Raw genomic sequence first — 56161 nt, 5'->3', positions numbered from 1 at the left:
GCGCTCGGGGCCGTGCCGGTCGATGGGTGCGTGCGGTGGTCGTAGTACCCGGGTACCACGCCCCGGGCCGGGTTCAGTCCCCGGTACCACCGGATCTGGGGAGTGCGGATCTTAGCGTGGGCGGTGAGGCGTCGGCGGCTGTCGGCGGCGCCGCGGCCGACAGAGAGAACGCGCATGATCGAGGCACAGCAGCTGACCAAGAGGTACGGCGAGAAGACGGCCGTGGACGGGCTGGACTTCACCGTCAAACCCGGCACCGTGACCGGCTTCCTCGGCCCCAACGGCGCCGGGAAGTCCACCACCATGCGCATGATCGTCGGGCTCGACGCCCCGACCAGCGGCTCGGTCACGGTCAACGGGCAGCCCTACGCCCGGCACCGGGCACCCCTTCAGGAGGTCGGCGCGCTGCTGGAGGCGAAGTCGATCCACCCGGGCCGCTCGGCCTACCACCACCTGCGCACGCTCGCGCTGACGCACGGGATCCCCCGGAGCCGGGTCGACGAGGTCATCGACCTCGCCGGTCTCGGCAGTGTGGCGAAGAAGCGCGCCGGGGCCTTCTCCCTCGGCATGGGCCAGCGGCTCGGCATCGCGGCCGCGCTCCTCGGCGACCCGCAGACGGTGATGCTGGACGAGCCGGTCAACGGGCTCGACCCCGCGGGCGTCCTGTGGATCCGCAACCTGCTCAAGGCGCTCGCCGACGAGGGCCGGACCGTGTTCGTGTCCTCCCACCTGATGAGTGAGATGGCCCTGGTGGCCGACCACCTCATCATCGTGGGGCGCGGCCGGCTGCTGGCCGACACCACCGTGCCGGACCTCATCGCCGAGGCGGGCGGCGACGTCGTCAAGGTCGTCACGGGCGAGGCGGGGCGGCTGCGGGACGCGCTGGCCGGGCCCGGCGTCGACATCACGGGCCGCATCGGCTCGGAGGAACTCCAGGTCACCGGCCTGAGCGCCCGCGAGATCGGGTCGACGGCGGCCGAGCACGGCATCGCGCTGTTCGAGCTGACCCCGCGGACCGTCTCGCTGGAGGAGGCCTTCATGAACCTGACCAGGGACGCCGTCGAGTACCACGGCTCCACCACCGCCACCGAGACGCCGGAAGCCGCCGGGAGGACCGCATGAGCACCCTGACCACCACGGCGGAGACCGAGGCACCCGCCGCCGCTCCCGCCCGCCCCGCCTACCGGGTCACCGGCCGGCGCGTGCTCTCCTCGGAGTGGGCCAAGCTCTGGACGCTGCGCTCCACCTGGATCACCCTCGGGCTGGCCCTGCTGTTCATGGTCGCGTTCGGGCTGATCGCCTCCGCCCGTTACAAGTCCAACATCGACTCGGGCCACCACATGGACGGGGACTTCGCCCGCTCCACCGCCGTCAGCCTGTCCCTCTTCGGTACGCACTTCGCCCAGCTCGCCCTCGGCGTCCTCGGCGTGCTCGTCACCGCGGGCGAGTACTCGACCGGCATGATCCGCTCCACGCTCGCCGCCGTACCCCGCCGGCTGCCCGTGCTGTGGTCCAAGGCGGCCGTCTACGGGCTCGTCGCGCTCGTGGTGGCGACCCTCGGCGCGTTCGTCACCTTCGGGATCGGCAGCGGGATGATCTCCGGCACGCCCGCCGCGATGGGCTTCTCGCACGCCGGTGTCGCCCGCAGCCTGCTCGGCGCCGGGCTCTATCTCGGCCTGGTCGGCGTCATCGGCACCGCCCTGGGCGCGCTGCTGCGCTCCGTCGCCGGCGGCATCTCCGTCCTGGTGGCGACGCTGATGCTGATCCCCGGCCTGATCTCGCTGCTGCCCAGCTCCTGGCAGGACAACATCAACCCGTACCTGCCGAGCAACGCCGGCGAGTCCATGTTCGCCCTGACCCACGACAGCACCACCCTGTCGCCCATGGCCGGACTGCTGGTCTTCCTCGGCTGGACGGCACTCGCGCTGGCCGGTGCGGCGTACCGGCTGGTGCGCAGCGACGTCTGACCACCCTGCACCATGGGCAGGTGACATCCTTGACGACCACCACCGACGACATCGGCGGCATGGGGCCGCTGCTGGCCCGGATCTCCCGGGGCGGGCAGCGGCTGCGGCAGGCCGACCGCGCCCACCCCTGGGTGCTGGACACCGCGGTGGTGGTCGTCGTCTTCCTGCTGTTCTGCCTGCCGGACCTGCTGCACGGGCACGACGGCGGCGACGGCGACGGTGACGCCCCGCGCCGCCTCTGGCTCGCCTTCACCCGGCTTCCCCCGGCGGCCATGCTGGCCCTGCAGGCGGGGCTCGTGCTGCCGCTGCTGTGGCGGCGGCGCCGGCCCATGGCCGCCTTCGGTGTGATCGCGGCCGTGTTCGTCGTGCAGTGGTCCCTGGGCGCCGTGCTGCGCGCGGACGTCGCCCTGTTCATCGCCCTGTACAGCCTGACCCTGCACGGCAGGCCGCGGCAGCTGCCCTGGGCCTGCGGGGTCATGGCCGCCGGAATGGTCCTGGTCGCGGTCCGCGCGTCGGTCGCAGTGTCCGTCTGGGACGCGCTGTTCTTCCTGCTGAGCACCGCGATCGCGGCCCTCGCGCTCGGGCTGACGGTGCGGATCCGCCGGGCCCAGCTCGCCGGGCTGCGCGACCGCGCGGCCCGCCTGGAGATCGAGCGCGACCAGCGCAGCAGGCTCGCGGCCGCCGCCGAGCGCGCCCGAGTGGCCCGTGAGATGCACGACATCGTCGGGCACAACCTCTCCGTCATGATCACCCTCGCCGACGCCGGCGCGTACGCCACGGCCACGGCCCCCGAGCGCGGCAAGGAGGCGCTCGAACTCATCGGTGACACCGGCCGTATGGCCCTCGGCGAGCTGCGGCGCGTCCTCGGTGTGCTCCGCGAGGACCCGGACGGCACTCCCCGGCCGCCCGAACTCAGTCCCCAGCCCGGCATCGCGGACCTCCCGACACTGTGCGACGGTGTCCGCACGGCAGGCCTGGACGTCGTCTACCGGACCGCCGGTGACGTGGACGCCCTGGACAGCGGGGTGCAGCTGGCGGTCTACCGCATCGTCCAGGAGGCCCTCACCAACACCCTGAAGCACGCCGGGGCCGACACCCGGGTGAAACTGTCGGTCGTCGTCGAGGACACCCGCCTGCTCGTCCGGGTCCGGGACGACGGACCGGCGGCCGGGCACCCGGCGCCGCCGAACGAGGAAGGACACGGCCTGGTGGGCATGCGAGAGAGAGCCGCGCTCTACGGCGGACACGTCAGCGCCGGACCCGCGCCCGGCGGGGGCTGGGCCGTGGCGGCCACGCTCGACCTGACCCCCGAGGGCGGTGCCCGGTGACGACCGTGCTCGTCGTGGACGACCAGCCGCTCCAGCGCTTCGGATTCCGCATGCTCCTCGACGCCGTCGCCGAGACGGAGGTCGTCGGCGAGGCGGCGCACGGCGGCGAGGCCGTCCGCAAGGCCGCCGAGCTGCGCCCCGACGTCGTCCTGATGGACGTCCGGATGCCCGGCATGGACGGCATCGAGGCCACCCGGCGCATCACCGCCGCGGGCGACCGCTCCCGGGTCCTCGTGCTGACCACCTTCGACCTCGACGAGTACGTCCACGCCGCGCTCCGGGCCGGGGCCAGCGGCTTCCTGCTGAAGGACGCGCGTCCCGAGGAACTCCTCGCCGGGATCCGCGCCGTCGCCGCCGGTGACGCCGTGATCGCCCCGTCCCTGACCCGCCGCCTCCTGGACGAGTTCGCCCGCTACGGCCCCGTACCCGGCGACGACGGCACCGACGACGCCCGGCTGCGGTCCCTCACCGACCGCGAGCGCGAGATCCTCGTCGCCGTCGGCAAGGGCTGGACCAACGGCGAGATCGCCGCCCGTTTCGTCCTGTCCGAGTCCACGGTCAAGACCCATGTCGGCCGCGTTCTGGCCAAGATCGGCGCCCGTGACCGCATCCAGGCCGTGATCTTCGCCTACGACCACGGGCTCGCCCGCCCGAACGCCGGCTGACGCCCGCTCCACCGGTCACCCCGGCGCCGTGCCGGAGGTGCGGAAGCGGGCGGGCGCGACCCCGAGGCGCCGCCGGAAGACCCGGCACGGTGTTTCGGACGAGCCGAACCCGGCCGGCCGCGGGACCTCCTCGACGCTGTGCGCGTCGCCCTCCAGCAGCGCCTGCGCGGCCACGGTGCGCGGGCTCGACGTACTGCCCCGGTGTCATCATGGCGGGTCATGATGGCGGCTGGGCAGCACGCGGCTGAAGCCCGGCGCGGCGTCAGACGCCCGCGGCCACTGCCACCCCCAGGACGAGCAGGACGACACCGGTGGCCAGCCCCGGTGCCCGACTGGCCGCCGGCCTGGTGACCAGGGCGCCCGCGCTGGACGAGCCAGGTGAACAGCGGATACCAGCAGGTCGTCACCAGCGCCCGGAGCCCGCCCGGAGCGGCGCCGGACAGGAAGACCGGGCCGCTCGCCGTGACGAACTGAGGCAGCACCGAGACCGCGAACACGCCCGCCTTGGGGTTGCCCGGACTCGTGCCGAGCCCCGTGGCGAAGCCGCTGCGGAAGCCGGTCCCGCCGGTCCCGCCGGCCTCGGCGGCGGGGGACCCTTCGCTCCCGGAGCCCGCGGCGGACCGGCGCGCGGACCACAGCGTCCGTGTCCCGAGCGCGACCAGGACGCCTCCGCCGACGAGCCGGATCGCGGCGTAGGAACGGGGAATGGCGAGCAGGACGGCGAAGAGCCCGGCCCCGGCGGCCACGGACCACAGGAGCAGGCCGCTGGCGTTGCCCGCGATCGTGCCCCGGGCCGTGCGCAGTCCGCTCGTCAGCACCTGACGGATCATGACGGCCTGACCGGCGCCGGGCGGCATGGCCGGCAGCCAGGTGGTGACCAGGAACGAGCACGGCTCCCTCACCTCGGCCGCCCATGCCCTGCGGCTCACGCCCGCCGCCGTGACCCAGCAGGTGGCCAGGGCCGAGCGCGAGTGGCAGGTACCGCTCGTGCTGCGCGGGCCGCGTGGTGCGACCCTCACCGAGGCCGGCGCCCTGCTCGCCGTGCGCGGACGGACCGTCGACGCGGCGGCGCAGCAGACCGCCACGGACATGGGGGCACTCCTCGGGCATCTGTCCCTGCGCCTGCGGGTCGGCGCCTTCCAGGCCGCGGCCCTCCACCTGGTGCCACCGGCGCTGACCGCCCTGCGTCACCGCCATCCCGACGCCGACGTCTCCGTGGTCGACCTCGCGTCGGCCGCGGGCTGGGCGAGTTCACCGCCGGTCGGCTGGACCTGGCGGTCGTCGCCTTCTTCGGTCCCGCCCCCGAACTGCCGCCGCGCGTCCGCGCACACCGGCTGCTGCCCGACCCCATGGTCGTCGTCCTGCCCGACGACCATCTGCCGGCGGCCCGCACATCGCCGGGCAGCCCCCTGCGGCTGGAGCGGCTGCGCGGTGAGTCCTGGGTGGCGATCCCGGCCGGTCACTCCGCCCGCGAGCAGCTCGACCGGGCCGCGGGCGAAGCCGTCTTCAGGCCCAGGGTGCGCTTCGAGACCGAGTCGTACGACGTGGCCCAGGGGCTGGTCGGTGCGGGCAGCGGCGTGGCCCTGGTCTCGCGCCTGGCCCTGACCGACACGCCGGCACCACGTACCGCGAACTCGTCCGGCTCCGGCCGTACCGCGAGATCCACGCGGTCACCCAGGCCGACACGACGGAGTTCCCGGCGAGCGGCTGACGGCCGCGGCGGGCCGGCGGCGGGACCGCCAGTGGTGCGGTACGGCCGTCCGGTGCCTCTCAGTGCCTCGGCGTCGTGGCGCCTCAGTCCTCGGTGGCGAGACGGCCGAGCCACTCGCGCAGAAGATACTGTTCCGCGCCGCTGAGGGCCGTCTGGTCGGGGAGCGCGGCGCGCAGGGCCCGGGCCGCGCCGGCCGGGCCCGGCTTGCGCACGGCCGGCTCCGCGTGGGTGACGGCGGTGACCATGGCCTCGCGCAGAGCCGTCAACAGGGCGGATCTGCGGTCGCCTTCGGGCAGGGAGAGCCAGGTGAGCACCGCGCCGCGTGCCGTGGCGTGGATGATCGCGGCCGCCAGTTCCTCGTCCACGCGCAGCCAGCCGCCGGCGGCCAGGCGCCGGATGCGGCCCCGCAGGATCTCGATGCCGGTCCGGTAGGCGGCTGATGCGGTCGCCGAGGGCTCGCTGTACATCAGCGTGTAGAGCGCGGGATGGGTCAGACCGAACTCGACCGCGAGGTCCCATCCGGCCCGCAGGTCCTCGATGAGGTCCGGCGGGTCCGGGTCGACGCGCTTGGACGCGAGAAACGTGGCGAAGCCGTGCTCGGCGACCGCCTCCAGCAGTCCGTCCTTGTCGCCGAACAGGCGGTAGATGGCGGGCGGTTGGACGCCCGCGGCGTCGGCGACCGCACGGGTCGTGACCGCGTCGCGGCCGCCGGATTCCAGCAGGCCGATCGCGGCCTCGACGATCCGCCGCCGGGGCTGCTCGTGACCTGGGGAAACGGGAGCGGGATCGGTGGCGGCGGCACCGATCCCGCTGTGTGAGGAGGACGGCATGTATCAACGATACCGAATTTTCGTTTCCCTCGTTAGTATCGGTGGTATCGTAAATGTGATTCCACTGGAACTCCCACCCTCTGGAGTGCATCGTGATCATCGTGACCGGAGCGAACGGACAACTCGGACGCCGGGTCGTCGACCGGCTGCTGACGCGGATCCCCGCGGAGCGTGTCGGCGTGAGCGTCCGCGAGCCGCACAGGGCGCAGGCCCTCGCCAACCGCGGGGTTCGGGTGCGGCAAGGAAGTTTCACCGACCCCGCGAGCCTCGCCCACGCCTTCGAGGGCGCCACGCAGGTGCTCCTGGTCTCCGTCGACAAGATGGGCGAGGAGACCGTGCGGGAGCATCGCGACGCCATCGCGGCGGCCGTCGAGGCAGGAGCCCGCCGCATCCTCTACACCAGCCAGATGGGCGCCTCGGCCGCCTCGCACTTCCAGGCCTGCCGCGACCACGACGCCACCGAGTCCGCCCTGCGCGCGTGCGGCGTGCCGTTCACCTCGCTGCGCAACGGCTTCCATGCCGCCAGCGCGCTGCTGCTCCTCGGCTCCGCCCTGGAAACCGGTGAGATCGCCCTCCCGGAGGACGGGCCCGTGTGCTGGACCACGCACGACGACCTCGCTGAGGCCGCCGCCGTCGTGCTGGCGGACGAGGGCCGCTTCGAGGGCCCGACGCCGTCGCTCACCGCCGGTCAGGCCCTGACCTTCGCCGACATCGCCGCCCTCGCCACCGAGCTGACGGGCCGTGCCGTGAAGCGGACCGTCGTGTCCGACGAGGAGTTCCGGGAGCGGATGGTGGGTCAGGGCGCCCCTGACGAGGTCGCCGACCAGCTGCTGGGCATATTCGCCGCGAGCCGTGCCGGTGAGTTCGGTGCCGCCGACCCGGCTCTGCCGGCCCTCCTCGGCCGCGAACCGGTCACGATGGACACGGTGCTGCGCGACCGGCTGTCAGGGGGTGGTGCCTAAACTGATCCGGCGCGTGTGCGCCGGGCGGTCCGCCAGGTGGTCGCATCGGCGTGCGCGGCCGACTCCCGGAGGGGACGGGCATGCCGGATTCCGTGCGACCGAGGCGCCACCGCTGGCTCGCCGTGGCGGTCCTCGCCCTTGCGCTGTACGTCGTCCTGCGCGCCGCGGGACTCTTCGGCGGCGATGACGACAGCGACGACACCCCGCCGCCGGCGAAGGCGTCGGCCACCGCGCCGACCCCCTCCTCCGGCGCCTCGCCCCCCACCGCCACTCCGTCGGCCGCGGCCGCCTCGTCGTACGACCCCGCCCAGTACGCCGCACAGGTCCGTACCCGGGCCCGGCAGGCCGGCGTCAGCGCCCAGCTGCTGATGGCGATCCTCTACAACGAGGCCTACAAACCGCACGACCCGGCCTTCGAGCGGGCCTGGCAGAAGTACAAGCCGGACGCGGCCTTCGGTATCGCGAACATGCACCGTGCCACCTTCGACGAGGTCAAACAGGGCCGGGACTTCGCACGCCGCGGCTGGGACGAGCTGCCGGACGACCGCGGCCTCGCGATCGAGGCCGAGGCCTGGTACGTGCACGACCTGGCGGCCCAGCTGCCCACCGCGCGGACCGCCGCCTACTCGAAGGACGACCTGCTGGCGCTCGGCTACAACGCGGGCGCGGGCAACATGCTCGCCTTCGCCCGTGGCGCGAGCCCAGGCGGCCAGGCCCGCTCGTATCTGGACCGTCTGCACGCGAACTGGGCCAAGGCGGGCAAGGCGGTCGGCGCGGGGTGACCGCGATTGCCGGTCTCCGGCGCCCGGCCGGGGACGACGGTACGGACACGGTTGTACAGTTGCGCAAAAAGGCAATCTAGAGAGGGGTGGGCGCGATGCTCCGCAACGGACTGGAACCCTGGCATCTGCTGATCGTGGCGATCATCATCATCCTGCTGTTCGGCTCGAAGAAGCTGCCGGATGCGGCCCGGGGCCTGGGCAAGTCCATGCGCATCCTCAAGAGCGAGGCCAAGGCCATGAAGGAGGACGGCGCCCCCGCTCCCGCCGAGGACACGGACACGGCCGCGACCGCCGCGCCGGCCCCCCGCCTCACCAAGGCCGCGTCCGAGGCGACGGAGACCACCGCGCCGGCGCGGGAGGCCGCCGCACCGGCGACGGAGAACCGCGCGGCGCACTGACACGGCCGGCCGCACCTCCCACGCCGATGACGGTCCTCTGCGACGATTCAACCTTTGCGCAAATCGTGGAACCGTGACGGTGAGCTGGACGTTCAACCCAGTGAACGGACAGAGGACGGCAGTCGGGAGGACGAGTCGTGGGAGTTTCCCTGGGCAAGGGCGGCAACGTGTCGCTGAGCAAGCAGGCGCCGGGACTGAGCGCTGTGGTGGTCGGACTGGGCTGGGACGTCCGGACCACCACGGGCGCGGACTACGACCTGGACGCCTCCGCCCTGCTCTGTGACGCCTCCGGGAAAGTGGTCTCCGACCAGCATTTCGTCTTCTACAACAACCTCAGGAGCCCCGACGGCTCGGTGGAGCACACGGGAGACAACCTCACCGGTGAAGGTGAGGGCGACGACGAGTCGATCAAGGTGAACCTGGCCGCCGTACCGGGTGAGATCGCCAAGATCGTCTTTCCCGTCTCCATCCATGACGCCGATGTCCGGGGCCAGAGTTTCGGTCAGGTGCGCAACGCGTTCATCCGCGTCGTGAACCAGGCGAACGACCAGGAGATCGCCCGTTACGACCTCTCCGAGGACGCCTCGACCGAGACCGCGATGGTCTTCGGCGAGCTGTACCGGCACGCCGCCGAGTGGAAGTTCCGCGCGGTGGGCCAGGGCTACGCCTCCGGCCTGCGCGGCATCGCCCAGGACTTCGGCGTCAACGTCTGACGGAACCTGCCGCCCGGCCCCCCGTCGGCGCCGCGCGACGGGGGCGCCGGATCTCCGGATCTCCTGACAGACTGGGCAGCCGAACTCGCCCTCAGGGCAAGCGACTTCCGCGGACAGGAGCAGCCTCGTTGCGTCCCCTCACCGACAACCCCGTCACCACTGCGCAGGACGACTCGTTCCATTTCGGGCCGTACGTCGACGTCCTGCACGCGGCGGTGGAGCAGGCCGCACCGCTGCCCCTGACCGTCGGCGTGTTCGGCTCCTGGGGTGCGGGCAAGTCGAGCTTTCTACGGCTGTGGGAGCGGCGGTTCGAGGCCGGCCAGACCCGCACGATCTGGTTCAACCCCTGGAAGTACGACCGCAAGGTCGAGGTCTGGGCCGCGCTGCTGCACACCATCCTCGCCGAGATGGAGCAGGTGCCGACCCTCCGGGACAAGGCCGTCCGGCTCGCCAAGGCCGCGACCTGGCTCTCGATCCGCGCCGGCCTGGGCACCGCGGCGGCGCTCGGCACCGGCGGCGCCATCAAGCGCGAGGACGTCGACGACCTGCTCAAGGGTCTGTCCGAGGGGGACGCGGAGCAGTACCGGCAGGTGAACCACTTCGAGACCGACTTCGCCGATGCCGTACGGGAGTTCGTCGGCGAGGACGGGCGGCTGGTGGTCTTCGTGGACGACCTCGACCGCTGCACCCCCGAGTCGGCGATGACGGTGCTGGAGTCGCTGAAGCTCTTCCTGGCCCACTCGCAGTGCGTCTTCGTCCTCGCCATGGACGTGGACGTACTGGCGGCGATCGCCACCAACAAGTTCGGCGAGTCCCTCAAAGGGGCGCCGGCCGAGGTCGCCTCCGGCATGGCCTACCTCGACAAGATCGTCCAACTGCCGTTCTTCCTGCCGGACGTGGGGTTCGGCACCCTCCGCGAGGCCTTCACGCCGTATGTCTCGGAGCTGGCGGACGACCCCCTCTTCTGGGAGCTGCTCCAGCGCGGCCTGGGCGCCAATCCGCGTCGGCTCAAGCGCTATGTCAACGTCTTCAACATGGCGCTGGCCGTCTCCCGCGCCCAGTTGCCGGCCGGCCGGATCGACCGGGAGTACCGCCTCCAGCTGGCGGTACTGCTCATCATCCGCACGCTGCACCGCGGCTTCTTCCACGCGCTGAGCGTCGATCCGGAGTCCTGGCAGACGCTGGTCAGGTGGTTCGAGCAGGTCCAGATCAATCCGCTCACCCGGCAGAACACCCTGCAACTCCCCGAGCACCTGCGCGACTTCGCTTCCGACTCGGTCCTCGAGCGCCTCTTCACCCACAGCGGCGGGGAGCGCCTGCGGCCACCGGCCGGCCCGGTCGTCCAGGAGATGATCAGCACCCTGCGCAGCGCCGCCGGCCCGGCGGATCCCCAGTAGCCCCGGGCCGAGCGGGCGGAGCGGTCACGGCTCCTCCGGCGGCGTGGGCCGTGGGCGGGCCGTGACGATGTCGCGCGCACTGCCCGGTGTCCTCGGAATCCGGGACGCCGGGCGCGTCGTCGGCGACAACCGGACGGGCGGTGCCGTCCCCGGTGCGCAGGCCGACGGCCACTGTGCTGTCAGCGTGGCGCACGGCGTTTCGAGGAGCGTGCGGACGACACGGGCGAGGTGCTCGCATCGTTGCGACCGCATGGCCGCGGGTGGCACTCAGGGACCGCGGTGGTAGACCCGTCCGGGGCTCAACTCTCCTGCAGATCCGAACAGCTGGGGGATGGTGACAAGATGGTAGCCGCGGGCCCGGAGCGCGCGGACGATCGTGGGGACGGCAGGCGGGGTCGTGGCGTACCGGTCGTGCAGCACGACGATCGCGCCCGGCCGTACCCGGCTCAGCACCCGGTGTTCGATGACGGGCGGATCGTGGAACTTCCAGTCCCTGGCAGTGACGTTCCACATGATCACCGACATGCCCTCCGCGGCGGCTGCCGCCCGCACCCGCGCGTCGAACGCCCCGAACGGGGGCCGGAACAGCGTCGGCCGCTGTCCGGTGACGGAGGCGATCTGGCGTGCGGCGGTGCCGATCTCGTACTCGATCCGGGCGAGCGGGAGGCGGGTGAGATGCGGGTGGGTGACGGTGTGGTCGCCGATCGCGTCCCCGGCGCGGTACTCCCTGAGCACGTCCGCCCGGTAGCGCAGCGCGTGCGGCCCGATGAGGAAGAACGTGGCCGGGACGTGCGCTCGTTGCAGCGTGTCCAGGATCGGGGCCGTGTACGGGGTCGGTCCGTCGTCGAAGGTCAGGGCGACGCATCGGGTGACCCGGCAGTCCACCCGGTGGGCCGGCCCGGCCGCGGCGACGGGTGCGGCCATGCCCACGGACAGCAGCCCGACGGCCGCCAGGGGAACGAGCGCGTGAGGCAGACGCCCGTGCCGGATGCCGGACATGACCTGCTCCTTCCGTCCTGGAGGCCGGGTGCCGGCCCCGTTGCCCACCAGCTTCGTCCCAGGGAGTAAGAGGAGTCTGAGAACAGTCGGCACCCCAGCAGGCGGGCACCCCCGCAGGCGCGCGACGAGGCACGACGGATCCGCGGACGGCCCGCGCGCCGCTTCCGCGCAGCGGTCAGCGCTCCTCCTGCGTGCGTGTCGCACGGCGGGCACGCAGGACCTCGGCGAGCAGCGGGATCAGGGAGAGGACGACGATCAGGGCGACCAGCGGCAGCAGATAGCGGTCGACGTTCGGGATCGAGGACCCGAGCGCGTACCCGGCGAGCGTGAGGCCGAGGCTCCACACCAGCCCGCCGACGACCTGCCAGACGGTGAACGTCCGCACCGGCACGCCCAGGGCGCCCGCCATCGGATTGAGCACCGTCCGCACCACCGGTACGAAGCGGGCCAGGACGACGGCCTTCGCGTGCCCGTACCGCTCCAGCAACTCCTCGGCCCGCTGCGCTCCCTCGTGCAGCCGCTTCGAACGGCTGCGGGCGAGCAGGGCCCCGCCCGCCTTGCGGCCGAGGAGATACCCGACCTGGGCGCCGGCCAGCGCGCCGACCGCGGCCGAGACCAGCAGCGGCCCGAGCGAGAGGTGCAGGCCCTGGTCGGACGAGCCCGTGCACAGCAGTCCAGCGGTGAACAGCAGCGTGTCCCCGGGCAGGAAAAAGCCGATGAGCAGCCCTGTCTCGGCGAACATCACCACGCCGACGCCGAGGACGCCGAACGCGGCCAGCAGCGAATGGGCGTCCAGGACGTTGACGGCCAGCTGCGCGGCGAGATGCGTGGGTGTGGTCATAGACCCCGTGCCTCCATGAGGGTGACGACAAGCATGCGAAGCATGCAGGTGATCCGTGAACTGATCGGGACGAGTGGCACGCGCTGTGGCGTGCCCGGTGTCTAACGGCCGGAGCTGCCCGGGGCACCGGCACCGGCAGGGTGAACGTCGGGCGCCGTGGCGAGGCCCGGCCACCCGTGGTCGCGGATCGGGCCGACCTCGTAGCCCCGCTCCGCGCAGGTGTCGAGGATACGGGGCAGCGCGCCGAGAGCCGAGCGCCAGGCGCCGGGGGCGGAGGTGCAGTCCGAGTCGTGCAGCAGGATCGTGCCGCCGCCGTCGAGGTCCGCGGTCACCGTCCGGTGGACCGACTGGGGCGTGGCCCGTGCCGTCCAGTCCTCGCCCCAGCAGGTCCACAGCACGGGGGTGAGCCCGAGGCGCCTGGCCGACACATGGGCGGCGGTGGACATGACCCCGTACGGCGGCCGGAAGAGCGTCGGCGGAGTTCCGGTGATGTCGGCGACCGTGTCGCGGGCGCGGGCGAAGTCGTCGTACGTCGCGCGCGGGCCGCGCAGCAGCAGCGGCCGGTGCCGCCAGCCGTGGACACCGATCTCGTGGCCGGCCGCCGCGATCTCGCGCACCACACCGGGGGAACGGTGTGCCTCGCTTCCCAGCAGGAAGAAGGTGGCGCGCACTCCGCGCCGGTCGAGCAGCCGCAGGAAGAACGGGGTGGACAACGGGTCGGGTCCGTCGTCGAAGGTGAGGGCGACGTGGTCCGCGCGGCCCCGGCCGGACAGGCGCGGCATGGTGCGGTTGCGCAGGGGCCCGAAGGTGGAGACGACGGGCGCGCAGTGGACCGCGGCGAGTGCGGCGGCGGGCAGGGCGGCCAGTGCGGCGGTGCGCAGGGGGCGGGAGGTCGTCACGAGTGGTGCCCCTCCTCGGCGAAGGCCGGCGCGAGCCGGTCCAGGTCGAGGCCGTGGCCCAGGGTGCGCATCAGCGCGGGTCCGTCGTAGGTCGTCGCGACCCCCGTGCCGACGGCGCATGCCCAGACCGCACAGGCGGCGGCGCCGGTGACCGCGAGCCGCCGGGTGCGCAGCCTCCGCCGTCGGCCCGGTCCCGGTGGCGGGGGCGGCGGGCCGGGGCGGTGGAGGCGGGCTATCTCGGCCGCGGGGCCGTCGGCCGGGGTGGACGCGAACAGCGCGAGTCCGGCCCCGCGCTGCCGCTGCCCCAGCGGGCCGCCGACCAGTTCGCCCAGTACACCCTTCAGGTCGGCCGGGTCGCGGATCCACACGGCCACGCCCGCCTCGTCCAGGGCGGCGGCGTTGGCCGGTCCGTGGCCGGGTATGCAGCGGTAGCTGGCCACGGGCAGGCCCGCGGCGAACGCCTCCAGGGAGGTCAGCCCGCCGGCGTTCTGCACCAGGACGTCGGCCGCGTGCATCAGGCCGGGCATGTCGTCGACCCAGCCGTAGGAGTACGCGATCCCGTCCGTCCGCAGCTGCCGGGCCAGGGCCTCGTTGCGGCCGCAGACCACGACCGGGAGGGCGGCCCCGCAGTCGCGCAGCTCCCGGGCGACCTGCCGGACCGGGCCCACCCCCCAGGACCCGGCGACCAGCAGGGCGAGCGGGGCGTGTTCCGGCAGCCCGAACCGCGCCCGCGCGCGGGCGCGTTCGAGCGGGTCGCAGGGGCGGAACCGGGGGTCGGTGACCGGCCCGCGCACCCGCACGTCGCGGGCCCCGGCCGCGCGCGCCTGTGCCGCGGGCACCGCGTGGGCGGCGAGGTGGACGTCCACGCCGTCCGCGACCCACAGCGGATGCACCGAGAAGTCGGTCAGGTAGGTGGCGACCGGGACGGTCAGGCGGCCGGCCAGCCGCAGGTTGCCGAGCACGCGGCTGGCGCCCGGGTACGTGGACACGACCGCACCGGCGTCCGGGTGCAGCGCGCGCAGCACGCGGTCCTCGGCGGCGCGCAGCAGTGCCCGCGCCGCGGGACCGCTGCCGCCGGCGCGCTCGGTTCCGGCGTAGAGCCGCTGGTAGGCCCAGGGGGCGGCGACGAGCATGCGGTGGTAGCCGTCCCGGACGGCTCGGCCGAGGCCGGCGGGCAGCAGGTCCAGCAGGTCGTGCCGGTCGACGACGAAGCCGTCCGCGGCGAGGCGGCGCTCCAGTTCGGCGGCTGCGCCGTCGTGGCCGGCGCCGACGCTCGCCGAGACGAGCGCGACGCGGCGCGAGGCCGTGGCCGCGTCGCGGGGCACCGGCGGGACGCCCGCAGGCGCGGACCTCGGCAGCGTACGTCCGGGATTGACCATGGGCTGTCCTCTGCGCAGGTGGAAGGGCAGGTGTGAGGAAGGTACGAAACTACAAGTTGTAGTAGTTCCTGGTTCAAAGCCCGGAGCATACCTCCTACAACTAGTAGGAGATGGCCGGGTAGCCTGGACTGCGGTAAGGCAACGAAAGGGCGAACGGTGAACGGCTTCAGGGACGGCGGCACACCCGGCAGGCGGGCGCGCGGCGAACTGGAGAGCAACGTGCTCGCCGCCCTCTGGTCCGCGGACGGACCGCTGACGGCACGCCAGGTCCTGACGGGACTGCCGGACGATCTCGCCTACACGACCGTCCTGACGATCCTGTCCCGGCTGTACGACAAGGGCATGCTGGTCCGGCACCGCGCCGGCCGCGGCTACGCCTACGAGCCGGCCCGCGACGAGGCCTCCCACACCGCGCACCGCATGAAGTCGCTCCTGGAGGGCGGTTCCGACCGCGAGGCGGTGCTGACCCGCTTCGTCTCCGAACTGTCCGAGCGGGACGAGCAGTTGCTCCAGCATCTGCTGTCCGGACCAGAGGACCACGCCGGCCCCGACGGCGCCGGACACTGAGGCGACGGGGGAGTGAGCCGGTGCTGATCAGCGTTTACGTCCCGCTCATCGTGACGGTCGTCCTGAGCGTCCTCGCGCCCCGGCCGGCCCGCCGGCTCGCCCCGCGCCCCGCCGCCTGGGCCCTGGCCTGCACCGCGCTCGTGACGACCGTCGGCTGGACGGGCTCGCTGGCCCTGCTGGCCTTCACCGGGATCGCCCAGATACCCGAGGTGGCGGCGGAGGGCCGCTGGTCGGTGCCGGTCCTGCGGGCCGAGAACCCGGTCCACCTCACGGTCGCGGTCGCCGGCGCCCTCGTCCTGCTCGCGGGGTGCGTCTCCCTCGTCCTCGCCGCCGTACGGCAGGTCCGCCATGTCCTGTGGGCCCGGCGCGAGTGTGCCCGCGTGCCCGGCGACGGCGAGCTGGCCGTCGTCGACACCGATGCGCCCCAGGCGTTCGCGCTGCCCGGCGCGCCCGGCCGCATCGTCGTCTCCCGGGGCATGCTGCGCTGTCTGGACGACGAGGAGCGCGAGGCGCTGCTGGCGCACGAACGCGCCCATCTGCGCCGTCGGCACCATCTGTTCCAGGCCGTCTGGCGCCTTGCCGCCGCCGTCAATCCGCTGCTGCGGCCCCTGGCCGACGCGGGCGGGTACGTCCTGGAGCGCTGGGCCGACGAGGAGGCGGCGACGCACGTCGGCAGCCGCAGGGTCGTCGCCCGCGCCGTCGGCCGAGCCGCCCTCGCCTCCTCCTCCCGCACCTCGGCCCCGCCCGCGCTCGCCGTCACCGGCGGCGCCGTGCCCCAGCGGGTCCGCGCCCTGCTCGGCCCGCCCCCGCCCCGCCGGACCCTCCCCATCGCCGGCGGAGCCCTGCTGCTGACCCTGTGCTGCGCGGGCCTCGCCAACGCCGCCTCCGACAGCGACAAGATGGTCGACGACGCGCAGCGGGCCCAGTGCGCGGAAACGATCGCGCACGTGGACGCTGCGGGGCGCCCCGCGCATGCCCGCGTCCGCTTCTGCTGCCGCCATCACCGGCCGGGCGAGCGGCAGGGGTAGCGTCCGACGTCGGCCGCGCGGCTGCCGTGGTCAGCGGGCGGCCCGGATCCGGCGCAGGATGTCCCCGGCGACGCGGGTGGCCGCGAACTCCGTCCCGGCGACGAACCGCATCATGGGCCCGAACACGGGCGCCGCGAGCGACCCGGTGAAGTACAGCCCGGGTACCGACGATTCCAGCGTGCCCGCCAGCTCGGGAGCCCTGGAGCCCGGCACGCACACCAACGCCCGCCGCAGCGCGGGGGACAGGAACGGCAGCGCGTCCAGGTCGAGCCGGTATCCCGTGGCCGCGAGGACGTGGTCGACGGTGAGGTCGGACGTGCCGTGGGACCCGGTGAGCCGGAGGCCGACCGTGGCCTGTGGCGTCACCTCCGCGTGCGTGACGCGGCTCGCGGTCTGCACCGGTACGACGCCCTCGACCCGGTCCCGCAGCCACCAGCCGCCCGACGGGCCGAGCGCGCGCCGGAACAGCAGGAGCCGCGCGGAGGCGGGCAACTGCCGTACGGCGTGCGGTGCCTTGCACACCGCGGCCAGCACATAGCCGGTGCCCAGCGGTGAGGCCGGCCGTGCGAGGCGCGCGGGCCAGGGGCGGGACAGCGCGGGTGTCGTCCCCCACCGCACCCGGTTCTCCCGGACCAGCACCCGCACCTCGGCGCCCGCCTCGTGCAGCAGCGCGGCGCTCTCCAGCGCGGACTGACCGCCGCCGATGACGGCGACCCGCTGCCCGGCGTAGCAGGACAGGTCGGTGTGGTGGCTGGTGTGCGACACGAGGGCCCGGGGCCCGGCCCCTTCGGGGGCCAGCCGGCTCAACTGGTCGGGTATGTGGGCGAGTCCGTTCAGTCCGGTGGCCACGACGACGGCCCGCGCGGCCACGACCCGCCCGTCCGCCGGCCGGACCGTCCAGCCCGCCCCCGTGCCGTCCCGGTCGACGGACACGACCCGGGCGGGGTCGACGTCACCGACGTACTGCTTCTGGAACCACTGTCCGTACCGCACGAACACGTCGCACGGGATCGGCGTCAGCTCGGTCAGTTCCGGCTCGCCCTGGAGCCGGCGGAAGTCGGCGAGCCGGGCGCCCGGCCCGGGTGCGGACAGATCGGTGGCCGCCGGTGTCGACTTCAGGAACATCCCGGTGGCCATGGCGTGCCGCCAACTGCCCATCACCTCCCCGAAGATGTGCACCGGCACCCCGGCCGCCCGCAGATGCGCGGCCACGGAGAGCCCGTACGGCCCCGCCCCGACCACGACCACCGGAAGCTCCCCGCGCCCGGTCGGCGCCCGCTCGGGGGCGGGGTGTCGACCTGGAAGCGACTGCGTCATGCATCCCCCTGCTGGTCCGCTCGCCGCCCTCCCCCGGGCGGCGCGACACGTCGGGATGGTGCGACCGCCGCCGCACTCGTCCCCCCTCCGCCACCGAGTGTGACCTGTCACCCGTCGACGATGTGTGAAAACGGCCCACGTTGCCTGAAACATGGTCGAACCGTGTGCGGCGCATTGCCGGGCCGTGCGCCCACGACGGCCCCGGTCGGCGGCGCACGTGTCCCGGCCGTCGCCGTGGACCTCACCGGCACCGGCCCGGACCGCGGGGGCGCCCCGGCTCAGCGGGCGCGCAGGGCGGCGAGCGTGGCGGCGAGGTCGGCGGGGCGCGGCCGGTTGTGCGGCAGCTTGCCGAGGACGGCCGCCATGCCGCACGTGTCCGTCAGGGCGGAGAGGACCAGGCCGGCGGCGACGCCCGCCGACAGGAGCGCGAAGGCCGGGTGGACGAGCAGGCCGAGCGCCAGGCCCAGCAGGACCAGCGTGCCCGCGGTGAAGCGCACCTGCCGCTCCATGGCCCAGCCGGACCGCGTGTCGCAGGCCGCGGGCCGGTCCAGGCCGTGTCCGGCGCCGGCCCAGGCGGTGGTGCCGCCGGTGAGCGTGGCCGCGGGGATGCCCTGCTCGGCGAGGAACGCGCAGGCGTTGCCGGAACGGGCGCCCGAGGCGCACACCATGAGGAGGCCGCCGCGCTCGGCCGCGTGCCGCAGCTCGGGCAGTGCGCGCCGGAGCTGGTCCACGGGGATGTTCAGGGCCCCGGGCAGATGGCCGGAGGCGTACTCGCCGGGGGTACGGACGTCGATGACGGTGAACTCGTGCAACCGGGCGCCGGCCTGGTCGGTGCCGAGGGCGACGGGGGAGAGGGGGCTGGTCATGGCGGAGTCGGTCCTTTGCGCTCGTCTGCTGTACGTCGTCGTCCCGCGAGGGGACGTACAGTTACCCCTAGGGGTATTCGGTTGAGGAGTTGATCGTGGAGCTGGAGCTCGAGGGTGAGTCCCTGAAGGCCGTGCTGAACCGGCTGCGGCGGGCGCAGGGCCAGATCTCCGGGGTGATCCGGATGATCGAGGAGGGCCGGGACTGCGAGGACGTCGTCATGCAGCTGGCCGCCGCCTCGCGGGCGCTGGACCGGGCCGGGTTCGCGATCATCGCCACCGGCCTCCAGCAGTGTGTGGCCGACATCGAGTCCGGCCGGAAGAACGGCGACGACGCCGAGGCGATGCGCGCCCGGATGGAGAAGCTGTTCCTGTCCCTGGCCTGAGGTTTCGGCGGTCCCCGCAGCGGCGCGTGCGGCGGGCCGTCACAGCACCGCGTCGGCCAGCATGAATCCGGCCACCGCGAGCAGGACCACGGCGAAGGCCCGTTGGAGCGTCCGTGCGGGGAGCTTCGCCGACAGGCGCCTGCCGTCCCATGCGCCGAGGACGGCCGCCCCGGCGAAGGGTCCGATGAGGCCCCAGTCCAGGCCGCTCGCCGTACTGGTGCGCATGACCAGCGCCGCCAGCGAGTTGACCGTGATGACGAGCAGGCTGGTGCCCACGGCCGTCCGCATCCGCATCCCGAGGACGCTCACCAGCGCCGGGACCGCGAGAAAGCCGCCGCCCACGCCGAGAACACCGGTGACCGCGCCGAGCCCGGCCCCCGCGACCGCCGCCCGGCCCGGCCGTACCGGTGCGACCGCCTGATCGGCGGGCACGTGCCGGCGCGTCATCCGCAGTGCGGCGGCGCCCGCCACGACGGCGAAGCCGACGGTCAGCGCGGTCGCCGGCAGGCGGGAGGCGAGCGCCCCGCCCAGCATGGCCGGGCCGATGCCCGCCGCCGCGAACAGCAGCCCCGTACGCCAGCGCACATGACCGTCGCGGGCGTGCGCCGACAGCGCGGTCGCGGAGGTGACGGAGACGATGACCAGCGCGGCCGTGGTGGCCGCGACCGGGGTGAATCCGAGCAGGTAGATCAGGGCGGGGACGGTCAGCACGCTGCCACCGCCGCCGAGCGCCCCGAGCGTGAGCCCGATGGCTGCCCCGGCGGCCAGGGCGAGGAGCACGGCGCTCACGCGACGATCCCGCCCGCGCCGGCCGGGCCCACCGACGGCAGCCCCGCACCGGCCCAGGCCTGCATCCCGCCGACCTCGTCGACGGCGTCGACGTCCCTGGGCAGCGGCAGCGCGGCGGCCTCCGGCACGGTCGGCCGGTCCGGGACGCCGGGGTGTCCTGCGAAGACACTCGTCATGGTTCTCGCTCCTGTTGCTCGTCTCGGTGTGGTGAGCCGCGGCGACGCGCGGTCACGCGGTGGTGTGGACGGTGAGTCCGGCTGCTGCGGCCGAGTCGAAGGAGTCGTCGACGGCCACGACGTCGCGGCCCTGGGCGTCCAGCAGCGACGCGGCGATGGCGGCGCGCATGCCGCCCGCGCAGTGCACCCAGATCTGTCCTGCGGGCACCTCGTCGAGGCGCTCGCGCAGCGTGTGGACCGGGATGTGCACCGAACCCGCGATGAAGCCGCCGGCCCGCTCGGAGTCCCGGCGGACGTCCAGCACGACGACGCCGTCGCGGGAGTGCTGCGCGAGATCCGCGAACGTGGCCCGCGGGTAGGACGCCAGTGCCGTGCCCTCGGACACCCAGTGCGCCGGGTCACCGGTCGCCGCGGCGACCGGGCGCTCGATCCCGACCTGGGCCAACTGCCGTTGCGCGGAGGTGAGTTGCTCGGCGGACTCGGCCAGCAGGGTCACCGGCTTGCCCCAGGGGATCAGCCAGGCCAGGTACATGCCGAGCTGTCCGCCGGCCTCGAAGTTGAACGAGCCCGCCACATGCCCCGCGGCGAAGGCGACGCGGTGGCGCAGGTCCACGACCCACTCCCCGGCCGCGAGCCGCGCGGCGATCTCGCCGGCGTCGGCCATGGCGGGCGGCGTCAGGTCGACCGGGGCGGGGCCGTCGGCATTGGCCGGGCCCATGTGCGTGTAGTACGCGGGGACGTCGTCCAGTCCCGCCAGCAGCTCGGCGACGAAGGTGTCCACGTCGCGGACGAGCGCCGCGTTGTGCGTCTTCTCCTTGCCGATCGTCGTGCCGTCGCCGCCCGCCCGGCGCGCCTGGTCCGACGCGCAGAAGCTGCCGAAGCCGTGGGTGGGCAGCACCGCCGTCTCGTCCGGCAGCTCCGCGGCCAGCCGGTGCGCGGAGGCGTGCTGGGCGCGGGCGAGGTCCCGCGTCAGGCGCGGCTCGACCAGGTCGGGGCGGCCGACGGCGCCGATCAGCAGGGAGCCCCCGGTGAACACCGCGACCGCCGAACCGCCCTGCTCCAGGGCGTACGCCGTGTGGTGCGGGGTGTGGCCGGGCGTCGCCAGCGCGCGCAGGACGAGTCCCGCGGCGGCGTCGATGTCGTGGCGGTCGCCGTCGTGCACCGGCACGCGTGGGTAGGAGACCCGGGCGTCGGCGGGGACGAGGTAGGCGGCGCCCGTGAGCCGGGCCAGTTCCAGGCCGCCGGTGACGTAGTCGTTGTGGAGGTGCGTCTCGACCACGTGGGATATGCGCACACCGCGCCGGGCCGCCGCCGCGATCACGTGGTCGATGTCGCGCGGCGGATCGACCGCCACCGCCGTGTGTGCGCCGCCCGCAAGGTACGTGCGGTTGCCCAGCCCCGGCACCTCGATCGTGTCGACGAAGAACATCGCGTACTCCTTTCCCGTGCCTGAATTACCCCCGGGGGTATGTGTTCGACAGTAGCACGGGTACCCCGGGGGGTATTTTTGGCGAGCGTGCGGGGCTCGGAGCCGCGGTGTGTTCTGAAGCCAGTCGGGTGATCGACGGGCCGGTCCCGGGCTCGGGTGCGGCCTCTCGTGGGCTGCGCCGGACAGACTGCGGCCATCCCCCAGTGGAGGTGGCGAACAGCATGCTCAGCGACAGCACAACGACGATCGTGGCCGAGCGGCCGCTGGTGGCGGACGTCGTCGCCGGCGCGCCGCGCGTGGCGGAGATCGCGGCGCGGTGCGCCGAGGAGACGGAGGCCGCCCGGCGGCTCGCGCCCGAGGCGGTCGAGGCGGTGCGGGAGGCCGGGTTCGCCCGGCACTTCGTCCCCGCGGCCCACGGCGGCGCGGACGGCCGCTTCATCGACATGACCGCGGCGGTCACGCTGGTCGGCCAGGGCTGCGCCTCGGCGGCCTGGGCCGCCTCGCTGTCCGCCTACGCGGCCCGCTACGGGGCCTTCCTGCCCCTGGAGGGACAGGCGGAGATCTGGGCCGACGGCCCGAACGCCCTGATGGCGGGCGCGCTCATGCCGGCCGGCAAGGCCGAGCCCGCCTCCGGCGGCTGGCGGCTGAGCGGCGAGTGGCGGTACATCAGCGGGGTGCGCTTCGCGGACTGGGTCTTCGCCTGCTCCGCCGTACCCGACGGCAGGGTGGGCCCCGACGGCCGCCCCGAGGTGCGGTTCTTCGCGGTGCCCCGGGCGGACGTCATCGTGCGGGACACCTGGTTCACGATGGGCATGCGCGGGACCGGCAGCGACACCATGGCCCTGGACGACGTGTTCGTGCCTGAGCACCGGACCCTGTCGCGGTTCGACATCAACGCCGGCCGGGCGACCGCCTCCGAGGCCCGCTGTCACACCGTCCCCGTGGACGCCCTGAACGCCCTGCCCCTCGCCGTTCCCGTGCTGGGTGCCGCCCGCGGGGCGCTGCTTGTGGGCGCCGAGCAGACCATGCGGCGGGTCGACCGGCGCGGCGCCCCGGTGCGGGAGAAGCCGCCGGTCCAGATCGAGCTGGCCCGCTCGGCCGGCGAGGTGGACGCGGCCGAGCTCCTCATGCAGCGGGCCGCCCGGGTCGCCGACGGCATCGAGCAGGCCCGGGAGGGCGAGGCGGCGGTGCGCGGGCCGCGGGACCTGGCGCTGGCGGTCGGACTGCTGGTGTCGGCCGTCGACCGGATCTTCAAGGCCGGCGGCACCACGTCCCACTTCGAGGCGGACCCCCTCCAGCGGTTCTGGCGGGACGTCAACACCGCCGCGTCCCATGTGATCTTCGACTTCGAGACCACCGGCGCGGCCTTCGGCGCCTGGGCCCTCGGCGCCGAGGGCGCGGAGCGCAGACGCTGAGGCGCGACCGCCGGGCGTGTTTCTGCTCCAGTAGCTTTCACGCGGTGCGTTGGCTTCTCGACTCCGCCTGGAATCACCGCTGGAGAGTCGCCCATGCCCCGAGAAGCGCCGTACCGTGCGCTGGCCGACGTGTTGCACGCCCGCGTTCTCTCGGGGGAGTGGGACATCGGTGAGCGCCTGCCGTCCCGGGTGCGGATCGCCGAGGAGTACGGGGTCGGGCGCAATGTCGTGCAGCGGGCCATGGACCGGCTCATCGCCGAAGGACTGCTCGAAGGGCGCGCGGGATCGGGCACCTATGTGCGCACGCCGCGCGAGCGGCTACGGCTGGTCCGGTCTCGGCACCACGCACGCCGGGGCGGCTCACCCCGCTCGGCCGGTACGTCCGCCGGTGGACATCCCGATCCGCGCGAGCGGGGCCGGGCCGATGCCTGGGACGCGGACAGCCAGGTGCGGGTGCCCGCCCCCGAGGCCATCGCCGAACGGCTCGGCATACGCCCCGGAGACCCCTGCGTCACCACGCGCTACGAGTTCCTCGCCGAGGGGCACCCCGTCCAGCTCTCCGAGTCCTGGGAACCGATGGCCCTGACCGGCGGAACGCCGGTCGTGCTGCCCGAGACGGGCCCGCTGGCGGGAAAGGGCGTACCCGCGCGCATGCGCTCCATCGGAGTCGTGGTCGACACGGTGGTCGAGATGCCGCGCCCGGCCCGCGCCACCCCGGCACAGGCGAACCTGCTGGGAATCAGCGCCGGAGACCTCGTACTCCGGACAGAGCGGACCATCTACGCCGCCGACGGCCGCCCGGTGGAGACCGCCGACATCGTCATTCCGGACGAGCGCCGGGCCGTGGTGTACGAATTCGGCGTCGAGCGGTGCGTCAGGTGATACCGAAGGGAGCTTCCTCGCGGCTCGGTCTGCTGCGTGATCCGGACTTCGGGCTCCTCTTCGCCGCCACCGCCCTCGGACAACTGGGCGATCGCATCATCTTCCTGGCACTGCCGCTGGTCGCCGTCACGGCGTTGCACGCCGATGAGTTCCAGGTCGGACTGCTGACCGCGACGACCACGGTCGGCTCGTTCCTGATCGGACTGCCGGCCGGTGCGTGGGTGGACCGGATGCGCAAGCGACCCGTGATGATCGCCGCCGATCTGGTGCGCGCGCTGGTCCTCCTGTCGATTCCGGCGGCGTGGTGGGCCCGGCTGCTCACGATCGACTGGCTCTGCACAGCCGCCCTGCTGCACGGACTGCTGACGGTCCTCTTCGACGTCGCCTACGTCAGCTACCTTCCGCACCTGGTGGGACGGGACAACCTGGTCGAGGGAAACGCGAGGCTGTCGGCCGTCCGGTCGGTGACCGGGATCGGCGGTCCGGCGGTGGCGGGGCCGCTGGTCGGCTGGGCGGGAGCCCCCGCCGCGCTGCTGGCGAGCTCGGGGGGATGGCCGCGTCGGGGCTCCTCGCGACCGGCATCCGCAGGCGGGAGGAGAGGCCGGAGGCGGGCAGGAGACGACATCTGGCGCGGGACATCAGGGACGGGCTGGCATTCGTTCTCGGGCAGCCGGTCCTGCGCGCGACCGTCGCGGGGGACGCGGTGTTCAACCTCTTCCTGGCCCTGTATCAGACGATGCTGCTGGTCTTCCTGCAGCGGAAGGTCGGTCTCGGTTCCCTCGGGATCGGCCTCGTCCTGTCGGGAATGGGCTGTGGCGCGCTGTCGGGTGCCCTGACGGCCCGCGCCATCGCGCGGCGGCTCGGACAGGGACGGGTGATCTGGCTCGCGCCGCTGGTCACCTGTCCGCCGACCGCCCTGATGCCGTACGCGCGGCCGGGCTGGAGCCTGTACGCGGCGGCTGTCGGACTCGCTGCGCTCTCCCTGGGCGGTGTCGTCCGCGTGGTGTCCCAGTCGAGCCTCCAGCAGGCCCTCACCCCGGACCGGCTCCTGGGCCGTATGAACGCCACGGCCCGGTTCGTGTCCTGGGGCGGCGTTCCGCTGGGCGGAGTACTCGGCGGAGCCTCGGGTGCGCTGTGGGGAGCCGGGGCGTCCCTGTGGATCGGTGCGACCGGCATGACACTGAGTTCTGTCGTCCTTCGCCGGGCGGGCCGGGGTGGGACCATGTGATGTCATGCGTGCCGCGTACATCCGGGAGCTGGGTCCCGCCGACGTCATCCGGTACGGGGAGATCCCCGCGCCGGTGCCCGGTCCCACCGACGTACTGGTGGCGGTGCGGGCCACGGCGGTCGACCCCGTCGACACCTTCGTCCGCTCGGGGCTCTTCCCGACACATCTGACCTTCCCGTTCGTCGTCGGCCGGGACCTGGTCGGGACGGTGGCCGAGGCGGGACCCGGCGTCACCGGATTCCGGGTCGGGGACCGGGTGTGGTGCAACAGCCTCGGGCACGAGGGGCGCCAGGGCGCGGCGGCGGAGCGGGCGGTGGTGGCGGCCGACCGGCTGTACCACCTGCCCGACGGCGTCGATCCGGACACCGCGGTCGCGGTCGTCCATCCGGCGGCGACCGCGTACCTCGCGCTGTTCGTGCACGGGCGCCTGCGCGCAGGCGAGACCGTGCTGGTCGCAGGGGCCGCGGGCAACGTGGGCAGTGCCCTGGTGACGATGGCGGCGCGGGCCGGCGCCCGGGTCCTCGCGACCGCCGGCCCGCGCGACGCGGCGTACTGCGCGGAGTCGGGCGCGGCCGAGGTCTTCGACTACCGCGGTCCGGACCTGGCCGGGACGATCCGGGGCGCCGCGCCGTCGGGCGTCGACCTCTACCTGGACACGGCGGGCGTCAACGACCTGGAGACCTCCGTCGCACTGCTCGCCCGGCGGGGCCGCGTCGTGCTGCTGGCCGGTGCCGGCACCCGGCCCGTGCTGCCTGCCGCGGCCCTGTACATGAACGACCGCTCCGTCGTGGGATTCGTCATCTCCCACGCGACCACCGACGAGCTCGCCGAGGCCGCCGGGTACATCAACGACCTGCTCGGCCGGGGTGCCCTGCGGGCGCGCCGGACCGAGATCCTCCCGCTCAGCGCGGCCGGTGCGGTGCACGCCCGGCTGGAGCGGGGCGAGCTGCACGGGCGGCGCGTGGTCCTGCGCACGGACGTCCCCTGACGCGTACGGATCTTCCGGTGAGCGAACCGATCTCCACCTGATAACGTCTACTCACTTGTAGACGTTCATGTGCTGGACGTCCACAGGTCATCTTTACGTCCACTCAGTGCCGCGACGTGTTCCCCGGAGCACGCCCCACGCGCACCACGGCCCCGGAGATCCGCTTGATCACGACTTCCTCCCCGACCGCTCAGGCACTCGACGGCGCGGCCATCGACGGCGGCCTCTACACCGACGTCACCGACTTCGCCCGCCATACGCACTGGCTGAACGGGACCGCGGCCGCGTACAGCGCGTACGGCACCGGCATCTTCGCGCTGATCCTGCTGGTGGCCTGGTGGCGGGCCCGCGGGCAGGGGAGCACCGCGATGGCCGCCGTGCTGGGCGTGCCGTTCGCCGTCGTCCTCGCCTATGTGGTGAACAGCGGGATCAAGATGGTCTTCCAGGAGCCCCGGCCGTGCCGGGCGCTGCCCCACGACTTCCTCATCGAAGCGTGCCCGGCCCGCGACGACTACGCCTTCCCCAGCAACCACACCACCGTCGCCTTCGCCTTCGCCGTGGCGCTCCTCCTCGTCGGCAGGTGGCTCGGTTCCGTCGCCCTGCTCGCGGCCGTCGTGATGGGGGCCTCGCGTGTCTACGTCGGCGCCCACTACCCGCACGACGTCGCCGTGGGCGCCCTGGTCGGCAGCGTCGTCGCTCTCGCCACGGTGCTCGCGGCGCGCCGGTTCGCGCCGCCCCTGGTGGACCGGCTCCGCGCCGGCGCACTGCGCCCGCTGCTCACGGCCTAGCCGGCGCCGGGGAGACGTTCGTGAGAGAGGGGCGTGGGGAGTCGTTCGTGAACGAGTGGCCGAGCCCGGGCCCCGTGTGCTTGCATTCCGGTCGTCAAGAGCTCGTTTCGGAGCGTTCCGGGCAGCCGCGCCGTGTCGGCGACGGTCGGCGCCCCGCTCGTACGAACCCCACCGGGAAACGGAGCCCCCGCCCCTCATGCCGCACCACTGGACCACCCGCGCCGAGACCGGCGCCGACATCCCTGCCGTCCGCGAGATCAACCTCTCCGCGTTTCCCACCGCCGAGGAGGCCGACCTCGTGGACGCCCTGCGGGGTGACTCCGCGTGGATCGACGGGCTGTCCGTGGCGGCCGCCGACGACAGCGGCACACCGGCCGGGTACGCCCTGCTGACCCGCTGCCACATCGGCGACGTCCCGGCGCTGTGCCTGGCACCGGTCGCCGTACGTCCCGACCGGCAGCGCACCGGCGCCGGTTCCGCCGCGGTCCAGGCCGTGCTCCGGGCCGCCCGGGAGCGGGGCGAGCGCCATGTGGTCGTCCTCGGCCACCCGGACTACTACCCGCGCTTCGGATTCACCCGCGCCTCGGCCCACGGGATCGGCCTGAGCATCGACGTCCCGGACGACGCCCTGATGGCCCTCGCCCTCGACACGCGCCACCCCCTGCCCGGCGGCACCGTCCGCTACGCCGCCCCGTTCCGCATCTGAGCGCGCGGACCGGCGGCGAGGCAGGCTTCGGCCGCCTCGGTCGGAGCTCGGCTTCACGGACCAGCCCGAGCGCCGCATCCCCGCACGCCCGGCGCTCGGCGGCGAGTACGTCCTGGTCCGGTGAAATCGCCCGGCGGGACGGGAAGCTGGGGTACTCCCGGATGGAGTTGGCGAAGGCGAGCCGGGTGAAGGGGGCCGTATGCGGTGGGCGGCGTCAGTGGGTGGCCCCCTCGGAGACGTTCAGGTCCTGGCCCGCGGGGGTGGCGGCCGCGATGCCCAGCAGGGCGCGCAGGCCGCGGGCCACCGTGGCGGGCTCCAGGGCCGGGGCGGTGCCGTCGGTGACCTGCTCCGGCGCCCAGGGCACATGGACGAAACCGCCCCGGACGTGCGGGAGTTCGGTGGCGATGAGGTGGGCCAGACCGTAGGCGACGTGGTTGCACACGAACGTACCGGCCGTGTGCGAGACGGCGGCGGGCACACCGGCCGTGCGCAGGGCGGCGACGCAGGCCTTCACGGGGAGGGACGAGAAGTACGCGGCGGGGCCGCCCGGGACCACGGGTTCGTCGACGGGCCGGTGACCGGCGTTGTCGGGGATGCGCGCGTCGTCGAGGTTGACGGCGACGCGTTCGACCGTCACACCGGGGCGGCCGCCCGCCTGGCCCAGGCAGAGGACCAGCTCGGGGTCGGCCGCGCGGACGGCGGCGCGCAGGGCCGTGACGGACTCGCCGAAGACGCACGGCAGTTCGGCGGCGGTGACCGTCAGCCCGGCCGGCGGCTCGGCGGCCACGAGGGAGGCCGCCTGCCAGGACGGGTTCACGCGCTCGCCGTCGAACGGGGCGAAGCCGGTGATGAGCACGCGGGTCATGGCAATTCCTCCATCGGGTGATTCGTCTGCGGCCGGCACGTCATCGGTACGCCATCGGCACGTCAGAACGCGAACAGCGCCATGATCACGGTGGCGCAGACCAGCAGCGGCAGCGCCGTCGGGAGCTGGGCCTTGATGGGGCCGTACTGGTCCTTGAGCTCGAGCAGGGTGGCCGGGACGATGTTGAAGTTGGCGGCCATCGGTGTGCACAGGGTCCCCGCGAAGCCGGCCAGCATGCCGATCGCGAGGACGGCCGCTTCGTTGCCGTGCATCTGCTCGATGAGGACGGGCCAGCCGATGGCCGCGGTCATCACCGGGAACGCGGCGAACGCGTTGCCCATGATCACCGTGAACAGGAACATGCCGACGCAGTACGCCACCACGGCAAGGTAGGTGGAGTTGTCGGGCAGGATGCCGTGCACGATCCTGCCGACCTGCGTGCCGACTCCGGCCAGCGCGAAGATCGAGCCGAGCACGGCGAGGAGCTGGGGCAGCAGCAGGGCGGAGCCCATCGCCTCCAGCATGGAGCGGCCGGAGTGCAGCGGCACCGACAGCCTGCGCTCGCCGGTGACCAGCATGCCGACGACGAGGGCGGCCAGACAGCCGACCCCGAGTCCGATCAGCGTGGCCTTGCCCGTCTCGAACAGGCCGGAGGTGTCGAGCACGGAGGCGCACACGATCGCGACGAGCGGGATGGTCAGCGCGGGGACGAAGATCCTGCTGCCGAGCCGGGTCGCGGAGGCCTCGCGCTCCTGAGCGGTGCTGGTGACGGGCTCGCCCTTGCCGAGGAAGTTGAACCCGGCGAGCACGATCAGGGCGAGGACGGCGAGGCCCAGCGGTTCGGCGGGCAGCGTCCAACCGCCGTTGTGCGCGGTGGCGTTGGCGACTCCGGTGCCGTAGGGGAAGGTGAGTCCGAGCAGACCCCAGAAGGCGGCGGAGGTCCACCGCCTGGGGTTGCTGCGGTCGGCAGCCATCTGCACGGCCATGACGACGAAGACGAGGCCCACCAGCCAGTAGAGCCATTCGACCTTGATCACTTGTCGGTTCCCTTCGGCAGCGGCACATCGTGCTCGGCGTGGGCGAGGGCCATCTGGCGCTCCAACTGCCGGTCCAGGAGCAGGAGTCGGGCACCGTGGACGAGGAAGGCGCAGACGGCGAGCGGGATGGCCCACACCGCCAGCTGGGTCGGTTCGAGGTTCTGGTGGTACGTCGAGTTCACGAACCCGGTGATCAGCAGGATCGAGCCGATGGCGATGAAGCAGTCCTCGCCGAAGAACAGGCCCACGGTGTCGGCCGACGCGGCGTAGGAGCGCACCTTCTCGCGCAGGCGGTCCGGCAGTTGGGCGCCCGTGGTGCGCTCGGCGGCGGCCTCGGCCATGGGTGCGACGAGCGGCCGTACGGTCTGCGCGGGACCGCAGATGCTGGTGAGGCCGAGGGCGGCGGTGACCTGACGGACCAGCAGATAGACGGTGAGGAACCGGCCGGTGCTGAGCCCGGTGAGCCGGCCGATGAGGCGGCGGGCCTGTTCGCGCAGGCCGTAGCGTTCCAGCAGGCCGATCACGGGCAGCGCGACGGCGAAGACGGTGACCGACCGGCTGTCGGCGAAGGACCGGCCGAAGGCCGCGAGGACCTCCAGCGGGTCCATTCCGCCGATCAGCCCGGTGAAGACACCGGCGACGCCCACCACGAGGACGGGATTGCGGCGCGTGACGAAGCCGAGGATCACCACGACCACGCCGAGGAGAACGATCATGCGGCGGCCTTCTTCGCGGGGGACGGGGCGGGACGCCCGGGTGGTGCGGATCCGGGAGGTCCGGATCCGGGAGGGATGCCCGGACCCTAGGGGATCGTTCAACGATCGAACAAGAGTTGGTACCAGAACTGATTGATTCCTTGTCGGATCGTTCAACGATCGACTACGTTCCCCCTGTGATCGACCTCAACGCGGACCTCGGGGAGGGCTTCGGCCGCTGGACCCTCACCGACGACGACGCCCTGCTCACCGTCGTGACCAGCGCCAACGTCGCCTGCGGCTTCCATGCGGGCGACCCCTCCGTGATGCGCCGCATCTGCGACCTCGCCGCCGAGCGCGGCGTACGGATCGGAGCCCAGGTGTCCTACCGCGACCTGGCCGGCTTCGGCCGGCGCGCCATGGACGTCCCCGCGGACGAACTCGCGGCCGAAGTGGCCTACCAGATAGGGGCGCTGCGCGTCTTCGCCCGGGCCGCCGGGGCCGAGGTGGCGTACGTCAAGCCGCACGGCGCCCTCTACAACCGCACCGTGCACGACGCCGAACAGGCCGCCGCCGTGATCGCGGGCGTCCGACTGGCCGACGGGGCGCTGCCCGTGCTCGGCCTGCCCGGATCGCGGCTGCTCGCCGCCGCCGCGGACGCGGGCCTGATCGCCGTGCCCGAGGCCTTCGCGGACCGCGCCTACACCCCCGAGGGCACACTCGTGCCGCGCCGCGAGCCCCATGCCGTGGTCACCGACGAGGACGAGGTGGTCCGGCGCTCGCTCGCCCTCGCCCTGGACGGCGCGGTCCGGACCGCGGACGGGACGAGCGTCGCCGTGGCCGCCCGCTCCCTGTGCGTGCACGGCGACACCCCGGGCGCCGCCCGGATCGCGGCCCGCGTGCGCGCGGCCCTCGACGCGGCCGGGGTCGAGGTCGGGGCCTTCGCGTGACCGGGAACCGGCTCCTCACCGTGCGCCTCGCCGGACGGCACGCCCTGCTCGTCGAACTCCCGGACGCCGAACGCACCGGAGCCTTCCACGCCGAACTGCTGCGGCGCCGCGCGGCCGGCACCCTGCCCGTCGAGGAGATCGTGCCCGGCGCACGGACGGTCCTCCTCGACGGCGTCCCGCGCCCCGCGGAACTCGCCCGCCGCATCGCCGACTGGGCCGTGCCCGCCCGCACCGCCGACGACGGAGAGGTCGTCGAGATCCCCGTGCGCTACGACGGCCCCGACCTCGCCCGGGTGGCCGACCTCTGGCAGGTCGGCGTCGACGAGGTCGGCGCACGGCACTCCTGCGCCACCTACCGCGTCGCCTTCTGCGGATTCGCCCCCGGCTTCGGCTACCTCACCGGGCTGCCGGCCGAACTGCACGTCCCGCGCCACGACACGCCCCGCACCCGCGTCCCGGCCGGCGCGGTCGCCCTCGCCGGCCCCTACAGCGCGGTGTATCCGCGCGCCACCCCCGGCGGCTGGCAGCTGATCGGCACCATGCCCGACCCGACCCGGCTGTGGGACCTCACCCGCGACGAACCCGCCCTGCTGACACCGGGCACGCGCGTCCGGTTCGTGGCCGAAGGCGGCGGTACGGCGTGACCGCCACCCTCACCGTCGTACGCCCCGGCGCCCTCACCACGGTCCAGGACACCGGCCGGCGCGGCCACGCCCACCTCGGCGTCCCCCGCTCCGGTGCCCTCGACGCCCCCGCACTGGTCCTGGCCAACCGGCTGCTCGGCAACGCCCCCGACGCCGCCGCCCTGGAGACCACCCTCACCGGCTGCGCCCTGCGCCCCGGCCGCACCGTGACCGTCGTCGTCGGCGGCGCGCCCTGCCCGGTGAGCGTCGACGGACGGGCGGCAGCCTGGGGAGCACCCGTGCGGGTGCCCGCGGGCGCCGTCCTCGACGTGGGCGCCGTGACGGCGGGCGTGCGCTCCTACGTGGCCGTCCTCGGCGGCATCGCCGTCGCGCCCGTCCTCGGCAGCCGCTCGGCCGACCTGCTGTCCGGACTGGGCCCGGCCCCGCTGCGTGCCGGGGACGTCCTCCCGCTGGGCGCCGCCGCCCCGCAGCCGCCCCGCACCGACCTCGCCCCCTGGCCCGCGCCGCCCGCCGAGCTGACGCTCCCGCTGCGGCTCGGCCCCCGCGCCGACTGGTTCACCGCCGCGGCGCTGCGCACCCTCACCTCGGCGACGTACCGCGTCTCGCAGCACAGCAACCGCATCGGCCTGCGCACCGAGGGTCCGCCGCTGGAACGTGTGTCGGGCGGCGAACTGCCCAGCGAGGGCATGGTGCTCGGCGCGGTACAGGTGCCCCCCGACGGCCGCCCGGTGGTGTTCCTGCACGACCACCCGACCACCGGCGGCTACCCGGTCATCGGCGTCGTCGCGGAACCCGCCCTCGCGGCGGCCGCCCAGGCCGCGGCGGGCACGCCGGTCCGCTTCACCCCGGGCTGACCCCCGGCCCGCCGCTGCGCCGGAGCGGCCGCGACATGCCGGGGAACCGGCGCGGGGCGATTCTGTAGGCGTGGGCCGTCGAGTCCCTTCCCGCCACACCCTGGCGGACTACGCAGCCTCGGGCCGGCAGGCGGTCCGGGTGACGCTGGTCGCCGCGGCCGGGTTCTACCTGTTCCGCTACGGCCTCGACCGCCCGGTCGGGGCCACCTACGCCCTGTTCGCCGCCGTGGCCCTCGGCGGACTCGCCAGGATCCCCGGCACCGGGCGGCAGCGGGCTGTCATGGTGCTGCGGCTGCTGCCGGTGTGCTGGCTGCTGGTCGTCGTCGGCACCTGGCTGTCGGTACGGACCTGGAGCGCCGTCGTCGGCATGCTCGCGGTCGGCTTCGCGCTGGCCTTCGCCGCCGTCGGCGGACCACGCCTCGCGGGAGCCGCGCCGGGCCTGCAACTCCTCTACATCCTCCCGTCGTTCCCGCCCTACGCGCCCGGCACACTCGCGGAGCGCCTGGCCGGTACGACCACCGGGCTCGTCCTGCTCGTCGCCGCCGAGGCGCTGCTCTTCCCCGAACCCGCCCCGCCGTCCTACCGAGAGCGGGCCGCCGACGCCGCACGCGTGGCCGCGCACTGCGCCATGCTCCTCGCCACCGCGCCCCACGCCCTGACCGACACCGACGTCCGTCTGGCCCACGAGACCGGCCGGACGCTGCGGTCCCTGTCCGTGCCGGAGGCGGAGCGCCCGGCCGGACCGGGGGTGCGCGACCGCGCCCTCGCCCACACCGGCCTCGTCGCGCGCACCCTCCTCAGCCGTCTCGCCGATCTGCCCGCCGCGCCGGACGGGCGGCCCGGCCCCGAGGTGACCGCCGTCCTGCGCGCGGTGGCGGCGCTGGCCGCGGCGGCCGCGACCTGTCTGCGCACCGGGCGGCCGCCGGTGACGCCGTACGCCGAACTGGCCGCCGCACGCGCCCGCGTAGCGGCGGCCTCCGCGGCATGTGGCCCCGGTGCCGCACCACCGGACCTCCCGCCCGCCGTGCTGCGCCGGCACGCGGCCGTGCTGGAGATCGCCGACGCAGCCCTCGCCCTCGGCACGGCCGTCGATCTGGCCGTGCGCGGCCGGCACGCGTCGGTGGAGACCGGGCAGAGCCGCTTCTGGTACGCCAGCAGCCGGGCACCCGTGCTGTGGTGGCACCGGGTGCGCCATCATGCCGGTCGCCGGTCGGTGTTCTTCCAGAACGCGGTCCGTATCGCCCTGGCCCTGACCGCCGCCCGGCTCGTGGCCGGGGTGGACACGCTGCCCCATGGATTCTGGGCCATGCTGGCGACCCTCAGCCTCACCCGGACCACCATGGGCGAGACCTGGAGCACCATCCGCGCGGCCCTCGTGGGCACGCTGGCCGGAGCCCTGGTCACCGCCGGGGCGCTGACCCTTGCCGGCACCCACACCGCGGTCTACGCCGTCGTCCTGCCGGCCTGGATGCTGTTCGCCTTCACCGTGGGGCCGGTCAAGGGCGTCGGCTGGGCGCAGGGACTGTTCACCGTGCTCGTGGCCCTGGTCTTCGCCCAACTCACCACGTCCACCTGGAAGTTGGCGGAGGAGCGGGTGCTGGACGTGCTGATCGGCAGCGCTGTCGGCGCCGTCTTCGGCGTGCTCGCCTGGCCCCGCGGCGCCCATGACGAGATGCACCGTGCCGCGGCCGAACTCCTGCGCCGGGCGGCCGAGATCGTCGTCGCGACCGGCGCCTCCGTGGCGGGCACCGGCGCCGGAAGCGCACCGACCGGGGCACCGGGACACCCCTCGCTGCAACGCGCGATCGTCCTCGCCGAGTCCGCCTACGCCCAGTTCCAGTGCGAACAGGTGCCGTTCGGCGGGCGGCCGGGCGGGACCGTACCGCGCCATGTGGACTGGCAGGCCACGCTGATGGCCGGCCACCACACCCTGTGGGGCTCCGAACGCCTGCTGCAACCCCCGCTCACCGTACTCGGGCCCGCGCCGGCCGAGTCCGTCAGCGGGCTCGGCGACCGGGTGGCCGCGCGGATGCTGCTCGTCTCGGCGGCCCTGGACCCCGGCGGCGACACCCCGACCGGACCGGTGCCGCGGATCGAACCGGCACCCGCCGCACTCGCCGCCGAACCGCCCGGCGCGCCGCGCCTGTACTACGCCACCGTCTCCTGGCTGGCGTCGCTGACGACCGACCTGACCCGCATCGCACGCGAATGACCCGCCCCGAACAGGCCCTTGGTGGTGCCACCGGGCCGAGCCTGATAGGCATGGCCTGTGCGATTCGAGAGGGTTCCCATGCCGGCGGGCGTCGAGGCGCGCCCCCGGGACGCCCGCGGATATCCCGTGCCCGCGATCACTCCGTGGGAGAACGACGAGCCGCGGTTCGCCCTGACCGACTACGACCGCAGCGCCGCGTGCGCCCGCGGGCGGCTGTGCTCGGTGTGCGACCGCCCCATGCCGCGGGGGCCGGTGTGGCGCGTGGTGGGGAGCGCGGAGAGCGCGGCGATCGGCGAGGCGCTGGCCGCCGGGCGGCCCTATCGCAATCTCGCCCCGACCCTCGAAGGGCCGGGGCACCGCGCCTGCATGCTGTACGCCTCGATGGTGTGCCCGTATCTGGCCCGGCCGGGCGCCCGGCGCGGGCTGTCGGCGGCCGAACCGGACGAGATGACCGAGCACGTGGTGCGCGGCGCCGTCCGGGGCACGACGGGCGCGGTGGTGGGCTTCGCCGAGTACGAGTACGCCGTCACGAGCAGCCAGGTGCTGTTCCGCTTCCTCGACGTCGTGGAGTTCCTGCCGCACGACAACGCCGACACACACCTGGAAGAACTGCGGGCCGAGCTGGCCCGGTCGGCGAGGTGACCCGCACTCCGCGCCCCGGACCCGCCCGGCCCGTCCCGTCGGCCGCCGTCAGGGGCGGTACGCCGCCAGGCCCACGGTCGACGTGACCTCGACCGGGCGGCCCGTGCCGTCGGCCGGCAGCGTCACCGTGCCCGACGGGGTGCGCACCGCCAGGGTCCTGCCGTCGGGGGACCAGGCCGGCTCGGTGTAGTCGGTGGTCGCGTGCGGGGTGAGGTCCTTGACGCGGTTGCCGTGCATGAGGTCCTCCACGAGGACGTGGTCGTGGCCGGCGACCGAGCGCACGAACACGACCTCTTCCTCGTTCGGGGACAGCGCGGGCTGCGCGCCCTTGGCGAGCTTGCCGCCCTGCTGGCGCAGGTAGTCGTCACGGATGTAGACCGCGCCGGTGTCGACGTTGGAGTAGACCGACGTGCCGTAGTGCCCGCCCGCGTTGGGCCAGACGTTGCCGGTCTGCGGGAGGGCCCCGCCCGGGCCCGGGTCGCCGTTCAGGGACAGCGTCTTCGGCGTGCCGTGGACGGCCTTGGCCGAGACGTACTTCAGGCGCGAGACGCCCTTGTCGCGGGCCGCGAAGATGAGGTTGTCCTTGGCGGGGATGCCGTTCTGGGTGTCCTTCGCGGCCACCTGCCAGGTCGGGTGGGACCAGTTCTGGTTGCCGGGGTTCTTCGCGACGACCACGCGGCCACTGCCGTCAGGACGGGCGATGTCGAGATTCCCGGAGCCGTCGATGAACGCGGCCCGGGCGCCGTCCGGGGACCAGGCGAGATCGCGGACGGGTACGCCGAAGTTCACCCGGTGCCTGCCGATCAGCACGTACGCCGTGCCGTTGCTGACGGTCAGGGTCCCGTGCGCGGGGCCGGTGGCGGCCGACGCGGCTCCGGCGGCGCCCAGCAGCGCCGTGCCGGTGACGGAGGCGGCCACGGCGATGGCGGCGGTGATGAGGCGGGTTCGGTTGGTCATGGCTGAATCCCCCAGAAACGTGGACAGGCAAGACAGAGGCTGACAGGCTTCGATCTTCGGACGGTCCGCTCGGTGTCACAGGTGCGTAACAGTGTTCCCGGGGCGGATGATTGACTGGGCCGCATGGACTTCACTCCGGCCTCGACGCCCCGGACGGCACCGCCGCTCGACCCCGAACTGGCCGAGACGATCGCTGCGTTGGGGGAGGCGGCGAAGGAGCCGTTCACCCCGGAGAACCTGGCCGCACGGCAGGCGCGCGACGCCGCGAGCCGGCCCCGGCCGACGGTCCGGGACCTTGAGGACGGCGGCCGCTTCGAGGTGACGGAACTGCGCGTGCCGGGAGCGCCCGGCGCACCGGACGTCACGCTCGTCAGCGCACGGCCCGCCGGACTCGCGGGTCCGCTGCCGCTGCTGTACTACCTGCACGGCGGCGGCATGATCATGGGCAACGCCTGGTCCGTGCTTCCTCAGGTGCTGCGCGCGTGGGCGCTCCCGCTGCGGCTGGCCGTCCTCTCGGTCGAGTACCGGCTGGCACCGCACACGCGCTACCCGGGACCGCTGGAGGACTGCTACGCCGGATTCGTCTGGGCGGTCGAGCACGCGGACGCGCTCGGCGTCGACGCCGACCGTGTCGTCATCGGCGGAAAGAGCGCCGGCGGCGGACTGGCCGCGGCACTCGCCCTGCTCACCCGGGACCGCGGTGGCCCCGCCCCGATCGGGCAACTCCTCGTCTGCCCCATGCTGGACGACCGCAACGACACGTTCTCCAGCCACCAGATGGCCGGCGTCGACCTCTGGGACCGGACCTCCAACGCCACCGCCTGGCAGGCCCTGTTGGGCGACCGGTACGGCGCAGCGGACCTGTCGCCCTACGCGGCTCCCGCCCGCGCCACGGACCTGTCACGACTGCCCCCGGCCTACATCGAGGTCGGTGCCGCCGAGACGTTCCGGGACGAGGGCGTGGCCTACGCGCAGGCCCTCTGGCAGGCCGGGGGCCAGGCCGAACTGCACGTATGGCCCGGCGCCTGCCACGGGTTCGACACCTTCGCACCCCGGGCGGCCCTCAGCCGCGACGCCCGCGAGGCCCGCACCCGATGGCTCCGGCGGGTCCTGGCACAGTCCACGGCCGAGGCGCCGGAGGCCGGTTGACAGGAGGGGGAACCGAAGGCCGATCCGTGGACGTCTCCCGAACGATCATGTCTGAGGAGTGCACACGGTGCGGATCTACATCAGCGTGGACATGGAAGGCGTCACCGGACTCGTGGACGCCCATGACGTCCAGCCCGGCGGCCGGGACTACGAGCACGGTCGGCGCATGATGGCCGAGGACGCCAACGCCGCCGTACGGGGCGCCGTCGCGGCCGGGGCCACCGACATCCTCGTCAACGACGCGCACGGCCCCATGCGCAACATCCTCCCCGCGGACCTGGACCCGGCGGCCCGCCTGATCCGGGGCAAGCCGAAGCAGATGAGCATGCTCGAAGGCCTCACGCCCGAGCACGACGCGATGGTCTGCGTCGGCTACCACGCGCGAGCCGGCGCGCTCGGCGTGCTGAGCCACAGCTTCATGGGGCATGAGATCGAGGACATCTGGCTGGACGGCAGGCCGGTGGGCGAGATCGGGCTCGCCCATGCCACCGCGGCGGCGCTCGGTGTGCCGACGGCGGTCCTCACCGGCGACGACCGCGCCTGCGCCGAGACGGCCGAGTGGGACCCGGAGGTCACCACCGTGCCGGTGAAGTACGCCCGGGACCGCTTCGCCGCCGAGCTGCGCCCCGCCGAGGAGGCACGCGCGGCCATCCAGGAGGCGGTCACCGCGAGACTCTCCGCGCCGTTGCCCACGCCGACGGTGACGGCCGACCCGGCGACACTCAGGGTCCGTTGGCAGTCGGCCTCCGTGGCCGCGACCCTGCCCGGCATTCCGGGAGTCGTCCCGACGGACTCGCGTACCGTCGAGGCGCGCGGCCCGCTGCCCGGCCTCTACCGGCAGTTCGTCGTGTGGATGCGCGTGGCGGCCTCCCTGACCGACCAGCCGCCGTACTGCTGAGCCACCGCGGCCGAAAGACAACACGCCCTGCTGACAGTCCCGGTGGCGGGGCGTCAGCATGGCCCGCATGGCCGACGAACCGAGCACACCGAGCACACCGAGCACACCGCGCCGTATCGCCGACGACCATGTCGCACAGGTCGCCGCCCTCGACCCCGTGGCCTCGGCCCGGCTCGGCCTCCATCCCGAGGACGACCGGCAGCCGGACCTGTCGCCCGAGGGCTTCGAGGCACTGGCCGACGTGGCCCGGGGCACGCTCGCCGCGCTCGACGCGGCCGAGCGGTACGGCGAGAAGAACGGCACGGTGTGGGCGGACGCCGAGCGCAACTGCGCCCGCCTCCTGCGGGAACGGCTGACCGCCGAACTCGCCCTGCACGAGGCGGGCGACCAGTTCCGCCAACTGCGCAACGTCGGCTCGCCCCTGCACCAGGTGCGCGGCATCCTCACCCTGATGCCCACCGGGACCGACGCGAACTGGGCAGCCGTCGCAGGCCGGTTGCGGCACGTGCCCGACGCCCTGGACGGGTACCGGGCCACCCTGTCCGAGGGCATCGCCCGCGGGCTGCTGTGCGCGCCCCGCCAGGTGACCGCCGTACTCGGCCAGCTCGCGGCCTGGACCGGCCAGGACGGCGGCGCCGACTGGTTCGCCGCCTTCGTGGCCGCCGCACCCGACCGGCTCAGGCCCGGACTCGACGCCGCCGCCGAGCGGGCGACGGGCGCGGTGGCCGGCTTCCGCGACTGGCTGCGCGGCACGTACCTGCCCGCCGCCGACGGCACCCCCGACCCCGTCGGCCGCGAGCGCTACCTGCGCGCGGCGCGCTGGGCCATCGGCGCCGTCCCGGAACCGGCCGAGGCCTACGCCTGGGCCTGGGAGGAGTTCCACCGCACGCGCGCCGAGATGCGGACCGAGGCCGCGCGCGTCCTTCCGGGTGCCGACGTCCGCGCGACCATGGACCACCTGGACCGGCACGGCCACACCGTCACGGGCGAGGAGAACATCCGCGCCTGGCTCCAGCGGATCACGGACGAGGCGATCGACGCCCTCGACGGCACCCACTTCGACCTCTCCGGCCCGATCCGCAGGGTCGAGACGCGCATCGCACCGGCGGGCAGCTCGGTCGCCCCGTACTACACCGGCCCCAGCCTGGACTTCAGCCGCCCGGGATACACCTACCTCCCCACCCTCGGCCAACAGACCTTCCCCACCTGGGAGATGGTCAGCACCTGGTACCACGAGGGCGTGCCGGGGCACCACCTGCAGACCGCCCGCTGGACCGCCGAGGCCGACCGGCTCAGCACCTACCAGATCACCCTCGGCGCGGTCAGCGCGGACAAGGAGGGCTGGGCGCTGTACGCCGAGCGGCTGATGGACGAACTGGGCTTCCTCACCGACCCCGCCCGCCGCCTCGGATACCTGGACAAGCAGATGCTCCGGATCATCCGCGTGATCATCGACATCGGCATGCACCTGGAACTGCCCGTCCCGGCCGGCTCCGGCTTCCATCCGGGCGAACGCTGGACCCCGGAGCTCGCGACGGCGTTCATGGCCGCACACCACGGCAGCGGCCCCGCCCGCCGCGCCGGCGAGATCGACCGCTACCTGGGCTGGCCCGGCCAGGCCATCGGGTACAAGCTCGGCGAACGTGCCTGGCTCCAGGGCCGCGAAGCCGCCAGGCGCCGCCTCGGCACCGCCTTCGACCTACGGGCCTGGCACACGAAGGCACTCACGCTGGGCTCACTCGGCCTCACGGACCTGGCCGAGACGCTCGCGTCCCTGTGAGAGGCGGCAGTTCCGGGCACTGCGGACAGGAGCCGGACGGCCGGGTTGTGGTCCAGGCCGGTGCGCGAGATCGTTCGAGGCGATACTGCCGGTGCCGTCTGTCGGAGGACCTCAGTGACCGATCCCGCGCCCGCGTCGATGCCCGCCCCGCCCTACTACGCCGTGGTCTTCACCGCCGTGCGGACCGCCGGCGACAACGGCTACGCGGAGACGGACGAGCGGTTGATGAAACTCGCTGCCGACCAGCCGGGCTTCCTCGGTGTCGATTCCGCACGCGGTGCGAACGGCCTGGGGATCACGGTGTCGTACTGGAGGGACGAGGAGTCGATCGCCGCGTGGCGGGAGCACGCGGAGCACGCCCTGGCCCGTGCGTACGGACGCGAGCACTGGTATTCCTCGTTCTCCCTCCACGTGGCCAGGGTCGAGCGTGCCTACGGCTCGACCCGACCGGCGGATCAGTAGGCGCCGCCTTCCCTCCCGCCGGTCCGGTCCGAGCAGCCCGGCGCGCGGTCAACCGGTCTGTGCGGTGGGCATGATGGTGACCTGCTGGAGGTTGGCCCGCGGCGGCAGGCACGCGATGAAGCCGACGGTCCGTGCGATGTCCTCGGGCGTGAGCCACTCCATGGTCTCCTTGGCGGACGCCGGCCACGCCCGAGCGCCCTCGTCCGTGACATGGCTCTGCAGCTCGGTGCCGACGATGCCCGGCTCCAGCGCCGACACCCGCACCTTCTGCGGGCCGAGCTCGGCCCGCAGGTGCCGGGAGAGATGGGTGACGTAGGCCTTGGCCGCGGAGTAGACGGCGAAGTTCGGGAAGATGTTCTGCGCCGCGATCGACGAGGTGTTGACCAGATCGGCCACACCACGCGCCGCGGCGGCCGCCACCAGGTGCGGGGTGAACGCGCCGATGACGTTCATCAGGCCGGTGACGTTGAGGTCGATCTGGGGCTGCCACTGGTCGGTGGCCAGCTCCTCGACCGGCGCGGGCAGCATCACACCCGCGTTGTTGAACAGCAGGTCCGCGCGGCCCAGTTCGGCCGTCACCCGCTCGGCGGCCGCCCGGACCGTGGCCGCGTCGGTGACGTCGACGGGCAGGGCCAGGGCCCGACCGCCGTCCTTCTCGATCCGGGCGACCAGCTCGGCCAGCCGGTCCGCGCGCCGCGCCAGTACGGCGACCCGGGCGCCGAGTGCGGCCAGATGCTCGGCCGACGCCTCGCCGATACCGCTGGAGGCGCCGGTGACGACCGCCACACGGCCGGCGAGGGGGAGAGCGGGAGTACGCGCAGTCATGGAACCCACCTTCCGGAGAGAATCAAGTCAAGGGGGTACAGGGGGAGGGGACCGGATCGCGGTCACGGCCGGTCGCCGTCCTCCTCATCCAGGACACCGGCCGCCCGCCACCCGTGGAGCCCCGGAAAGGTCCCTGACGAGGCCGGTTCCGGCGAGGCAGGTACTGGCAGGGCCTCCTGAACCCGGTGGGCGGGGCGCCGTGGTTCGTCACACTGGGGACATGGAGGACCGAAGCCGCGAGATCGCCGATTTCCTGCGCACCCGTCGGGCGCGGATCACCCCCGCCCGGGCGGGGCTGCCCGCCGAGGGCCGGGCCCGCCGCGTGCCCGGCCTGCGCCGCGACGAGGTGGCCCGCCTGGCCGGTGTCAGCACCGAGTACTACACACGCCTGGAGCAGGGCCGGGCCCACCACCCCTCACCCGAGGTCGTCGAGGCCCTCGCCCGCGCCCTCCGGCTCGACACCTCGGAGCGCGAGCACCTCACCGACCTGCTGGCCCGCCCCGGCGCGGCCGCCCGCCGGACCCCCTCGACTCCCCAGCGCGTACGCCCCGGGCTGCACCTGATGCTGCACACCCCGGCGCATGTGCCCGCGTTCGTGCTGGGCCGGCGGACCGACGTCCTGGCCGCCAACCGGCTCGCCCGCGAGGTCCTCACCGACTTCGACGCCCTGCCCGCAGCGCGCCGCAATCTGGCCCGCTACTACCTGCTGGATCCCGAGGCGCGGGAGCGGGTCGGCGACTGGGACCGGGTCGCCGCCGAGACCGTCGCCGTGCTCCGCCTCGACGCCGGACGGCACCCGCACGACCGGCAACCGGCCGACCTCGTCGGTGAACTCACCCTTGCCTGCCCCGAGTTCAGCGGCTGGTGGAACGACCACCGGGTCCTGCGCCGCACCCACGGCACCAAGACCTACCACCACCCCCTGGTCGGCGAGCTCACCTTCGCCTACGAGTCCTTCCAGAGCCCCGGCGACACCGACCAGACCCTGTGTGTCTACAACGTAGAACCGGACTCCGACACCGCCCGCAACCTCGAGCTCCTCACCAGTTGGACGGCACCCGCGCCGGACGCCGGTTTCACGGCCTGAGCCAGGACAGTCCGTCCGCCGCCACCGTCAGGGAACCGGCCGCGGCCGGGGCGTCGAGGGGGCCGCCGTACAGGGCCTGTTCCTCGAGGTCGTTGCCGGTGCGGAAGGTGTCCGCGACGATCCGGGTGGACAGCAGCGGGTTGCCGCGCTCCGTGCCGTCCGCCAACCGGCCCACCGCCTCGTCCAGTTCGGCCGCCGCGGCACCGCGCTCGGCCGCGAGCACCGACGCGTCGCCGGACACCAGACCGCCGGCGAGTTCGGCGAAGGCGGCGGCTTCGTCGAGGTCGACCCGGGTGACCTTCTTCGCCGACCAGAAGTACGAGTCCTCACCGCGTTCCATGTCGTAGAAGGCGATGAGGAATTCGTGGAACACTCCGTACTCGCGGCGGTAGCGCGCCTCGAACTCGGCGAAGCCGCGCTCCTCGGGAACGCTGCCGTCCAGCGCGGAGTTCACCGCGCGGGCGGCCAGCAGGGCGCCGTACGTCGCCAGATGGACGCCCGACGACAGCACCGGGTCCACGAAGCAGGCGGAGTCCCCGGCCAGAGCCATCCCCGGGACCCACAGCGACGTCTTCCCGTAGGAGTAGTCCTTGCGGACCCGGATCCGGTCGTACGGCGGCTCGGTCGCGAGCGGTACGTCCGTCAGCAGCCGGTCGACCTCCGGACAGGCCTTGATCATGTCCTGCCAGGCGCCGCGCGGATCGCGCTGGACGGCCGCGAGGTGCTCGGGCGCGATCACGGCGCCCACGCTGGTCAGGTCGTCGCGCAGCGGAATGTACCAGAGCCAGCCGGCGTCGAAGGCGGCGCAGAAGATGTTCCCGCTGTCCGGTTCGGGCAGCCGGCGGCCGCCCGCGTAGTAGCCGAACACAGCGAGGTTGCGGAAGAACTCGGAGTACACCCGCGCCCCGCCGACCTGGCTGTGGATCCGGCTGGTGTTGCCGGAGGCGTCGATGACGTACCGGCCCTGTGCCGTGCGCGCGGTCCCGTCCCGGTCGGTGTACTCGACGCCGCGTACCCGCCCGCCCACACTGAGCACGCGGCGCACGGGGCTGCCCTCACGGACCTCGACACCGACCCGTTCGGCGTTGCGCAGGAGTATCTCGTCGAACCGGGAGCGCTCCACCTGGAAGGCGGTCGCCGTGGGCTCGGGCAGCCGCGGCGTCATGGAGAAGGAGAACCGCCAGGGCTCCGGGTCGCGGCCCCAGCGCATCGTGCCGCCGCGCTTCGGGGTGAAGCCCGCCCGGGCGACCTCGTCGGCGACGCCGAGGAGGCGGCACAGGCCGTGCACGGTGGCGGGCAGCAGCGACTCGCCGATCTGGTACCTGGGGAAGGTGTCCCGCTCCAGCAGGAGCACGCGGTGCCCCCGCAGGGCCACGGCGGTCGCGGCGGTCGCGCCGGCCGGCCCGCCGCCCACCACGACGAGGTCGTACTCGGAGGTCATCCGGAGGCTCCTGTTCTCGTGTCCGGGTTCCATGCCCGGTTTCCTGTCCGCGGTCACTCCGCCGGCCGGCCGGTCAGCCAGGCACGGATCGCCGCGGCCGTGCCGTCGGCGTCGCGGTGCAGTGCCGAGTAGTGGTCGCCGGGGAGGTCCGCGCTGTCGTGGGGGAGCGGCCAGTGCGGCCGCCAGTCCCCGTCGGGGTCGATCCGCCGCATGTGCGCGGTGGGGCGGCCGCGGAGCAGCAGGGCCGGGACCGGTGACGGCTCGGGCCGCCAGTTCTCCAGGACGCGAGCGTACCCGCCCCCGGTGATCAGCACCGCGTCGTCCAGCAGGTCCACCAGCTCGTCCGGCAGATCGGCACCGGCCGACATCAGCGCCAGCCCGCGCGGGTCGTCGCGGCGCAGCAGCCCCGCATGGGAGTCGAGCAGGATCACACCGGCCGGCGGCCGTCCTTCCCGCGCGAGCTGCCGGGCCACGGCATGCGCGACCGCGCCGCCCGCGCAGTAGCCGACGAGGACGGGGGCCGTGTCGAGGGACAGGGACCGTACGGTGTCGGCGTGCGTCCGCGCCAGCGTGGCCATGCCGTCCGGGACGGCCCACTGGGACGTGCCGAAGCCGGGATGCTCCAGCAGGAACAGGTCGCGTTCGCCGTCGAACCGGTCGGCCAGCGCGGTGGGCACGCGGTGCCGCGGTGTGAGGTAGTCGGGGAGGTACACCAGCGGGGTGCCGCTGCCCCGCGCGAGCCGGACCGGCGGGGCGGTGTGCCGGGCGCGTTCGGCCTCGGTGAAGGCGGGAAGGGCGTACGACGCGAGGTAGCGCAGCCCCATCGCCTCCAACGGCCCCTTCTCACGCAGCACTTGGTGGTACAGACGGCTGAAGCGGTACGCGGCGTCGGTACCGGCGGCGGGGGAGCCGGAACCGGTCCGTGCCGCGTCGGTGTCCTCGGCGCCCCCGGTATCGGCTCGCGGCAGCCCGCCCGCCTCGACCAGCGCGGCAAGGACGTGCGCCGCCAGCTCGGCCGGGGTGGGATGCTCCAGGACGGCCGTCGGGGACAGCCGTACGCGGGTGAACGCGCTGAGCCGGTTGCGGAGTTGGACGGCGGTGAGGGAGTCGAAGCCCAGCTCGGTGAAGGCCCGGTCGCGGGGGAGCGCGGCCGGGTCCGGGAAGCCCAGGACCGCGGCCACCTCGACACGGATCAACTCGGCCAGCACCGCCTCCCGTTCGCCCGCGGCGACGCCCGCGAGCCGCTCGCGCCATGCGCCCGGCACCTGTGCGACGGCTGCGGCGGTCGGTACGCCGGTGACCGTCCTCGTACTCCGGCCGGCCGGCTTCGGCAGCAGGTCCGCGAGGACGGCCGGCGTGCCCGGGCCGCCGTCCGCCGTCGCGAGGTCCAGCGGGATCGGCACCAGCACCGGCTCCGCACGGCGCAGCGCACCGTCGAGCAGCGCCGTGCCCTCCTGCTCGGTGACGGGCAGGACGACCCCGTCGCCGAGGCGTTCGGGCGCGACACGGCCCGCCATGCCCGCGTCGCCCGCGAGGCACCAGGGGCCCCAGGCCAGCGCCTGCGCGGGCAGCCCCCGGGACACCCGGTGCCGGGCGAGGGCGTCGAGGAACCCGTTCGCCGCCGCGTAGTTGGACTGACCCGGCCGGCCGAGGACACCGGCGGCCGAGGAGTACAGCACGAACGCGGACAGGGCGAGGTCCCGCGTCGCCTCGTGCAGATGCCAGGCACCGTCCGCCTTCGGCCCGAGCACGGCCGTGAGCCGTTCACCGGTCATGGCGTCCAGCACGCCGTCGTCCACCACCCCGGCCAGATGGAAGACCGCCGTCGGCGCCGGCCGGCAGGACGCGACCAGGGCGGCGACGGCCAGGCGGTCGCTCACGTCGCAGGCCGCCCCGCGCACCGTGGCCGCCAGGCCGCCCGCCCACTCCGGGACCCGGCCGTCGCGGCTGACCAGCAGCAGCTGACGGACACCGCGTTCGGCGACCAGATACCGGGCCAGGCTCGCGCCGAGCGCCCCGGTGCCGCCGGTGACGAGCACGGTGCCCGCGGGAGCCGGCGCGGGCGGCTCGGCGGCGGGCGGGTCCGCGAGGGCGAGCCGGGGTGCGCGCAGGACCCCGTCGCGCAGGGCGACCTGGGGTTCACCGCACCGAAGCGCCGCCTCGACGGCCGCCGGGGCGGGCGGAGTTCCCAGTCCGTCGGCCAGCACGATCCGGCCCGGGTACTCGGACTGGGCGCTGCGCACGAGCCCGGCGACGGCGGCCTCCGCCAGGTCGGGATCGTCCCCGGTCGCGTTGCGCGTGAGCACCAGCAGACGGCCCGGCCGGACATCGGAGGTCCAGTCGCGCAGTCGTTCCAGTACGGCGGTGAGCAGGCCGCGCACCCGGTCCGGGACCGGCAGGCCGGCCGGCAGCGCCGCCGCCGCGGCCGGCACATCCAGTACCTCGTGCCCGGGAACGGTGTCGTGGACGGGGGTGGTGGGCCGCCAGGCGAGCCGGTAGGTCCCGGCGGCGGCCCGGGGCAGCGCCGGCAGCGCGCGGGTGACCACGGACTCCACGGCGGCGACGGGGCGGCCGGCCGGGTCGGCGAGGGCGACCCGGAACTCGTCGGGGCCCAGCCGCCGTAGCGCGGCACGAGCGGCGTGGGCGCCGGGCAGGTACACCGTCACGCCGGTGCAGGCCATCGGCACCCGCGGCTCGCTCGGCGGCCCGCCCGGCCCCGCGGCCAGCAGCGCGGAGTGCAGCGCCGCGTCGAGGAGGGCGGGGTGCAGCGTGTACGCGCCGGCGGTCGCCGCTTCCCCGGGCGGCAGGGCCAGTTCGGCGAAGACCTCCTCGTCCCGGCGCCACAGCGCGGTCACCGCACGGAACGCGGGCCCGTAGCGCAGGCCGTGCGACGCGAGACGCGGGTAGTCGACCGGGACCGGCACGGCGCCCGCGGGCGGCCAGGTCTCCGGCGCCGCCCCGACGGGCTTCGGACCTGTGGGCGCCGTACCCGCGGGCGTCGGATCCGCGGCGGTGAGCGTCGCGGTCGCGTGCCGGGTCCACGGCCTGGCCGCCCCGGCCGCCTCGGCCGTACGGGCCCAGACGGTGACCGGGCGGCCACCCGCCCCGTCCTCCGCCCCGGCCACCACCTGCACCTGCGTCTGCTCCGGGGACAGCACGAGCGGCTCGTGGAAGGCCAGTTCGGCGAGCCGGACGGCACCGGACGCACCGGCCGCCCGCGAGGCCAGCTCGGCGAAGAGGGTCGCGGGCGCCAGCACCCGGCCGTCGATCACATGGTCGGCGAGCCAGGGGTGGCGGGTGGTGGAGAGCGCGGCGGTGTGCCGGATGCCCGGTCCGTCGGCGTCGGGCTGCGGCCGGCCGAGCAGCGGGTGCCCGGCCGGGACCGGCTGCCGGACGGCGTTCAGCCAGTAGCGCTGCCGCTGGAAGGGATAGGTGGGCAGGGGGCGCCGCCGGGCGCCGCTGCCCGCGTACACCGACGGCCAGTCGACCTCGACCCCGTGCACATGCAGGGCGGCCAGGGTCTCAAGTGCCGTACGCGCGTCGGCACATGACGCGAACACCGCACCCGTACCCGGTGCCACGCACTCCTCGGCCGCCGCGCTGAGCACGGCGGACGGCCCGGCCTCGACGAACGCCGTGACGCCGTCCTCCGCCAGCCGGCCGACCGCGTCGGCGAACCGGACGGTCTCGCGTGCCTGCCGTACCCAGTACTCGGGGGTGGCGAGCGCGTCCGGCTCGGGACGGCCGGTGAGCGTGGACACCACCGGGACGGACGGGCGGTGGTAGGTCACGGACTCGGCGACCGTGCGGAACTCGGCCAGCATCGGGTCCAGCAGCGGCGAGTGGAAGGCGTGGCTCACCGCCAGCCGTCGGGCCGGCCGGCCGAGGGCGGCGGTCAGCGCCGTCACCGTCTCCTCGTCGCCGGAGAGCACGACCGACGCCGGTCCGTTGACCGCCGCGACCGCGACCCGGCCGGTCACCTCGCCGAGCAGGGGTGTCACCTCGGCGAGCGGCGCACGCACCGAGACCATCGCGCCGCCGGGCGGCAGAGCGGCCATCAGCCGGCCGCGGGCGGCGACGAGGCGGACCGCGTCGGCGCGCGAGAACACACCGGCGAGGTGAGCGGCGGCCAGCTCGCCGACGGAGTGGCCGACCAGTTGGTCCGGCCGTACGCCGACGTCGGCCAGCAGGGTGTGCAGGGCGACCTCGAAGGCGAACAGAGCGGGTTGCGCGTAGTCGGTGCGGTGCAGCAGGCCGTCGTCCGGGGCGTCGATCACCGCCGACAGCGGCCGGTCGAGCAACGGCGTGAACCTGTCGCAGAGTTCGCCGAACGCCGCGTCGAAGACGGGAAGCGCGGCACACAACCCGCGTCCCATTCCAGGCCGTTGGGCGCCCTGGCCCGCGCACAGCAGCGCCACCTTCGGCCGGGTTCGCGCGGTGCCCCGCAGCAGCGCGGGACCGTCGACGCCGTCCGCGAGATCCCGCAGCCCGGCGAGCAGGCCCGCCGGACTGTCGGCCAGGACGGCGGCGCGGTGGGAGAGCGGGGCCCTCGTGGTCGCGAGCGCGTACGCCACGTCCAGTGCGGCGGCCTCGCTCGTCACGTCGGTCGACGCGGCCGCCAGCCGGGCGGCATGGGCCCGCAGCCCGGCCTCGTCACCGCCGCCGACCAGCCAGGGCGTGACCGGCAGCCGCCCCCCGGGCGCCGGCGCGGAGGTCTCCGCACTCCCGTCCGGTGCCTCCTCGATGATCACGTGGGCGTTCGTCCCGCCGATGCCGAACGACGACACGGCCGCCCGGCGCGGCCGCTCACGGCGCGGCCAGGGGCGCGCCCGGTCGAGCAGCCGTACCGCCCCGGCCGGCCAGTCGACGTGCGGGGACGGCCGGTCCGCGTACAGCGAGGCGGGCAGCACGCCGTGGCGCATCGCCTCGATCATCTTGATCAGGCCCGCGATCCCCGCCGCGGCCTGGGTGTGTCCGAGGTTCGACTTGACCGAGCCCAGCCATACCGGGTCGGCGGGATCGCGGTCCTGGCCGTAGGTGGCGAGGAGCGCGCCGGCCTCGATCGGGTCGCCGAGGGCGGTCCCCGTGCCGTGCCCCTCGACGGCGTCGACGTCGGCCGCCTGCAGCCCGGCGTCCGCCAGGGCCAGCCGGATCAGCTCCCGCTGTGCCGCACCGCTCGGGGCGGTCAGGCCGTTGGACGCGCCGTCCGAGTTGACGGCCGAGCCGCGCAGCACCGCCAGCACCGGATGACCGCCGCGCCGGGCGTCCGACAGCCTCTCCAGGAGCACCAGACCGACGCCCTCGCCCCACGCCGTACCGTCCGCGCCCGCGGCGAACGACCGGCACCGCCCGTCCGGCGACAGCCCGCGCTGACGGCTGAAAGCGATGAACGGCTGCGGACTCGACAGCACCGTCACCCCGCCCGCCAGCGCGAGCGTGCACTCCCCGGCCCGCAGCGACGCGGCGGCCAGGTGCAGCGCGACCAGCGAGGAGGAACAGGCGGTGTCCAGGGTCAGCACCGGCCCGTGCAGCCCGAGGGCGTACGCGATCCGGCCGGAGGCCACGCTGCCCGACGAGCCGATGCCGATGTGCGACTCCAGCTCGTGCGGGCAGACGCCGGTGCCGTAGCCGATGTGCATCAGCCCGACGAAGACCCCGGTGCCGCTGCCGCGCAGCGCCGGTGCCGGGATGCCCGCCCGCTCCAGTGTCTCCCAGGCGACCTCCAGCAACAGGCGCTGCTGGGGGTCGGTGGCCAGGGCCTCGCGGGGCGACATGCCGAAGAAGAGCGGGTCGAAGTCCGCCACGTCGTCGAGGAACCCGCCACGGCGCACGTACGTCGTCCCCAGCCGGTCGGGGTCGGGGTGGTACAGCGAGGCGAGGTCCCAGCCCCGGTCGGCGGGGAAGTCGCCGGTGGCGTCGACGCCTTCGGCCGTCAGCCGCCAGAGGTCCTCGGGGGTCGTCACCCCGCCCGGGTAACGGCAGCCGACGGCCACGATCGCGACCGGCTCGGCCCGCGGACCGCGCCGCGCGACCGCACCGGCGGGCACGGGCTCCGGCGCGCTGTGCAGCCGGGCGTCCAGGTGGGCCGCCACGGCGGCCGGGTCCGGATGGTCCCAGACCAGCGTCGCCGCCAGCCGCAGCCCCGTGCGCACGCTGAGCCGGTGCCACAGGGTCATCGCGTCCATCGAGGTCAGACCGAGGTCGGCGAACGCGGTGCCGGGCGCGGCGGCCACCCCCCGCATCGCCGCGATCTCCGCACACACCAGGTCGGTCAGGGCGGCCCGCCGTTCGCCGGGCGTGCGCTCGCCCAGCCGCGTGAGCGTCGGCTCGGCCGGCCGCCCGGCCAGCGCCTCACGCAGCAGCGCCCGGCGCGGCTTGCCCGCGGCGGTGCGCGGCACGGCCGGTGTGAACAGGACCTCCTCGGGCACCTTGTGCGCCGACAGCACCGCGGCGCAGGCCCGCAGGAGCGCCGCCGTGTCGAGGGCGGGCCGCTCGGGCACCACGAACGCCACCGGCACCTCGCCGAGCAACGGATGGGCCCGCGCCACCACCGCCGCGTCCCGCACCCCGGGCAGAGCGCACAGCACGCGTTCGACCTCGGCCGGGTCCACGTTCTCACCGCCGCGCACGATACGGTCGGTCACCCGGCCGGTGACGATCAGAGTGCCGTGCTCGCCGAACCGGCCCAGATCGCCGGTGCGGTACCAGCCGTCGCGCAGCGCGCGGGCGGTCTCCTCGGGCCGGCGGTGGTAGCCGAGCATGACGCCGGGCCCGCGCACCCGGATCTCCCCCTCGCCGGTGTCCCGCCCGGTGCGCGGATCGACGATCCGGACGTCCGTCCCGGGCAGCGGCGTCCCGCTGCCGCCGGGCATCCGCGGCCCGTCCGGCGCCTCCATCGCGATCTTGCCGCAGGTCTCGGTGCTGCCGTAGCCGTCCAGGAGCGGCGCACCCAGGCTCGCCGCGACCTGCTCCCGCAGCTCCGGATCGCTCGGCGCACCGGCGGTGACGCACCACCGCAGCGAGGGCACCGCGCCCAGGCCCGCGTCCAGCAACTGCCGGTAGGTGAGGGGCACTCCGCCGAGGACGGTGGGCGCGAACTCCCTCACCAGCCCTGCCAGCGCGGCCGGTTCGGACACGGAGGTGACCCGCGCGCTCGCCCCGGCCGCGGTGGTGCCGAGGACACAGAGCGAGTGCGCGTAGGTGTGCGCGAGCGGCAGCGGCCACAGCATCCGGTCCGCCGCCGACAGCCCGAGCCGCGGCAGATAGCAGGCGACCGACGACCACAGCGCGGACCGCTGGCTGGACACCGCGGCCCTGGCGGTGCCGGAGGTACCGGACGTGTAGAGCAGCCAGGCCGGCTCGTCGAGGCCGAGGTCGTCGCGCGGCGCGGGTGGCCCCGCGGCGGCCGGGTCCGCGCCGGGTGCCGTGGCCGGTACGGCGGCGGCCAGGTCCTCGAAGCCCACGGCTCCCGGCGGCAGCGGGCCCTCGCCGGTCACCACCAGCCGGACCCGGCGCCCGGCCGTCAGCGGGGCCAGCCGGGGCAGGTTCCGCCGGTCGGTGACCAGCACGGCAGGATCGCAGTCGGCCAGCAGCTCGGCGAGTTCGGCATCGGTGCCGCGCGAAGCCAGCGGTACGCCCACCGCGGCCGCCCGCACCGTGGCGAGCAGCCCCTCGACCAGCTCCACGCTGTTGTCGAGGCAGAACGCCACCCTGGCACCCCGGTCCACCCCCAGCCGGGCCGCCAACCCGGCCGTCCTGCGCTCCAGTTCGACCCAGCCCACCCGGCGCCGGTCGTCGGCGAACGCGAGCCTGCCGCCATGGCGCCGGGCGTTCTCGGCGAGCAACTCGGGGACAGGCCGCACCTCGAACGCCTCCGCCGCACCCACCAGGCTTCTCCCTCGCTCCAACGCCCGCTCCGCGTCCGCCTGTTGACGAGCCTACGGCGCACACCGGCAGGTCAGCGGCAACGGCTCGCGGGGGCGCCGGCGAGAGAGATGAAAAGATGGCCGCTCATGGACACCGGGGCGGACCTCCCCGGGAGGGGAGCGGACGGCATGCCCGAGCGATCGATGGAAGAAGGACCCGGGAGCGGGCGCGCGGGGGCACCGTGCCGGGTCGTCGTGTGCCGGGACTGCTGCTGCGGCACCCCCAAGGTGCCCGGCGTCGACCACGCCGCCCAGACCGCGCGGCTGTGCGCCGCCGTGCCCGTGCGTGTCTCCGACTGCCTCGACGCGTGCGACCAGGCCAACGTCGTCGTCGTACAGCCCTCCGCCGCCGCCCGGGCCGACGGCGCGCGGCCGGTCTGGCTGGGGCTGGTGAACGATCCGGACGCGACCGAGGACATCATCGCCTGGGTCCGCGCCGGCGGCCCGGGCCTGGCCGCCCCGCCGGACATCCTGGACCTGTACGCCTTCACACCTGCGGGGCGCCGCGCGGTGTGACCGGACCGGCGCAGCCCCCGCCGTGGCCCGCCGCACGGGGGTGCGGGAACCCCGGCGCGCACGGCCCTGAGAGGATCGTCCGCGACCAGCGGGTGCACCGGCCGGGAAGGAACCAACGAGATCATGCGCGTCACCGTGGCCCATGACCAGACGGAGGTGTCCGGATGACCGGCGCCGCGGGAGCCGGCCTGCCGCACGGCGACGAACCCGTCCTGTTCCACACCGCTGGCCGGGCCGCCCACATCACCCTCAACCGGCCGAAGGCCCTCAACGCCCTCAACCACGAGATGGTGCGCCGTATCGACGCCGCCCTGACCGCCTGGGAACACGACCCGGCGGTGCGGACCGTGGTCCTCACCGGCGCGGGCGAGCGCGGCCTGTGCGCGGGCGGCGACATCCGGGCCATCCACGACGACGCCCGCGACGGCGACGGCACCGCGTCGGCCGCGTTCTGGCGCGACGAGTACCGCCTCAACGCCCGCATCGCCCACTACCCCAAGCCGTACGTCGCCCTCATGGACGGCATCGTGATGGGTGGCGGGGTCGGCCTCTCCGCACACGGCGGCGTCCGGATCGTCACCGAGCGGTCGCGGGTCGCCATGCCGGAGACCGGCATCGGCTTCGTCCCCGATGTCGGCGGCACCCACCTGCTCGGCCTGGCCCCCGGCGAGCTGGGCACCCACCTCGCCCTGACCGGGGACGGGATCGGCGCCGGTGACGCCCTGCTGTGCGGACTCGCCGACCATTACGTACCCTCCGCGGCACTCGGGGAGCTCGTGGCCGACCTCGCCGGGCTGTCCGTGCACGACGCCCTCGCCCGTCACGTACGGCCCGCGCCCCAGGGGGAGTTGGCCGAGCGGCGGGAGTGGATCGACGCCTGCTACCGCGCCGGCACGGTCGAGGAGATCGTGGACCGGCTGCTCGGCCACGGCGACCCGGCGGCCAAGGAAGCGGCCGAAACCCTGCTCGCCAGGTCGCCCACCTCCCTGAAGGTCACCCTGGCCGCGGTGCGCCGCGCCCGGCGGCTCGGCCCGCTGGAGCCGGTGCTCGACCAGGAGTACCGGGTCTCCTGCGCCTGCCTGAGCACCCACGACCTGGTGGAGGGCATCCGTGCCCAGGTGATCGACAAGGACCGCGACCCCCGCTGGTCCCCGGCGACCCTCGCGGAGGTCACCGACGCCGACGTGGACCGCTTCTTCGCCCCGCTCGGCCCACGCGAACTGGGCCTCGCCGAGCTCGGTGAGGCCCAGGAGACCGCGTAGGCGTCCGCTTCCAACGTCCGCTGTTCCAGCGCCGTTCCGCCACGGCCGCCGCCCCTGCCGGCGTGTCCGGGAACAATCCCGGCACGGCGCGCGCTGCACGTGGTGACGATGGCCGGGGCCGGAACCGACCGGCGGAGGGAGTGCGGGACCGATGACGACGCCAGCGAACGAACGGCACGACGGCATCGAGCGGAGCCCCGTGGCCGAGCCCCGTCTCGTGACCATGTGCGGCCGCCGGATCGAGGTACGGCGCCTCAGACTCGGCCGCGCGGACCGGCCCGTCAGCCGGATCGCCCTGGACGTGGGCGAGGACCGCGGCGGCGTACCCGGGGCATGGGCCTCGCTCACCCCGGACGAGGCGCGCGGTCTGGCCCGGCTGCTGCTGCTCCAGGCCGGTGCGACGGAACACCCCGCCGACGACCCGTTCAGCCACTGACGCCGGTCGCCGCCGTCGACAGGTCGACGGCCCGGTCGACATCCTTCGGCTGGAGCACGCGCAGGATGCCCTCCAGCAGGTGGTAGTCGGCGTAGGGCAGCGAGATCTCGATCCCGTCCTCGGCCGGGCGGTTGCGGGTGCAGCGGGCGACCACGGCCTGTGCGCGTGTGGATCTCGTCGTCAGACAGGTCTCGCAGAGGGCGGTGAGGATCCGCAGCGCGACGTCGCGGTCCTCCGGCCTGCCGGTCGCCGCGGACAGGTCGAGCAGACCACAGGCCATGACGGCCCCGGCCGACGCGTCCTTGACGTCATGGGGCTGCTGCGGCGCGAGGTAGTCCCACACCGGCACGTGGTCGGCCGTCAGTGCTCTCGTCGCGTAGTCGGCCAGGCGGCGGGCCGTGGACAGGAACGGCAGGTGGCCGGTGCGGCGGTACCTCGTGGTCCAGCCGTAGATGCCCCAGGCCTGCCCGCGTGACCAGCAGGAGGAAGGGCTGTAGCCCTGGACGGTGTCCGGTCCGATCGGCGCGCCGGTGTCGGGGTCGAAGCCGAAGGCGTGGGGCGTCGAGCCGTCCGGCCGGGGGAAGTACCGCTGCGCCGTCCTGGCGTGCTCCACGGCGACGTTCAGGTACTTCTCGTCCCCCGTCCGCCGGCTGGCGAAGGCCAGCAGGTCGAGGTTCATCAGGGTGTCCATGATCACCCGCCCCGCGTTCTGCCGGGTGTCGAGCGCTCCCCGGGCCCGGATGAAGCGGCCGCGCGGGTTGTACCGCTGGATCAGCGAGTCGGCCGCCTGCACGGCGCCCGCGCTCCAGGTCTCGTCGCCCGTCAGCCGCCACGCGGTGACCCAGGACGGGTAGAAGAGGAAGCCGACGTCGTGGGTCGTGGTGTCGTACCGGCGGGGAGCGAGTCTGCGGGCCCAGTCGAGCGCCAGCGTGCGGAACATGTCGCCGTGGGAGCGCAGGTACGCCATCCAGAGCGTCCCGGGCCAGAATCCGCCGACCCAGTCGCCGTTCTGCGAGAAGACCCACTTCTCGAACTTCGTGCCGACCGGAGAACCGCTCACCCCCGGCGCGACGGCCCGCAGCTTCCGCACCGCGTAGTCGGCGCGGCCTCCGGCCTCCCGTAGACCCGCCTCAAGCGGGACCACGGCATCCGGCTCACCGCCCACCCGTCCCGAAATCGCTACAACAACCCTTATCCATAGGACAGTTGGAACACAGCGCCACCCACGAAGCGCCACCCGGAGCGAGCGCGCCGGTTGGCTTCCGTTCCTCTAGCGTTCAACTGGCGTCCCCTGCCACCGTTGTGTGCCCTCCCTAACCTCCTTGAGGCTTGTGAAGGAAGGGGCTCATGGACACACTCCTCGCCATCCGGGCGCGCGGCATCACGAAGTGTTTCGGTGAGGTCGTCGCACTCGACGGCGTCGATCTGGACGTGGCACAAGGGCAGATCCACGGTCTGGTCGGCCCGAACGGGGCGGGCAAGACGACGCTGCTCGGGCTGCTGCTCGGCCTCGCCGTCGCCGACAGCGGCGGCCTCGACATCCTCGGCACACCGGTCGGGCGGACGTTCGCCGCACCCGACGGCGTCGCCGGCTTCGTGGACGGACCGGGCCTGTACCCCTCGCTCACCGCACGCCAGAACCTCGCCGCCCTGGCCGCACTGCGCGGCCAGGACCCGCGGGCGGCCGGCATCGACGACGTACTCGCCCAGGTCGGGCTCACCGACGTCGCCGACGACAAGGCCCGGGGCTTCTCCCTGGGCATGCGCCAGCGGCTCGGACTCGCCGCCGCCCTCCTCACCAGGCCCCGGCTGCTCGTCCTGGACGAGCCGTCCAACGGCCTGGACCCGGCCGGAAAGAAGCACGTGCACGGCGTCCTCAACCGGCTCGCGGCACAGGGAACCAGCGTCGTGCTCTCCAGCCACCGGATGGACGACCTGGAAGCGCTGTGCTCCGAGGTCACCATCCTCGCCACCGGACGGGTCGTCTTCTCCGGCCCGCTGAGCAAGCTGGCCGCCGAGAACCGCGAACTCGACTACCGGCTCGTCACCTCCGATCCGCGGGCCACCCGCCGCCTCGCGGCGGACGCGCCC

The 56161-nt window shown here is 74.3% G+C and carries 52 protein-coding genes and 3 pseudogenes (1 of these 55 running past the window's edge); 35 read left to right on the top strand and 20 right to left on the bottom strand.

Annotated features, from left to right (window positions below; all coding sequences use genetic code 11):
* The first annotated feature begins 174 nt into the window (after positions 1-174).
* The 4 genes from BIV23_RS03265 to BIV23_RS03250 are packed head-to-tail and all read left to right on the top strand — an operon-like array spanning position 175 to position 3960.
* Positions 175-1122 carry an ABC transporter ATP-binding protein gene (locus BIV23_RS03265; RefSeq protein ID WP_071379180.1) on the top strand — a complete coding sequence of 316 codons (948 nt, stop codon included), beginning with the start codon at positions 175-177 and terminating at the stop codon, positions 1120-1122.
* A complete protein-coding gene (locus BIV23_RS03260) occupies positions 1119-1967 on the top strand; it encodes an ABC-2 transporter permease (protein ID WP_071379179.1) in 849 nt (282 codons plus the stop codon). Before BIV23_RS03265 ends, BIV23_RS03260 begins: the two co-directional genes overlap by 4 nt.
* 59 nt (positions 1968-2026) lie before the next feature.
* On the top strand, positions 2027-3295 hold the full coding sequence (locus BIV23_RS03255; protein WP_071379250.1) for a sensor histidine kinase: 1269 nt from the start codon (positions 2027-2029) through the stop codon (positions 3293-3295).
* Positions 3292-3960 (top strand): response regulator, encoded by a 669-nt coding sequence (locus BIV23_RS03250; RefSeq protein WP_071379178.1) that lies wholly within the window; start codon positions 3292-3294, stop codon positions 3958-3960. The genes BIV23_RS03255 and BIV23_RS03250 overlap by 4 nt, the downstream gene beginning before the upstream one ends.
* A 15-nt stretch (positions 3961-3975) precedes the next feature.
* Here BIV23_RS03250 and BIV23_RS51510 read toward each other — a convergent pair whose 3' ends face one another.
* Entirely contained in the window at positions 3976-4134 is a 159-nt protein-coding gene (locus BIV23_RS51510) for a hypothetical protein (protein WP_245790336.1), read from the bottom strand.
* Positions 4135-4478: 344 nt separating this feature from the next.
* Positions 4479-4790: pseudogene (locus BIV23_RS53830) on the bottom strand (LysE family translocator); the annotation flags it as partial.
* Between the two features lie 25 nt (positions 4791-4815).
* Here BIV23_RS53830 and BIV23_RS53825 point away from each other — a divergent pair.
* Together BIV23_RS53825 and BIV23_RS48300 are read left to right on the top strand one after the other, a co-directional pair.
* Positions 4816-4977 (top strand): annotated as a pseudogene (locus BIV23_RS53825) (helix-turn-helix domain-containing protein); the annotation flags it as partial.
* Complete coding sequence (locus BIV23_RS48300; protein ID WP_177239688.1) at positions 4932-5816, top strand: LysR family transcriptional regulator substrate-binding protein; 885 nt, start codon at positions 4932-4934, stop codon at positions 5814-5816. The pseudogene BIV23_RS53825 and the gene BIV23_RS48300, both read left to right, overlap by 46 nt.
* Here the strand turns inward: BIV23_RS48300 and BIV23_RS03235 are convergent.
* Positions 5755-6501, bottom strand: a complete 747-nt coding sequence (locus tag BIV23_RS03235; protein ID WP_079172911.1) for a TetR/AcrR family transcriptional regulator — start codon at positions 6499-6501, stop codon at positions 5755-5757. The two genes, BIV23_RS48300 and BIV23_RS03235, sit on opposite strands and share 62 nt — an antisense overlap.
* A gap of 92 nt (positions 6502-6593) precedes the next feature.
* On the opposite strand from BIV23_RS03235, the gene BIV23_RS03230 reads away from it, so the two are divergent.
* From BIV23_RS03230 to BIV23_RS03210, 5 genes are all read left to right on the top strand, one after another.
* Positions 6594-7463 (top strand): NmrA family NAD(P)-binding protein, encoded by an 870-nt coding sequence (locus BIV23_RS03230; protein WP_071379175.1) that lies wholly within the window; start codon positions 6594-6596, stop codon positions 7461-7463.
* Between the two features lie 80 nt (positions 7464-7543).
* Entirely contained in the window at positions 7544-8245 is a 702-nt protein-coding gene (locus BIV23_RS03225) for a hypothetical protein (protein WP_071379174.1), read from the top strand.
* Positions 8246-8340: 95 nt separating this feature from the next.
* On the top strand, positions 8341-8643 hold the full coding sequence (gene tatA / locus BIV23_RS03220; protein ID WP_071379173.1) for a Sec-independent protein translocase subunit TatA: 303 nt from the start codon (positions 8341-8343) through the stop codon (positions 8641-8643).
* A gap of 137 nt (positions 8644-8780) precedes the next feature.
* Positions 8781-9356 carry a TerD family protein gene (locus BIV23_RS03215; RefSeq protein ID WP_071379172.1) on the top strand — a complete coding sequence of 192 codons (576 nt, stop codon included), beginning with the start codon at positions 8781-8783 and terminating at the stop codon, positions 9354-9356.
* 128 nt (positions 9357-9484) lie between these two features.
* On the top strand, positions 9485-10753 hold the full coding sequence (locus BIV23_RS03210; RefSeq protein WP_071379171.1) for a KAP family P-loop NTPase fold protein: 1269 nt from the start codon (positions 9485-9487) through the stop codon (positions 10751-10753).
* 267 nt (positions 10754-11020) lie between these two features.
* Here the strand turns inward: BIV23_RS03210 and BIV23_RS03205 are convergent, their stop codons facing one another.
* The 4 genes from BIV23_RS03205 to BIV23_RS03190 all read right to left on the bottom strand — a co-directional run bounded on the left by BIV23_RS03205 (position 11021) and on the right by BIV23_RS03190 (position 14871).
* Entirely contained in the window at positions 11021-11752 is a 732-nt protein-coding gene (locus tag BIV23_RS03205) for a polysaccharide deacetylase family protein (protein WP_071379170.1), read from the bottom strand.
* Between the two features lie 175 nt (positions 11753-11927).
* The gene (locus tag BIV23_RS03200) at positions 11928-12593 is read right to left on the bottom strand and encodes a DedA family protein (protein ID WP_071379169.1); all 666 of its coding nucleotides are present in this window, start codon (positions 12591-12593) and stop codon (positions 11928-11930) included.
* Between the two features lie 101 nt (positions 12594-12694).
* A complete protein-coding gene (locus BIV23_RS03195) occupies positions 12695-13492 on the bottom strand; it encodes a polysaccharide deacetylase family protein (protein ID WP_071379168.1) in 798 nt (265 codons plus the stop codon).
* The gene (locus BIV23_RS03190) at positions 13489-14871 is read right to left on the bottom strand and encodes an MGDG synthase family glycosyltransferase (RefSeq protein ID WP_218161853.1); all 1383 of its coding nucleotides are present in this window, start codon (positions 14869-14871) and stop codon (positions 13489-13491) included. The genes BIV23_RS03195 and BIV23_RS03190 overlap by 4 nt, the downstream gene beginning before the upstream one ends.
* A gap of 156 nt (positions 14872-15027) precedes the next feature.
* Between BIV23_RS03190 and BIV23_RS03185 the strand changes: the two genes are divergently transcribed.
* Together BIV23_RS03185 and BIV23_RS03180 are read left to right on the top strand one after the other, a co-directional pair.
* Positions 15028-15438: a BlaI/MecI/CopY family transcriptional regulator gene (locus BIV23_RS03185; protein ID WP_071371146.1), complete on the top strand. Its 411-nt coding sequence runs from the start codon at positions 15028-15030 to the stop codon at positions 15436-15438.
* Positions 15439-15458: 20 nt separating this feature from the next.
* Positions 15459-16466, top strand: a complete 1008-nt coding sequence (locus BIV23_RS03180; protein WP_071379167.1) for a M56 family metallopeptidase — start codon at positions 15459-15461, stop codon at positions 16464-16466.
* 30 nt (positions 16467-16496) lie between these two features.
* Here the strand turns inward: BIV23_RS03180 and BIV23_RS03175 are convergent, their stop codons facing one another.
* On the bottom strand, positions 16497-17783 hold the full coding sequence (locus BIV23_RS03175; protein WP_071379166.1) for an FAD-dependent oxidoreductase: 1287 nt from the start codon (positions 17781-17783) through the stop codon (positions 16497-16499).
* A 278-nt stretch (positions 17784-18061) separates the two neighbouring features.
* Positions 18062-18649, bottom strand: a complete 588-nt coding sequence (locus BIV23_RS03170) for a rhodanese-like domain-containing protein (protein ID WP_071379165.1) — start codon at positions 18647-18649, stop codon at positions 18062-18064.
* 95 nt (positions 18650-18744) lie between these two features.
* Between BIV23_RS03170 and BIV23_RS03165 the strand changes: the two genes are divergently transcribed.
* Positions 18745-19032: a metal-sensitive transcriptional regulator gene (locus tag BIV23_RS03165; protein ID WP_071379164.1), complete on the top strand. Its 288-nt coding sequence runs from the start codon at positions 18745-18747 to the stop codon at positions 19030-19032.
* A 39-nt stretch (positions 19033-19071) separates the two neighbouring features.
* On the opposite strand, the gene BIV23_RS03160 is transcribed toward BIV23_RS03165, so the two are convergent.
* Genes BIV23_RS03160 through BIV23_RS03150 form a run of 3 tightly spaced genes read right to left on the bottom strand, consistent with a single transcriptional unit; the run spans position 19072 to position 21426 of the window.
* On the bottom strand, positions 19072-19821 hold the full coding sequence (locus tag BIV23_RS03160) for a sulfite exporter TauE/SafE family protein (protein ID WP_071379163.1): 750 nt from the start codon (positions 19819-19821) through the stop codon (positions 19072-19074).
* The gene (locus BIV23_RS03155) at positions 19818-19997 is read right to left on the bottom strand and encodes a hypothetical protein (RefSeq protein ID WP_071379162.1); all 180 of its coding nucleotides are present in this window, start codon (positions 19995-19997) and stop codon (positions 19818-19820) included. Before BIV23_RS03155 ends, BIV23_RS03160 begins: the two co-directional genes overlap by 4 nt.
* 52 nt (positions 19998-20049) lie before the next feature.
* Positions 20050-21426: an MBL fold metallo-hydrolase gene (locus BIV23_RS03150; RefSeq protein ID WP_071379161.1), complete on the bottom strand. Its 1377-nt coding sequence runs from the start codon at positions 21424-21426 to the stop codon at positions 20050-20052.
* Positions 21427-21647: 221 nt separating this feature from the next.
* On the opposite strand from BIV23_RS03150, the gene BIV23_RS03145 reads away from it, so the two are divergent.
* The 7 genes and pseudogenes from BIV23_RS03145 (at position 21648) to BIV23_RS03120 (ending at position 27433) form a co-directional block, all read left to right on the top strand.
* Positions 21648-22841, top strand: coding sequence for an acyl-CoA dehydrogenase family protein (locus BIV23_RS03145; protein WP_071379247.1), 1194 nt, complete (start codon positions 21648-21650; stop codon positions 22839-22841).
* A gap of 93 nt (positions 22842-22934) precedes the next feature.
* Positions 22935-23723 (top strand): GntR family transcriptional regulator, encoded by a 789-nt coding sequence (locus BIV23_RS03140; RefSeq protein ID WP_071379160.1) that lies wholly within the window; start codon positions 22935-22937, stop codon positions 23721-23723.
* A pseudogene (locus BIV23_RS53110) lies at positions 23711-24202 on the top strand (MFS transporter); the annotation flags it as partial. The gene BIV23_RS03140 and the pseudogene BIV23_RS53110, both read left to right, overlap by 13 nt.
* A 71-nt stretch (positions 24203-24273) precedes the next feature.
* Positions 24274-24951, top strand: coding sequence for an MFS transporter (locus BIV23_RS53105; RefSeq protein ID WP_281250090.1), 678 nt, complete (start codon positions 24274-24276; stop codon positions 24949-24951).
* 4 nt (positions 24952-24955) lie between these two features.
* Positions 24956-25939, top strand: a complete 984-nt coding sequence (locus BIV23_RS03130) for an NADPH:quinone reductase (RefSeq protein WP_071379159.1) — start codon at positions 24956-24958, stop codon at positions 25937-25939.
* A gap of 164 nt (positions 25940-26103) precedes the next feature.
* Positions 26104-26727 carry a phosphatase PAP2 family protein gene (locus BIV23_RS03125; RefSeq protein ID WP_425443458.1) on the top strand — a complete coding sequence of 208 codons (624 nt, stop codon included), beginning with the start codon at positions 26104-26106 and terminating at the stop codon, positions 26725-26727.
* Between the two features lie 196 nt (positions 26728-26923).
* Positions 26924-27433, top strand: coding sequence for a GNAT family N-acetyltransferase (locus BIV23_RS03120; RefSeq protein WP_071379158.1), 510 nt, complete (start codon positions 26924-26926; stop codon positions 27431-27433).
* Between the two features lie 214 nt (positions 27434-27647).
* Here BIV23_RS03120 and pcp read toward each other — a convergent pair whose 3' ends face one another.
* The 3 genes from pcp to BIV23_RS03105 all read right to left on the bottom strand — a co-directional run bounded on the left by pcp (position 27648) and on the right by BIV23_RS03105 (position 30051).
* Positions 27648-28298 (bottom strand): pyroglutamyl-peptidase I, encoded by a 651-nt coding sequence (gene pcp, locus BIV23_RS03115; RefSeq protein WP_071379157.1) that lies wholly within the window; start codon positions 28296-28298, stop codon positions 27648-27650.
* A gap of 62 nt (positions 28299-28360) precedes the next feature.
* Positions 28361-29335: a DUF979 domain-containing protein gene (locus BIV23_RS03110; protein ID WP_071379156.1), complete on the bottom strand. Its 975-nt coding sequence runs from the start codon at positions 29333-29335 to the stop codon at positions 28361-28363.
* Positions 29332-30051 (bottom strand): DUF969 domain-containing protein, encoded by a 720-nt coding sequence (locus BIV23_RS03105; RefSeq protein WP_071379155.1) that lies wholly within the window; start codon positions 30049-30051, stop codon positions 29332-29334. Before BIV23_RS03105 ends, BIV23_RS03110 begins: the two co-directional genes overlap by 4 nt.
* Before the next feature lie 176 nt (positions 30052-30227).
* Between BIV23_RS03105 and BIV23_RS03100 the strand changes: the two genes are divergently transcribed.
* The 5 genes from BIV23_RS03100 (at position 30228) to BIV23_RS03080 (ending at position 35332) form a co-directional block, all read left to right on the top strand.
* Positions 30228-30980: a LamB/YcsF family protein gene (locus BIV23_RS03100; RefSeq protein ID WP_071379154.1), complete on the top strand. Its 753-nt coding sequence runs from the start codon at positions 30228-30230 to the stop codon at positions 30978-30980.
* The gene (locus BIV23_RS03095) at positions 30977-31624 is read left to right on the top strand and encodes a 5-oxoprolinase subunit B family protein (RefSeq protein ID WP_071379153.1); all 648 of its coding nucleotides are present in this window, start codon (positions 30977-30979) and stop codon (positions 31622-31624) included. Before BIV23_RS03100 ends, BIV23_RS03095 begins: the two co-directional genes overlap by 4 nt.
* Entirely contained in the window at positions 31621-32478 is an 858-nt protein-coding gene (locus BIV23_RS03090; protein ID WP_071379152.1) for a 5-oxoprolinase subunit C family protein, read from the top strand. Before BIV23_RS03095 ends, BIV23_RS03090 begins: the two co-directional genes overlap by 4 nt.
* Positions 32479-32548: 70 nt before the next feature.
* Positions 32549-34690 (top strand): FUSC family protein, encoded by a 2142-nt coding sequence (locus BIV23_RS03085; RefSeq protein ID WP_245790334.1) that lies wholly within the window; start codon positions 32549-32551, stop codon positions 34688-34690.
* A 78-nt stretch (positions 34691-34768) separates the two neighbouring features.
* Entirely contained in the window at positions 34769-35332 is a 564-nt protein-coding gene (locus BIV23_RS03080) for a hypothetical protein (RefSeq protein ID WP_071379151.1), read from the top strand.
* A gap of 48 nt (positions 35333-35380) precedes the next feature.
* On the opposite strand, the gene BIV23_RS03075 is transcribed toward BIV23_RS03080, so the two are convergent.
* Positions 35381-36289, bottom strand: coding sequence for a TolB-like translocation protein (locus BIV23_RS03075; protein WP_071379150.1), 909 nt, complete (start codon positions 36287-36289; stop codon positions 35381-35383).
* Between the two features lie 123 nt (positions 36290-36412).
* On the opposite strand from BIV23_RS03075, the gene BIV23_RS03070 reads away from it, so the two are divergent.
* The 4 genes from BIV23_RS03070 to BIV23_RS03055 all read left to right on the top strand — a co-directional run bounded on the left by BIV23_RS03070 (position 36413) and on the right by BIV23_RS03055 (position 40578).
* Positions 36413-37438, top strand: coding sequence for an alpha/beta hydrolase (locus tag BIV23_RS03070; RefSeq protein WP_071379149.1), 1026 nt, complete (start codon positions 36413-36415; stop codon positions 37436-37438).
* 67 nt (positions 37439-37505) lie between these two features.
* Positions 37506-38336 (top strand): M55 family metallopeptidase, encoded by an 831-nt coding sequence (locus tag BIV23_RS03065; RefSeq protein ID WP_071379148.1) that lies wholly within the window; start codon positions 37506-37508, stop codon positions 38334-38336.
* Positions 38337-38403: 67 nt separating this feature from the next.
* Positions 38404-40116: a DUF885 domain-containing protein gene (locus tag BIV23_RS03060; RefSeq protein WP_071379244.1), complete on the top strand. Its 1713-nt coding sequence runs from the start codon at positions 38404-38406 to the stop codon at positions 40114-40116.
* Between the two features lie 114 nt (positions 40117-40230).
* Positions 40231-40578 carry an antibiotic biosynthesis monooxygenase family protein gene (locus BIV23_RS03055; RefSeq protein ID WP_071379147.1) on the top strand — a complete coding sequence of 116 codons (348 nt, stop codon included), beginning with the start codon at positions 40231-40233 and terminating at the stop codon, positions 40576-40578.
* A 48-nt stretch (positions 40579-40626) separates the two neighbouring features.
* On the opposite strand, the gene BIV23_RS03050 is transcribed toward BIV23_RS03055, so the two are convergent.
* Complete coding sequence (locus tag BIV23_RS03050; RefSeq protein WP_071379146.1) at positions 40627-41403, bottom strand: SDR family oxidoreductase; 777 nt, start codon at positions 41401-41403, stop codon at positions 40627-40629.
* A gap of 220 nt (positions 41404-41623) precedes the next feature.
* Between BIV23_RS03050 and BIV23_RS03045 the strand changes: the two genes are divergently transcribed.
* A complete protein-coding gene (locus tag BIV23_RS03045; protein WP_071379145.1) occupies positions 41624-42490 on the top strand; it encodes a helix-turn-helix domain-containing protein in 867 nt (288 codons plus the stop codon).
* On the opposite strand, the gene BIV23_RS03040 is transcribed toward BIV23_RS03045, so the two are convergent.
* Positions 42480-43931 (bottom strand): tryptophan 7-halogenase, encoded by a 1452-nt coding sequence (locus tag BIV23_RS03040; protein WP_071379243.1) that lies wholly within the window; start codon positions 43929-43931, stop codon positions 42480-42482. The genes BIV23_RS03045 and BIV23_RS03040 overlap by 11 nt on opposite strands.
* A gap of 53 nt (positions 43932-43984) precedes the next feature.
* Positions 43985-51817, bottom strand: coding sequence for a type I polyketide synthase (locus BIV23_RS03035; RefSeq protein WP_177239680.1), 7833 nt, complete (start codon positions 51815-51817; stop codon positions 43985-43987).
* 168 nt (positions 51818-51985) lie between these two features.
* Here BIV23_RS03035 and BIV23_RS03030 point away from each other — a divergent pair, with 168 nt between their 5' ends.
* The 3 genes from BIV23_RS03030 to BIV23_RS03020 all read left to right on the top strand — a co-directional run bounded on the left by BIV23_RS03030 (position 51986) and on the right by BIV23_RS03020 (position 54070).
* The gene (locus tag BIV23_RS03030; protein ID WP_245790332.1) at positions 51986-52372 is read left to right on the top strand and encodes a (2Fe-2S) ferredoxin domain-containing protein; all 387 of its coding nucleotides are present in this window, start codon (positions 51986-51988) and stop codon (positions 52370-52372) included.
* 164 nt (positions 52373-52536) lie between these two features.
* Positions 52537-53634: an enoyl-CoA hydratase/isomerase family protein gene (locus BIV23_RS03025; RefSeq protein ID WP_071379144.1), complete on the top strand. Its 1098-nt coding sequence runs from the start codon at positions 52537-52539 to the stop codon at positions 53632-53634.
* A 151-nt stretch (positions 53635-53785) separates the two neighbouring features.
* The gene (locus tag BIV23_RS03020) at positions 53786-54070 is read left to right on the top strand and encodes a hypothetical protein (protein WP_071379143.1); all 285 of its coding nucleotides are present in this window, start codon (positions 53786-53788) and stop codon (positions 54068-54070) included.
* Here the strand turns inward: BIV23_RS03020 and BIV23_RS03015 are convergent.
* Positions 54060-55214, bottom strand: coding sequence for a glycoside hydrolase family 88 protein (locus tag BIV23_RS03015; protein ID WP_245790331.1), 1155 nt, complete (start codon positions 55212-55214; stop codon positions 54060-54062). The genes BIV23_RS03020 and BIV23_RS03015 overlap by 11 nt on opposite strands.
* Before the next feature lie 203 nt (positions 55215-55417).
* On the opposite strand from BIV23_RS03015, the gene BIV23_RS03010 reads away from it, so the two are divergent.
* Positions 55418-56161: the 5' portion of an ABC transporter ATP-binding protein gene (locus BIV23_RS03010; protein WP_071379142.1), read on the top strand. It continues 270 nt past the right edge of the window; 744 of the gene's 1014 nt are visible here — the first part of the coding sequence; it begins with the start codon at positions 55418-55420; the stop codon falls past the right edge of the window.

Source organism: Streptomyces monashensis, assembly GCF_001866665.1.
In the GTDB taxonomy this organism is placed as follows: Bacteria; Actinomycetota; Actinomycetes; order Streptomycetales; family Streptomycetaceae; genus Streptomyces; species Streptomyces monashensis.
The sequence above is the reverse complement of the archived record's forward strand: the minus strand, read 5'-3'. Positions and strand labels throughout refer to the sequence as shown.

Bases quoted from the DNA above. Each gene is read 5' to 3' on its own strand.
- BIV23_RS03060 (WP_071379244.1), top strand. From the start codon at position 38,404: ATGGCCGACGAACCGAGCACACCGAGCACACCGAGCACACCGCGCCGT.
- BIV23_RS53105 (WP_281250090.1), top strand. From the start codon at position 24,274: ATGGCCGCGTCGGGGCTCCTCGCGACCGGCATCCGCAGGCGGGAGGAG.
- BIV23_RS03260 (WP_071379179.1), top strand. From the start codon at position 1,119: ATGAGCACCCTGACCACCACGGCGGAGACCGAGGCACCCGCCGCCGCT.
- BIV23_RS03040 (WP_071379243.1), bottom strand. From the start codon at position 43,931: ATGACCTCCGAGTACGACCTCGTCGTGGTGGGCGGCGGGCCGGCCGGC.
- BIV23_RS03030 (WP_245790332.1), top strand. From the start codon at position 51,986: ATGCCCGAGCGATCGATGGAAGAAGGACCCGGGAGCGGGCGCGCGGGG.
- BIV23_RS03225 (WP_071379174.1), top strand. From the start codon at position 7,544: ATGCCGGATTCCGTGCGACCGAGGCGCCACCGCTGGCTCGCCGTGGCG.
- pcp (WP_071379157.1), bottom strand. From the start codon at position 28,298: ATGACCCGCGTGCTCATCACCGGCTTCGCCCCGTTCGACGGCGAGCGC.
- BIV23_RS03155 (WP_071379162.1), bottom strand. From the start codon at position 19,997: ATGACGAGTGTCTTCGCAGGACACCCCGGCGTCCCGGACCGGCCGACC.
- BIV23_RS03075 (WP_071379150.1), bottom strand. From the start codon at position 36,289: ATGACCAACCGAACCCGCCTCATCACCGCCGCCATCGCCGTGGCCGCC.
- BIV23_RS03105 (WP_071379155.1), bottom strand. From the start codon at position 30,051: ATGATCGTTCTCCTCGGCGTGGTCGTGGTGATCCTCGGCTTCGTCACG.
- BIV23_RS03175 (WP_071379166.1), bottom strand. From the start codon at position 17,783: ATGACGCAGTCGCTTCCAGGTCGACACCCCGCCCCCGAGCGGGCGCCG.
- BIV23_RS03235 (WP_079172911.1), bottom strand. From the start codon at position 6,501: ATGCCGTCCTCCTCACACAGCGGGATCGGTGCCGCCGCCACCGATCCC.
- BIV23_RS03190 (WP_218161853.1), bottom strand. From the start codon at position 14,871: ATGGTCAATCCCGGACGTACGCTGCCGAGGTCCGCGCCTGCGGGCGTC.
- BIV23_RS03025 (WP_071379144.1), top strand. From the start codon at position 52,537: ATGACCGGCGCCGCGGGAGCCGGCCTGCCGCACGGCGACGAACCCGTC.
- BIV23_RS03265 (WP_071379180.1), top strand. From the start codon at position 175: ATGATCGAGGCACAGCAGCTGACCAAGAGGTACGGCGAGAAGACGGCC.
- BIV23_RS03070 (WP_071379149.1), top strand. From the start codon at position 36,413: ATGGACTTCACTCCGGCCTCGACGCCCCGGACGGCACCGCCGCTCGAC.
- BIV23_RS03145 (WP_071379247.1), top strand. From the start codon at position 21,648: ATGCTCAGCGACAGCACAACGACGATCGTGGCCGAGCGGCCGCTGGTG.
- BIV23_RS03140 (WP_071379160.1), top strand. From the start codon at position 22,935: ATGCCCCGAGAAGCGCCGTACCGTGCGCTGGCCGACGTGTTGCACGCC.
- BIV23_RS03200 (WP_071379169.1), bottom strand. From the start codon at position 12,593: ATGACCACACCCACGCATCTCGCCGCGCAGCTGGCCGTCAACGTCCTG.
- BIV23_RS03205 (WP_071379170.1), bottom strand. From the start codon at position 11,752: ATGTCCGGCATCCGGCACGGGCGTCTGCCTCACGCGCTCGTTCCCCTG.
- tatA (WP_071379173.1), top strand. From the start codon at position 8,341: ATGCTCCGCAACGGACTGGAACCCTGGCATCTGCTGATCGTGGCGATC.
- BIV23_RS03045 (WP_071379145.1), top strand. From the start codon at position 41,624: ATGGAGGACCGAAGCCGCGAGATCGCCGATTTCCTGCGCACCCGTCGG.
- BIV23_RS03080 (WP_071379151.1), top strand. From the start codon at position 34,769: ATGCCGGCGGGCGTCGAGGCGCGCCCCCGGGACGCCCGCGGATATCCC.
- BIV23_RS03150 (WP_071379161.1), bottom strand. From the start codon at position 21,426: ATGTTCTTCGTCGACACGATCGAGGTGCCGGGGCTGGGCAACCGCACG.
- BIV23_RS03120 (WP_071379158.1), top strand. From the start codon at position 26,924: ATGCCGCACCACTGGACCACCCGCGCCGAGACCGGCGCCGACATCCCT.
- BIV23_RS03170 (WP_071379165.1), bottom strand. From the start codon at position 18,649: ATGACCAGCCCCCTCTCCCCCGTCGCCCTCGGCACCGACCAGGCCGGC.
- BIV23_RS03130 (WP_071379159.1), top strand. From the start codon at position 24,956: ATGCGTGCCGCGTACATCCGGGAGCTGGGTCCCGCCGACGTCATCCGG.
- BIV23_RS03020 (WP_071379143.1), top strand. From the start codon at position 53,786: ATGACGACGCCAGCGAACGAACGGCACGACGGCATCGAGCGGAGCCCC.
- BIV23_RS03255 (WP_071379250.1), top strand. From the start codon at position 2,027: ATGGGGCCGCTGCTGGCCCGGATCTCCCGGGGCGGGCAGCGGCTGCGG.
- BIV23_RS03050 (WP_071379146.1), bottom strand. From the start codon at position 41,403: ATGACTGCGCGTACTCCCGCTCTCCCCCTCGCCGGCCGTGTGGCGGTC.